General features: G+C 43.9%; 52 protein-coding genes and 8 tRNA genes (1 of these 60 running past the window's edge). 40 read left to right on the forward strand and 20 right to left on the reverse strand.

The genetic code is table 11. The features are described 5' to 3' along the window. Positions 1–122 precede the first annotated feature (122 nt). Entirely contained in the window at positions 123–1,550 is a 1,428-nt protein-coding gene (gene gltX / locus A6D97_RS11675; protein WP_065584431.1) for a glutamate--tRNA ligase, read from the reverse strand. A gap of 300 nt (positions 1,551–1,850) precedes the next feature. Here gltX and A6D97_RS11680 point away from each other — a divergent pair, with 300 nt between their 5' ends. Then, entirely contained in the window at positions 1,851–4,655 is a 2,805-nt protein-coding gene (locus A6D97_RS11680; protein WP_065584432.1) for a heavy metal translocating P-type ATPase, read from the forward strand. After that, positions 4,645–5,085, forward strand: a complete 441-nt coding sequence (locus A6D97_RS11685) for a DUF411 domain-containing protein (RefSeq protein ID WP_065584433.1) — start codon at positions 4,645–4,647, stop codon at positions 5,083–5,085. Before A6D97_RS11680 ends, A6D97_RS11685 begins: the two co-directional genes overlap by 11 nt. 261 nt (positions 5,086–5,346) lie before the next feature. Here A6D97_RS11685 and A6D97_RS11690 read toward each other — a convergent pair whose 3' ends face one another. Next, positions 5,347–6,039: an oligogalacturonate-specific porin KdgM family protein gene (locus A6D97_RS11690; RefSeq protein ID WP_065584434.1), complete on the reverse strand. Its 693-nt coding sequence runs from the start codon at positions 6,037–6,039 to the stop codon at positions 5,347–5,349. 533 nt (positions 6,040–6,572) lie between these two features. Then, positions 6,573–9,224, reverse strand: a complete 2,652-nt coding sequence (locus A6D97_RS11695; RefSeq protein WP_017071188.1) for a beta-N-acetylhexosaminidase — start codon at positions 9,222–9,224, stop codon at positions 6,573–6,575. Positions 9,225–9,628: 404 nt separating this feature from the next. Here A6D97_RS11695 and A6D97_RS11700 point away from each other — a divergent pair, with 404 nt between their 5' ends. Beyond that, a complete protein-coding gene (locus A6D97_RS11700; RefSeq protein ID WP_065584435.1) occupies positions 9,629–10,507 on the forward strand; it encodes a TraB/GumN family protein in 879 nt (292 codons plus the stop codon). A 131-nt stretch (positions 10,508–10,638) separates the two neighbouring features. Next, positions 10,639–11,061, forward strand: coding sequence for a hypothetical protein (locus A6D97_RS11705; protein WP_017064152.1), 423 nt, complete (start codon positions 10,639–10,641; stop codon positions 11,059–11,061). An 84-nt stretch (positions 11,062–11,145) separates the two neighbouring features. Here the strand turns inward: A6D97_RS11705 and A6D97_RS11710 are convergent, their stop codons facing one another. From A6D97_RS11710 to A6D97_RS11720, 3 genes are read right to left on the reverse strand one after another with little or no spacing between them, the layout of a single operon-like run. Then, a complete protein-coding gene (locus tag A6D97_RS11710) occupies positions 11,146–11,982 on the reverse strand; it encodes a CsgG/HfaB family protein (protein WP_017064153.1) in 837 nt (278 codons plus the stop codon). Positions 11,983–11,998: 16 nt separating this feature from the next. Continuing rightward, positions 11,999–12,409 (reverse strand): curli assembly protein CsgF, encoded by a 411-nt coding sequence (locus tag A6D97_RS11715; protein WP_017064154.1) that lies wholly within the window; start codon positions 12,407–12,409, stop codon positions 11,999–12,001. Between the two features lie 10 nt (positions 12,410–12,419). Beyond that, complete coding sequence (locus A6D97_RS11720; RefSeq protein WP_017064155.1) at positions 12,420–12,896, reverse strand: curli production assembly/transport protein CsgE; 477 nt, start codon at positions 12,894–12,896, stop codon at positions 12,420–12,422. A 313-nt stretch (positions 12,897–13,209) separates the two neighbouring features. Between A6D97_RS11720 and A6D97_RS11725 the strand changes: the two genes are divergently transcribed. The 3 genes from A6D97_RS11725 (at position 13,210) to A6D97_RS11740 (ending at position 15,940) form a co-directional block, all read left to right on the forward strand. Beyond that, entirely contained in the window at positions 13,210–13,821 is a 612-nt protein-coding gene (locus A6D97_RS11725; RefSeq protein WP_017064156.1) for a hypothetical protein, read from the forward strand. Between the two features lie 83 nt (positions 13,822–13,904). Next, positions 13,905–14,777 (forward strand): hypothetical protein, encoded by an 873-nt coding sequence (locus tag A6D97_RS11730; protein WP_017066861.1) that lies wholly within the window; start codon positions 13,905–13,907, stop codon positions 14,775–14,777. 494 nt (positions 14,778–15,271) lie between these two features. Then, positions 15,272–15,940 carry a LuxR C-terminal-related transcriptional regulator gene (locus A6D97_RS11740; RefSeq protein ID WP_017064159.1) on the forward strand — a complete coding sequence of 223 codons (669 nt, stop codon included), beginning with the start codon at positions 15,272–15,274 and terminating at the stop codon, positions 15,938–15,940. A gap of 102 nt (positions 15,941–16,042) precedes the next feature. On the opposite strand, the gene A6D97_RS11745 is transcribed toward A6D97_RS11740, so the two are convergent. Further along, positions 16,043–16,119, reverse strand: a tRNA-Pro gene (locus A6D97_RS11745). Positions 16,120–16,374: 255 nt separating this feature from the next. Here A6D97_RS11745 and A6D97_RS11750 point away from each other — a divergent pair. From A6D97_RS11750 to rluF, 3 genes are all read left to right on the forward strand, one after another. Next, positions 16,375–16,515 carry a DUF3149 domain-containing protein gene (locus A6D97_RS11750; RefSeq protein WP_004736246.1) on the forward strand — a complete coding sequence of 47 codons (141 nt, stop codon included), beginning with the start codon at positions 16,375–16,377 and terminating at the stop codon, positions 16,513–16,515. A gap of 170 nt (positions 16,516–16,685) precedes the next feature. Further along, entirely contained in the window at positions 16,686–17,267 is a 582-nt protein-coding gene (gene smrA, locus A6D97_RS11755; protein ID WP_017062320.1) for a DNA endonuclease SmrA, read from the forward strand. Positions 17,268–17,443: 176 nt separating this feature from the next. After that, a complete protein-coding gene (rluF, locus tag A6D97_RS11760) occupies positions 17,444–18,562 on the forward strand; it encodes a 23S rRNA pseudouridine(2604) synthase RluF (protein ID WP_065584436.1) in 1,119 nt (372 codons plus the stop codon). 103 nt (positions 18,563–18,665) lie between these two features. Here rluF and ybaK read toward each other — a convergent pair whose 3' ends face one another. The 8 genes from ybaK to hemA all read right to left on the reverse strand — a co-directional run bounded on the left by ybaK (position 18,666) and on the right by hemA (position 26,908). Next, entirely contained in the window at positions 18,666–19,139 is a 474-nt protein-coding gene (ybaK, locus tag A6D97_RS11765; protein WP_017069618.1) for a Cys-tRNA(Pro) deacylase, read from the reverse strand. Between the two features lie 118 nt (positions 19,140–19,257). After that, complete coding sequence (ushA, locus tag A6D97_RS11770; RefSeq protein WP_017064163.1) at positions 19,258–20,919, reverse strand: bifunctional UDP-sugar hydrolase/5'-nucleotidase UshA; 1,662 nt, start codon at positions 20,917–20,919, stop codon at positions 19,258–19,260. A gap of 454 nt (positions 20,920–21,373) precedes the next feature. Continuing rightward, entirely contained in the window at positions 21,374–22,228 is an 855-nt protein-coding gene (gene kdsA, locus A6D97_RS11775; protein WP_017069619.1) for a 3-deoxy-8-phosphooctulonate synthase, read from the reverse strand. Between the two features lie 22 nt (positions 22,229–22,250). Next, complete coding sequence (locus A6D97_RS11780; protein ID WP_017064164.1) at positions 22,251–23,060, reverse strand: SirB1 family protein; 810 nt, start codon at positions 23,058–23,060, stop codon at positions 22,251–22,253. A 27-nt stretch (positions 23,061–23,087) separates the two neighbouring features. Continuing rightward, on the reverse strand, positions 23,088–23,471 hold the full coding sequence (locus A6D97_RS11785; protein WP_065584437.1) for a SirB2 family protein: 384 nt from the start codon (positions 23,469–23,471) through the stop codon (positions 23,088–23,090). A 194-nt stretch (positions 23,472–23,665) separates the two neighbouring features. Beyond that, positions 23,666–24,526, reverse strand: a complete 861-nt coding sequence (prmC, locus tag A6D97_RS11790) for a peptide chain release factor N(5)-glutamine methyltransferase (protein WP_017062314.1) — start codon at positions 24,524–24,526, stop codon at positions 23,666–23,668. A 5-nt stretch (positions 24,527–24,531) separates the two neighbouring features. Beyond that, positions 24,532–25,620 carry a peptide chain release factor 1 gene (gene prfA, locus A6D97_RS11795; protein WP_017062313.1) on the reverse strand — a complete coding sequence of 363 codons (1,089 nt, stop codon included), beginning with the start codon at positions 25,618–25,620 and terminating at the stop codon, positions 24,532–24,534. Between the two features lie 28 nt (positions 25,621–25,648). Next, positions 25,649–26,908: a glutamyl-tRNA reductase gene (gene hemA / locus A6D97_RS11800; protein ID WP_017062312.1), complete on the reverse strand. Its 1,260-nt coding sequence runs from the start codon at positions 26,906–26,908 to the stop codon at positions 25,649–25,651. A 160-nt stretch (positions 26,909–27,068) separates the two neighbouring features. On the opposite strand from hemA, the gene lolB reads away from it, so the two are divergent. The 13 genes from lolB (at position 27,069) to A6D97_RS11865 (ending at position 33,867) form a co-directional block, all read left to right on the forward strand. Next, the gene (lolB, locus tag A6D97_RS11805; RefSeq protein ID WP_017064165.1) at positions 27,069–27,716 is read left to right on the forward strand and encodes a lipoprotein insertase outer membrane protein LolB; all 648 of its coding nucleotides are present in this window, start codon (positions 27,069–27,071) and stop codon (positions 27,714–27,716) included. Next, positions 27,713–28,588, forward strand: coding sequence for a 4-(cytidine 5'-diphospho)-2-C-methyl-D-erythritol kinase (gene ispE, locus A6D97_RS11810; RefSeq protein WP_017064166.1), 876 nt, complete (start codon positions 27,713–27,715; stop codon positions 28,586–28,588). Before lolB ends, ispE begins: the two co-directional genes overlap by 4 nt. Before the next feature lie 27 nt (positions 28,589–28,615). Continuing rightward, a complete protein-coding gene (locus A6D97_RS11815) occupies positions 28,616–29,560 on the forward strand; it encodes a ribose-phosphate pyrophosphokinase (protein ID WP_004739814.1) in 945 nt (314 codons plus the stop codon). Between the two features lie 223 nt (positions 29,561–29,783). Next, positions 29,784–30,374 (forward strand): aminoacyl-tRNA hydrolase, encoded by a 591-nt coding sequence (gene pth, locus A6D97_RS11820; RefSeq protein WP_004739815.1) that lies wholly within the window; start codon positions 29,784–29,786, stop codon positions 30,372–30,374. A gap of 10 nt (positions 30,375–30,384) precedes the next feature. Continuing rightward, on the forward strand, positions 30,385–31,476 hold the full coding sequence (gene ychF, locus A6D97_RS11825; RefSeq protein ID WP_010439159.1) for a redox-regulated ATPase YchF: 1,092 nt from the start codon (positions 30,385–30,387) through the stop codon (positions 31,474–31,476). A 280-nt stretch (positions 31,477–31,756) separates the two neighbouring features. Then, positions 31,757–31,833: transfer RNA gene (locus A6D97_RS11830), tRNA-Met, on the forward strand. A 65-nt stretch (positions 31,834–31,898) separates the two neighbouring features. Further along, positions 31,899–31,983 (forward strand) — tRNA-Leu (locus A6D97_RS11835). A 28-nt stretch (positions 31,984–32,011) separates the two neighbouring features. Then, positions 32,012–32,086, forward strand: a tRNA-Gln gene (locus A6D97_RS11840). Between the two features lie 77 nt (positions 32,087–32,163). After that, positions 32,164–32,240, forward strand: a tRNA-Met gene (locus A6D97_RS11845). A gap of 72 nt (positions 32,241–32,312) precedes the next feature. After that, positions 32,313–32,397 (forward strand) — tRNA-Leu (locus tag A6D97_RS11850). Between the two features lie 50 nt (positions 32,398–32,447). Then, positions 32,448–32,524 (forward strand) — tRNA-Met (locus tag A6D97_RS11855). 55 nt (positions 32,525–32,579) lie between these two features. Continuing rightward, a tRNA-Leu gene (locus A6D97_RS11860) sits at positions 32,580–32,664 on the forward strand. Positions 32,665–32,820: 156 nt separating this feature from the next. After that, a complete protein-coding gene (locus tag A6D97_RS11865) occupies positions 32,821–33,867 on the forward strand; it encodes a lactonase family protein (RefSeq protein WP_065584438.1) in 1,047 nt (348 codons plus the stop codon). Between the two features lie 68 nt (positions 33,868–33,935). On the opposite strand, the gene A6D97_RS11870 is transcribed toward A6D97_RS11865, so the two are convergent. Beyond that, on the reverse strand, positions 33,936–35,111 hold the full coding sequence (locus A6D97_RS11870) for a 2-octaprenyl-3-methyl-6-methoxy-1,4-benzoquinol hydroxylase (RefSeq protein WP_017064167.1): 1,176 nt from the start codon (positions 35,109–35,111) through the stop codon (positions 33,936–33,938). Positions 35,112–35,419: 308 nt separating this feature from the next. On the opposite strand from A6D97_RS11870, the gene miaB reads away from it, so the two are divergent. From miaB to lnt, 5 genes are all read left to right on the forward strand, one after another. Then, entirely contained in the window at positions 35,420–36,844 is a 1,425-nt protein-coding gene (gene miaB / locus A6D97_RS11875) for a tRNA (N6-isopentenyl adenosine(37)-C2)-methylthiotransferase MiaB (RefSeq protein ID WP_065584439.1), read from the forward strand. Positions 36,845–37,007: 163 nt separating this feature from the next. Then, positions 37,008–38,129, forward strand: a complete 1,122-nt coding sequence (locus tag A6D97_RS11880; protein WP_017064169.1) for a PhoH family protein — start codon at positions 37,008–37,010, stop codon at positions 38,127–38,129. After that, positions 38,130–38,591 (forward strand): rRNA maturation RNase YbeY, encoded by a 462-nt coding sequence (gene ybeY, locus A6D97_RS11885; protein ID WP_012603383.1) that lies wholly within the window; start codon positions 38,130–38,132, stop codon positions 38,589–38,591. A gap of 120 nt (positions 38,592–38,711) precedes the next feature. Further along, positions 38,712–39,602: a CNNM family magnesium/cobalt transport protein CorC gene (gene corC / locus A6D97_RS11890; protein WP_012603382.1), complete on the forward strand. Its 891-nt coding sequence runs from the start codon at positions 38,712–38,714 to the stop codon at positions 39,600–39,602. Between the two features lie 32 nt (positions 39,603–39,634). Next, complete coding sequence (gene lnt / locus A6D97_RS11895; protein WP_065584440.1) at positions 39,635–41,152, forward strand: apolipoprotein N-acyltransferase; 1,518 nt, start codon at positions 39,635–39,637, stop codon at positions 41,150–41,152. A gap of 90 nt (positions 41,153–41,242) precedes the next feature. Here the strand turns inward: lnt and A6D97_RS11900 are convergent, their stop codons facing one another. Then, positions 41,243–41,713: a zinc ribbon-containing protein gene (locus A6D97_RS11900; RefSeq protein WP_017062329.1), complete on the reverse strand. Its 471-nt coding sequence runs from the start codon at positions 41,711–41,713 to the stop codon at positions 41,243–41,245. A 263-nt stretch (positions 41,714–41,976) separates the two neighbouring features. On the opposite strand from A6D97_RS11900, the gene leuS reads away from it, so the two are divergent. From leuS to lipA, 12 genes are all read left to right on the forward strand, one after another. Continuing rightward, a complete protein-coding gene (leuS, locus tag A6D97_RS11905) occupies positions 41,977–44,553 on the forward strand; it encodes a leucine--tRNA ligase (RefSeq protein ID WP_017068503.1) in 2,577 nt (858 codons plus the stop codon). 179 nt (positions 44,554–44,732) lie between these two features. Then, a complete protein-coding gene (lptE, locus tag A6D97_RS11910; protein ID WP_017068504.1) occupies positions 44,733–45,371 on the forward strand; it encodes an LPS assembly lipoprotein LptE in 639 nt (212 codons plus the stop codon). Between the two features lie 12 nt (positions 45,372–45,383). Beyond that, positions 45,384–46,409, forward strand: a complete 1,026-nt coding sequence (holA, locus tag A6D97_RS11915) for a DNA polymerase III subunit delta (RefSeq protein WP_065584441.1) — start codon at positions 45,384–45,386, stop codon at positions 46,407–46,409. A 66-nt stretch (positions 46,410–46,475) separates the two neighbouring features. Continuing rightward, the gene (gene rsfS / locus A6D97_RS11920; RefSeq protein ID WP_065584442.1) at positions 46,476–46,793 is read left to right on the forward strand and encodes a ribosome silencing factor; all 318 of its coding nucleotides are present in this window, start codon (positions 46,476–46,478) and stop codon (positions 46,791–46,793) included. A gap of 3 nt (positions 46,794–46,796) precedes the next feature. Further along, positions 46,797–47,267: a 23S rRNA (pseudouridine(1915)-N(3))-methyltransferase RlmH gene (gene rlmH / locus A6D97_RS11925; RefSeq protein ID WP_065584443.1), complete on the forward strand. Its 471-nt coding sequence runs from the start codon at positions 46,797–46,799 to the stop codon at positions 47,265–47,267. Between the two features lie 6 nt (positions 47,268–47,273). Further along, a complete protein-coding gene (mrdA, locus tag A6D97_RS11930; RefSeq protein ID WP_065584444.1) occupies positions 47,274–49,166 on the forward strand; it encodes a penicillin-binding protein 2 in 1,893 nt (630 codons plus the stop codon). Then, positions 49,166–50,287, forward strand: coding sequence for a rod shape-determining protein RodA (gene rodA, locus A6D97_RS11935; RefSeq protein ID WP_017062334.1), 1,122 nt, complete (start codon positions 49,166–49,168; stop codon positions 50,285–50,287). Before mrdA ends, rodA begins: the two co-directional genes overlap by 1 nt. A 3-nt stretch (positions 50,288–50,290) precedes the next feature. Beyond that, complete coding sequence (locus tag A6D97_RS11940; RefSeq protein WP_065584445.1) at positions 50,291–51,130, forward strand: septal ring lytic transglycosylase RlpA family protein; 840 nt, start codon at positions 50,291–50,293, stop codon at positions 51,128–51,130. Between the two features lie 93 nt (positions 51,131–51,223). Then, positions 51,224–52,405, forward strand: coding sequence for a serine hydrolase (locus A6D97_RS11945; protein WP_017062336.1), 1,182 nt, complete (start codon positions 51,224–51,226; stop codon positions 52,403–52,405). Positions 52,406–52,637: 232 nt separating this feature from the next. After that, positions 52,638–52,916: a DUF493 family protein YbeD gene (gene ybeD, locus A6D97_RS11950; RefSeq protein WP_026084358.1), complete on the forward strand. Its 279-nt coding sequence runs from the start codon at positions 52,638–52,640 to the stop codon at positions 52,914–52,916. A gap of 195 nt (positions 52,917–53,111) precedes the next feature. After that, positions 53,112–53,771 (forward strand): lipoyl(octanoyl) transferase LipB, encoded by a 660-nt coding sequence (gene lipB, locus A6D97_RS11955; protein WP_004737632.1) that lies wholly within the window; start codon positions 53,112–53,114, stop codon positions 53,769–53,771. A 4-nt stretch (positions 53,772–53,775) separates the two neighbouring features. Next, positions 53,776–54,741 carry a lipoyl synthase gene (gene lipA, locus A6D97_RS11960; protein WP_017059920.1) on the forward strand — a complete coding sequence of 322 codons (966 nt, stop codon included), beginning with the start codon at positions 53,776–53,778 and terminating at the stop codon, positions 54,739–54,741. A 204-nt stretch (positions 54,742–54,945) separates the two neighbouring features. Here lipA and A6D97_RS11965 read toward each other — a convergent pair whose 3' ends face one another. From A6D97_RS11965 to A6D97_RS11975, 3 genes are all read right to left on the reverse strand, one after another. Continuing rightward, complete coding sequence (locus A6D97_RS11965; protein WP_017059919.1) at positions 54,946–56,307, reverse strand: sodium-dependent transporter; 1,362 nt, start codon at positions 56,305–56,307, stop codon at positions 54,946–54,948. 289 nt (positions 56,308–56,596) lie between these two features. Continuing rightward, positions 56,597–57,391 carry a YggN family protein gene (locus tag A6D97_RS11970; protein ID WP_083190232.1) on the reverse strand — a complete coding sequence of 265 codons (795 nt, stop codon included), beginning with the start codon at positions 57,389–57,391 and terminating at the stop codon, positions 56,597–56,599. 88 nt (positions 57,392–57,479) lie between these two features. Next, positions 57,480–57,671, reverse strand: the end of a protein-coding gene (locus tag A6D97_RS11975; RefSeq protein WP_017059917.1) for a GreA/GreB family elongation factor. The gene runs 282 nt beyond the window's last position; 192 of the gene's 474 nt are visible here — the last part of the coding sequence; the start codon falls outside the window, past its right edge; the stop codon is at positions 57,480–57,482.

The raw sequence follows: 57,671 nt of genomic DNA on the forward strand, positions 1-57,671 counted from the left end.
CTACTTCTTCTTGAAGATAAAAGCGGCTTTCCCCGGAAAGCCGCGATGAACCAATAAAAAGCCCGATCGCTAATTCAGCTATCGGGCTTGTCTTTTATATCTCAGTTAAAGCGAAGCTTCTATTAAGCGTTAGCTTCACGCTCTGCGATGAACTCAAGAGCCATCTTGATGCGAGCGATTACGCGCTCTTTACCAACAAGCTCCATCACGGCATCAACAGAAGGAGACTGACCGCCACCTGTTACTGCTACGCGAAGTGGCATGCCGATTTTACCCATGCCGATCTCTAGCTCTTCACATACCGCTGCAATCACACCATCTTTGATGTTTACAGTAGTGAAATCTTCAAGTGCTTCAACCTTAGCAAGAGCAAGCTCTAGTGGGCCTTTAGCAACACCACGTAGGTGCTTCTTAGCCGCGCCAGCTTCAAACTCAGAGAAGTCTTCGTAGAAGTAACGAGATTGCTCAGCAAGTTCGATAAGCGTGTTACAACGCTCGCCAACTAGCTTGATCACTTCAGTGATAGCTGGGCCATTTGTTGTATCGATCTTCTGTGCGTCTAGGTGCCATTGCAGGTATTTAGCAACGTACTCAGGCTCAGAAGTCTTGATGTAGTGGTTGTTCAACCAAAGTAGCTTATCAGTGTTGAATGCAGAAGCAGACTTGCTGATAGCCTTCAGGCTGAAGAATTCAATCATCTCTTCTTGAGAGAAGATCTCTTGGTCACCGTGAGACCAGCCTAAACGAACTAGGTAGTTGTTTAGTGCATTTGGTAGGTAACCTTCATCGCGGTATTGCATTACAGAAACAGCACCGTGACGCTTAGAAAGTTTCGCACCGTCATCACCAAGAATCATTGCACAGTGAGCGAAAGTTGGAACTGGCGCGCCTAGTGCTTCATAGATGTTGATTTGACGAGGTGTGTTGTTGATGTGGTCTTCACCACGAACAACGTGTGTGATACCCATGTCCCAGTCATCCACTACTACTACGAAGTTGTAAGTTGGTGCACCGTCTGTACGACGAATGATCAGGTCATCAAGTTGGCTGTTTGCGATTTCAATGCGACCACGGATTTGGTCATCAAATACTACGCTGCCTTCTTTAGGGTTACGGAAACGGATAACGCACGCATCGCCTTCTTTTGCTGCTTCGTTTGCTGCAACAATTTTAGGGTGGTTAGCATCGTAGCGAGCCATTTCTTTGTTTTCTTCTTGCTCTGCACGAATTTCATCAAGCAGCTCTTTAGACGCGTAGCATTTGAATGCTTTGTCTTCAGCAAGTAGCTTATCAACCATTTCGTTGTAACGGTCAAAACGCTTAGATTGGTAGTAAGGACCTTCATCCCATTCCATACCCATCCATTGCATGCCTTCTAGAATTGCATCAACCGCTTCTTGAGAGTTACGCTCAAGGTCTGTGTCTTCGATACGTAGAACGAATTCACCGCCTTGGTTTTTAGCGAATAGCCAAGAGTAAAGTGCAGTACGTGCACCACCAACGTGAAGATAGCCAGTTGGGCTAGGAGCAAAACGAGTTTTAACCGTCATTTAAATACCTTGATTATGTAGGTGATTCTTTTAGTGCTCGCCATTACAAAGCCTGTAACAGAAAAATATCACTAAATTTTGGGCGCTATTTTATCACCACCGCTTAAATCTACAATCAGTAGTGAATGATTAATGCGCTGTTGTTGTACGAAAGCCGTTATTGAAAGGCCAATTACGCCCTTAAAGTCGTAAATAGATAGTCTTAGCAAGTAGATTATAGCCGCACATTCTTAATTTCCCTCTTCCATTCCAAACTGAAACCACCAGCTAGCACTCCACCAAGATCAAATTCTTGAATTTATGTTTGACCTTACCCTTACGGGAAGGTTTATGTTAGGCGTAGATGAGAATTGGAGTATCGATATGAACTACTACACAACGGCGCTCAACGGCCTAAATTGCATGGGTTGCGCGAAGAAAGTTCGCACACTGTTTAGCGATCTCGACAGCACGATGATTAATGACATATCGCCGACCTACATCGATATTTCGACTCCATTTAGTTACATTCAGCTCAACGAACAGTTAGCAACGCTTGGCTATTCTATGGGTAATCAGCTGCACCTTTCGCTATCCGGTCTGAGTTGCGGCAAGTGTGTGAGCAAACTGACTAAAGCGCTTGAACAAACTGAGCAAGCCTTAAACCTAGAAGTCAGCAAACAGGAATTATCACTGGTTACTCTGCTTTCTGAGTCCGAGGTGATTAAGCTGGTCGAAAGCCTGGGTTACCACGCAGCTCCCTACTCAGAAACGAATGACCTTTCATCGAGTTCAGATTTAGAAGACGAACAAGCAGATAAAAAGAGTGAAGATAAAACCGCAGCTAGCCAATATACCTATCACCTTGTTCTTGAGGGGATGACTTGTGCGAGTTGTGTCTCTTCGGTAGATAAAGCACTGAAAAAGAATGAGTTTGTCGACCAAGCTCAGATCAACCTTGCCGAACAAACTGCCTTGGTTTTCACCTCTCAAACAAGAGACATCATTGAAAACGCTCTAATAGAATCGGTGAAAGCTGCTGGTTATGGCGCTGAGTTTGTCGACGATGCAGCGACTCAACAGCAAAAACAACAAGAACAGCAACTTAGTACCCAAAAAGCTTTCCTAAAGAATTCAGTAAGCGCGCTGTTTATCGGAGCTCCGCTGATGGCGTGGGGTCTGTTCGGTGGCAGCATGACCATTGCTACATTTAACGACCAATTGGCTTGGGGCTTAATAGGTGTCGTCTGTTTGATACTGCTTGCTACCTCAGGTCGTAGCTTCTTCACGAATGCTTGGCAGTCTCTCATGTATAAGCGCGCGACCATGGATACCTTAGTCGCTCTAGGTACAGGCGCAGCATGGTTCTATTCAATGTTGGTTGTGCTGATTCCATCATGGTTTCCAGAACCATCTCGCCATGTCTACTTTGAAGCAAGCGCAATGATCGTTGGCTTAATTTCTTTGGGTCATTACATCGAAGCCAAAGCCAAAGCGCGTACCACAAAATCTTTACAGGCATTGATTAACTTACAGCCTCAAAAAGCGGTGGTTATTGTCGATGGCAAAGAACAAACCATCGCAGTAGAAGCGATTCAGGTAGGCATGCAGGTACGAGTAAAACCCGGAGAAAAAGTACCGGTTGATGGTGTCGTAGTCTCAGGTGAATCTTATATCGATGAGTCGATGCTGACCGGTGAACCACTGCCCAACGTCAAAACAATAAATGATGGCGTTTCTGCGGGCACTATTAATGGAGATGGTAGTTTAATTATTGAAGCGACTGGGATTGGATCAAGCACCATGCTGGCTCGGATCATTCAAATGGTTCGCCAAGCGCAAAGCAGTAAACCAGCAATCGCCAAGCTTGCCGATTCTATCTCAGCCGTTTTTGTTCCGGTTGTGGTCGCAATCGCAGTTGCTGCCGCCTTAGTTTGGTTTTTTGTTGGCCCACAACCAAGCGCCAGTTACATGTTAGTGGTATCAACCACAGTGCTGATCATCGCTTGTCCATGTGCCTTAGGCCTTGCGACACCACTTTCAATTACTGTCGGCGTTGGCAAAGCCGCTGAGTTTGGCGTTCTGATCAAAGATGCCGATGTGTTGCAATCTGCAAGCAAAATTGATGCTGTCGTGTTTGATAAAACAGGCACCCTAACCCAAGGTAAGCCAACCGTTCAACAAGCCTTTTATGGCGATTTATCAGAACAAGAATTACTGGCTTGTGCTTATTCAGTAGAAGTAGGATCTGAGCACCCACTTGCCAAAGCCGTTTGCCAATATGCAGAGAGCTTGGAAGTTTCAGTACTCCCACACAGCGAATTTGAAAACCAACGAGGGCTTGGGGTTCAAGCAACAATTAACGGCAAGAAAGTGCAAGTTGGCTCGCTTAAGTACCTCACCCAATTAGGTATCAATACAGAGGTTGGCGCGGATTTCATCGAGCTTTGCCGCTCGCAAGCGTGGACGCCTATTTTCATTGCGATTGACCAAAAACTGGAAGGCATATTGGGCATTTCAGACGCGTTAAAAATAGATAGCAAACAGGCGATAGCTCAACTAAAATCCGCCGGAATTCACACTGTGCTATTAACGGGCGACAACGACTCTGTAGCTCAAGCGATAGGTAAAAACGTCGGTATCGACGAAGTGATTTCAGAAGTGCTTCCAGAGCAGAAAGCTCAACACATTGTTCAGCTGCAACAGCAATATAAGAGTGTTGCCATGGTCGGAGACGGTATTAACGACGCGCCTGCACTTGCTCAAGCAGATATAGGCATAGCAATGGGCAGTGGCAGTGATGTCGCGATTGAAAGTGCGCAAATGACGCTACTCAACTCATCGCCATTATCAGTAAGCAACGCGATCGAGCTATCTCAAGCGACCGTGAGAAATATGAAGCAAAACCTATTTGGTGCCTTCATCTACAACTCGCTTGGTATTCCTATCGCGGCCGGTGTGCTTTACCCATTTTTCGGATTTCTGCTTAGCCCTGTCGTTGCAGGCGCTGCGATGGCGATGTCGTCAATTACTGTAGTCAGCAATGCCAACAGGCTGAGATTGTTCAAACCAACTCATTCTAATATTAATAAAAACCATATTCATGAGGTTAACCATGATTCGTAAAATTATGACTCTTACTGCACTCGCTGCAATCTCAGGACAAGCTTTAGCTACTGATGTTCTAAACCACAAATCTCCATACTGCGGCTGCTGCACAGAATGGACTGAACATATGCGAGATGCTGGGTTCGATGTTACTGAGAAGCTCCACGATGATATAAACCCAATCAAGCAGAAACTAGGGATAACACAAGAGCTAGCCTCTTGCCACACTGCAGAGATCGACGGATACGTATTTGAAGGACACATTCCAGCAGATGACATTAAAGCCTTTCTAGAAAACCCACCACGTAATGCGATTGGTTTAGCGGTTCCGGGTATGCCAATGGGTTCGCCAGGCATGGAATATGGCGATAAGAAAGACGAGTATTCTGTGTATGCGTTTAATGAAAAAGGTCAGGTGTTTGAATACCGTCACTACAACGGGAAATAGAACCTAAACAGACCAACACACAGCAATAAAAAGAAGTCATAAAAATAGAGCCTAGCATTCAGTAATCCCAAGACTGTGGTTTACTTGCTAGGCTCTTTGCTTTTGGACAGTAAAGCAAATCTTGTCGCGGCACCAACCGGGCTGTTAGTACCGCTATGTTCCCCTCGCTAATTAGCTAGCAAGCTATTTAGCAAAAAGCTATTTAGCGAAGAAGCTCACTCGGCTAATAATCTAATAGACTAAGCAACCAAGCGAATCAGCTTAGAAGCCGTAAGAAGCACCGAATACGAATGCGTTGTTCTGCTTAGAATCGCCGTTCGCGAAGTCTACGCCGTTAGCTTGGCTACGGAATTCAAAGTAAGGTTGAACACCTTGACGAGTCCATGTTGCACGTAACTCGTGGTCCATCGCTTCAGCATCAATCATGTATACGTTGTTGTAGCTAAGCGCTAGGTCAGCATTCACTGTGTAAGCAATGCGGTTATCCATGCGGTAGTCTGTGTCAGCGTTAGCAGAAGTATCATCAATGTGTGCACGAGTACGGTTGCTAATAGAGATACCGTTGTCGAAGTTGTAACCGATCTTAACTAATGGACGGAACTGAATGCTTTCACCCGCAGAGAATAGATGTTGGTAACCAGCAGCAACCCATAGGTTGTCAGTGATATTGAAAGATTGCTCACCACCTACAGTGATACCAGGAGTAGTATTACCTGCACCGCCATTTTCAGATTCAAGTTTGCCCAGTTGGATACCATCAAACTCAGAATAAACCGTGAAGCCGCCTAGAGAGTTGTCAAACGTGTGACCAGCTTCTAGCGTAGAAGTAATGTCAGAACCGTGGATACGGCCATCGTCATGAATTTGGATGTTACCCGTTACGTAAGAAGAACCAGCAAAAGCACTAGAAGCGAAAGCAAGAGAAAGAGCACTTAGAGCGATAATTTTTTTCATAGTAAACTGCCTTAGTTTAATTTTTTCAGCGGCACATCTTCGGTACATCATTTACCTTCACCGCTTGAGTAGTTGGTAGCCTCCCTGGCATGAAATCTATGTTGCTCGAATTAATTCGCGTTTAAAAATAAAAGGGACAGCAGAGTGATCCCTCTCACTATCAAAAAAAGACAAGTTATTTAAAACCTTAAAATCAACAACTTAAAAACATAAAAATTGATAAAAAACTTAAGATGGAAAAATATACAGATCGGGATCACGTTATTTCACGAAGAAAAATTAGATCTAGATAGTTGAATCACATCTGATTTAGAGTTTTTTACAGGGGGCTTATTTTTTGAAGAGAATAATGAGAAGCGCGTCACTTTTGGGATTAAAGTCACCTTATGTGCATTGTTGATGATATTACCAAAGGCGATTTCTATATGTTTCAGTTTTGGATATGCACCTAATTCGCAGTAAACAAAAAGAGCTCCCGTTTTATCTTGAATAAGATAAAGGTCAGGAGCTCTTCTACTAATAGTGCTTGTCGATTATTTAACTGAGGTCACTCGACTTACTTTCTCACCACTTTCTGAAATAGAGCGGATGTAAGTCTCACCAGAAACTGATGGACGTTGTTGCTCATCGTATGTTAGCCAGTTTTCGCCATCAGCAGAGTATTGCAGCTCTACACCTGGGAATTGAACGTTCATCGCTAGCTTACCGTCAACAACCTTCGCACCTGGAACTGGTAGTCGGTAATCAATACCCGCTTTTTCTAGCTTAGCTAGCTCACGTTGACCAAGAATATTCGCGAAGCGATTAAAGTCGCTGTTCAACGCTTGCTTATTCACTAAGTTAGTTTCTTGAGAGTATTCAACACCAACCTTGTAGTCGTTTTCCCAATCTGCTCGGTGCCATGCGCGCTCTGCTGCTGCCAATACGCGAGGGAACACCATGTATTCATATTGCTCGTCAGTACGTACTGTTTCTGACCAAAGTTGAGCTGACAGACCGTAGAAAGGTTTCGCTTCAACCTCACCTTTACCAGTAAAACCATTGCCATCACGGTCTAATGATGTTTCTGCGTTTTGTGGCATGTTTTCTGGTGCGAAGCCAAACATCTTACGAGTATCGGTTGCACGTGTTGCCCAGTAGTAACCACGCTCAGCTGCATCAACTTCGTATGGCATATCCATGTATACGTAGTCTGGGTTAGAGACAATCACGTCATACCCTTTTGCTGACCAATCGTATACTGATGAAGTTCCGCCCCAGTAAAGAACGTCCCAGAAGTTCACGCGTGTACTTTCGGTCGCAAATGCTTCCTCGCCTTCGCTGTATTTCAGACCATCTTGCCATGCTTGGAAGTGGGGAATACCCTTCTCAGCAACAATCTTAGAAACCTGTTCTGCGAAGTGGCTTGGTAGATGACCGAAATCGCTTACAGTACCATCAGCGATCAATGACTGACATTGTGGTGATTGTTGGAACGGCTTATCTTGCTTAGACAAATCGATGTTGCCTTTCCAAGCCACTTTATCTTCTGCATTAATATCTTGTAAGCCTGCGCCTAACTTGATGTTTTTCGCTTCATCGCCGCCGAAGTGCCAAGTCGTTAGCGGTACGCCCGCTTCTTGGTGCATTGCCGCCACTTCAGAGATTACTTTATCGACGAAGTGAGTTGATGACTCCATACATGGGTTAATGAAGCTTTGCTTATCGTAGAACTGAACCGTGGTTACATTCGATGTATCTTGCGGATCCATCAAGCGGTATTCGTTCGCTTCTGCTTCTTTGCCTTCCGCCATGAGACGAGTGTAACGCGCTTCCATTGATACCACAGCTGAACGAGCGTGTGCTGGCATATCAATTTCAGGGATAACTTCGATGCTGCGCGCTTTAGCGTAGCTTAGGATCTCGACGTAATCCGCTTTACTAAAGAAACCAGAGCCAAAGTTGTCTGTTGTTGGACCAGAACCTAGCTGAGGCAGTAAGCAGCTTTGTTCATCCAAATCAAAACAACGATTAGACCCTACATCCGTTAGCTCTGGTAAACCTGGAATTTCTAAACGCCAACCTTCATCATCCGTTAGGTGAAGGTGCAGTTTATTCATCTTGTATGCCGCCATTTGATCTAGCGTTGCTAGGATGGCATCTTTTGAGTGGAAGTTTCGAGCAACGTCCACCATCACACCACGATAATCAAAGCGCGGCGCATCTTTAATTGACAGTTGTGGTAATGATTCAGCGTTCTGACTATCTATTAGGCCAAAAATAGACTGAACTGCGTAGAAAGCACCCGTTTTATCAAACGCTTTAATTGCAATCCCCTCTTCCGAGATGCTTAGTTCATAAGCGCCAGATTTCGCTAAATCACCCGTAAACTGAGTAGGAACAACAGCGACACTCACAGGTAGGTCGCCACTCACATCTACGTTTACCACATCTGCACGTTCTTCAATTGCTGCGAATTGCTCAGCGTCGAATGCGTCTTTAGGTAGGGCAATACCACCAGCAATGCTAACTGAACCTTCACCGGCTTCTACCGACATTGGCGTTGGTAGTAAAGTAGTTGATACATCTTGCGTTGCTAGATCAGCATTCTTTTCAAAACGCGTCACCGCTGTCGCCATTACGTTATTATCATCAGGCGTACGCTTAAGGTTATTACCCTCTAGACCAGTTACGAACGATGCAACATCTTCTGTATTCAATGATGCAATCATCTTAGGTTCTGCGTTTGGCGCCGTCACGAATGCACCTGGCATAAAGTCAGTTTCAAACAGTTGCCAGTATTCACTCGTTAACGGAAGAACCACTTCTTCACCAGCCGCAAAGCCGTCAAATTTTTCAGTAGGTTCTAGCTTGTGAAGGTCACCAGTAACGCGAGTGATCTTAAATTGCTCATTATCAACATCTAAAATAAGACGAATACTGTGGAAGTAGATGCTCCAATCTTTAGAGTCAATCGCTTCACCGTCATTGGTTAGCGTCATGTTCACTTTATTACATGACGCCCATTCAGCACCTAGGTCCTGACAAGCCAAGCCTTCATTCGCACCATGATTAGTTAGAATTTCGTACTGAACATCAAGATTATCAGCCAGTGCATTCACTACTTTTTGTTCTGGTGCTTGCGTTACTGCACAACCTGTTAGGCCAGCCAATACCGCTACAGATAGTAAGTTTCTCTTCAACATCGTATTCACCCATAAATTAAAAATTGAGTAAGAAGCAAAATGGAGCGCTTCGAAAGTTAGATAAACTATATGGGCTTATTTTTTACCGTGAATTAAATCGAGCTAATAAAGTGATCGGCTTCAAATCTCAAAAATATTGATAAATTTAATTTAAATAAAATCATCAAGTTACAAGCAACGGCACTTCCGTCATTTTAATTTTGACGTAAAATTTGAGAAATGAATCACAATCTTTCTTACCGATTTCATAAAATCGTGTCATTGGTAGTCAGAAAGGATTTAGAGTTTCAGCGTATTATTATACTTTTCGTACAAACAACGTGACATTGTTCTCAAAAAAAGCCGTTAAAAAACACCGTCAAAATCGATTTTAACGAGTTTAATACTTCCTTAAGGAGCTCCCTTTGCGTCCACTCTGGTACATGGTTTTATTCGTTCTCGCTTTTTCAGCTAGGCAAGCGGTCGCCGAGCCCCTTTATTGGCAAGCACAAAAGGATGATCTGACACTCACTATCTTAGGTTCAGTGCACGTTGGAGACGAGAGTATGTACCCCCTTCCTTCGGCGATCACCGACGCGCTAAAAAACAGTGATGGCTTAATTATCGAAACGGATATCAGAAAGTCTGATGGCGTTGTATATCCCCGCAACAAACTCACAACTGCCGATGTACTCAATGAACAACAGCTGCAATTATTAACCGACATCTCAAAATCATTGGGCATGCCGACGCAACAGCTGCTTAGTTCACCGCCTTGGGCAACTTCTCTCTCCATACAAATGCAGCAGTTAAAAAACCTTGGTTATGGCTCCGCCAGCGGCGTTGATGCGACGCTAGCGAACAAAGCGACTACCCAAGATATTCCGGTTATCAGTTTGGAGCCTCTGCAATTCCAAATAGACCTAATGACAAAACAAAAGGACGACGGTAAAGAGTGGTTAGTCAGTAGCCTTGAAGAATTTGACCAAACTGATCGCGTGGTTCATTGCCTGATTGAAAGCTGGAAAGCGGGTGATTTAGCGAAGCTGGAAGCCTTCTCAGAACTGTCAGAGATGTCGCCTGAACTTGAGAAAGCATTCTTAACCGATCGCAACATAGACTGGGCAAACAAACTATCCTCCAATGATTGGAAGCTTAAGACTAAAGGGAACTACATGATAGTAGTTGGTACCTTGCACCTAATTGGAGAAGGTAACCTTATACAGTTATTAGAAAAGAAAGGCTTCAGTGTCATTCAGCAATCACAAAGCCAATCAGCCCAATGTCAATTTGAGACTAGCTAAAAAAGCTAACGATGCTCAACCTCATTTTGTTTTCGTTATAAAAGCATTTCCTTAATAACAGAATCTTTACATTTAATAGCACCATTGCAGTGCTATTATCTTTCGCTCTTTTTACCTATGGCGTTGTTCTAATGAAACCAGTACTTTTTGCTTTCCCTTTAGCCCTCACGATGCTGATGCCCACGGCAGCGTCTGCCAAAGAAACTTGTACGGTAGAACAATTTCAAGCTATCGACATTCAGCCAGATACAAAGGGGGGCGTGATAGATAAAGAAAGTGGGCAATTTCTCATTACAGAGAAACCACCGATGCGCTGCGCCAATATTACGTTCACAACATCTACAACACGAAACCGTATCGCAAGCCAAATGAATGGTAATTTTGAAGCAAACTTTTACGACAACCAAACGGGAAGTTCTCACTCGGTGACGTTTGATGAAGATGAAATAAAGGCAGGTTACATTCGAATAGGCCCGAATAAGCCAGCGGAAGCGTATGTTTGTTTTGTTACCTCGGAAACACCGATAAAAGATATTACGTGCGATGTGAATTGATCATTGAGTTGCTTGAAGAAAAAAACAGGGCTAAGGGAAAGGTCCGTTTTCCGCATAGCCCTATTTTGCTGCTTACTCGGTAGCTTAAAGTATGTCTGTACTCGCTTCGGAATAACGTGCGATAATCGGATTTTCTAATGCATTCGGATCGCTCGGCGACCACATTCCACGCTTCATTCCTTTCACAATCAAATGAATCACCGCGGCATCAATAGCAGACATCACAGCAATATTGACCGGTTCATTTTGGCTATAGCCCATCTCTACTTCCAACAGTTCTTTGTAATCAACAAATCGAAATGCGCCGAACCCAATCTCGTGTGAAGAGATAGTTTTAGTGGTGGTGACACTCAATAGAACTTGCCCGGTTCTAACGTCAACCGCTCTTAAATTCACAGTGACTTGATCCGTTCTATATTGTCCAGAACCACCGATCCCAAGATACTTAGCACCCGCACCGCCTGTCACGATATTCGAGTCATAAGCCACAATCCCGCCTTCGATGACGATGTTAGCGGAACTCAAAGACGACAAGTCTGCCCCATGATTATTTACGACCTTATCTTTTTTCTGAGCCGCTCGAATGATCTTACGTTCAGTCAATAAGTTTTGGAGCCCTTCACGCTCCAGAGGTACAAACCACTGAGAGTCGATAAGTGCTGTCGTCAATAAAGACGTCCCACCCTGTGGCACTGCTGTGGAAAAGTTACTGTTTGGCTGAGGCTTGTATTGGCCTGTTTGATCTCTAAAGTCATACACTGAGACCAATATTTTGCCGCGAGGCTGAGGTAATGAGATGAGATCGGTATAAGTCGATCCTCTCGGCATCAGTTTTGGCGTTTCAGAAGTCTCTGGAATTTGCATAGAGTAAGTGCACCCTCCCAACACAAAGGTCAAGAAGACGATAATGATCGATTTCATAACACAATCCTTGTGATTAGAGGTCTGGGTTTAGTCCCGAAACACTGATTTCTGTTGATTCCCCTGTCGCTTTATCGACGATTTGAACGAGTAAGGTCCCGGAGTCGTCAACAATATTGAGGAAAAAGTCATCTGTTTCTAACTGCCCTGTATTTCCGTTACCCACGTCAGCAAGCAACTGGCTTATCAAACGAGACTCTAAACTAGACGCTAAACGATCTAAGGCTGATTCTTGCTCATCAAAGATATCCCTTGCACTTGGGTCTTCATAATCATTGATAGCATTAGCGTGATTAAAAAGGTGAGAACTGTTTAAAGCGTTTCCGCCAAAACTTGGATTTACGGGCGTATAAACTAATTCGCTTGAGTAAACCGAAGGCGAAACTATCAGCGCAATGAGCGCGGCCTTTCTGAAAAATATCGACATCCTTGGCTCCTTAAAATTCATCATGGTCTAGATCGTAAGTGTCCTGAAAGATCCGTTCCGCTTGCCATCGGATGATGTAATTCCCAACCACTCGTGTTGCATCGGCAGCGCGTTCTTTCGCTTGTCTACGACCAGGGGACAACGCCGTACGGAAGATCGGTTTTCTAGAGTGTTGAACCTCTATGATGCTTCCTGATAACGCCGTTGGCCTTTCTTTTACCGTCAAATTTTCCTTAAGGTCGGGATAACTATCATTGAGCGATTGCGAGAAGAAAAAATAGAAATCCTCTCCCAACCGCGTAATGGTTCTGTCCACAATGATTCCATCGACTTCACTGAAGTCATTGAATTTTTCCTTAAGATTATTTGTCGAGTCCTCAAGTTTTTGTCCATTTTCTAAAGGAGCAGCATTTTCAAGACCATGACTCTTTTCTTCTGCATGAAGAGCAAAGGAAAGCAGAGTTATTGTAAGCAGCTTGATTTTCATATGTGCTCCCATTCAAAGTCTATTTACAAAATGAGAATGTGATTCGTTGAAACTGAATAAAGCGTAATTCATGCTTACAGTGGCATATATAAACTTTCGAATTAATTACTGAAGGGAATTGATTAACTAAGGTTGGTAGGATTCGGTCAAATACTAATTAAATTTCATATGAACAACTAAATATTTTCAACTTTAAGTTTATAGCTGTTCGTAAATTCAAGGCCTAGGATTTCGATAACACAAAGGTTCACTCATTCCCTACGCAGTTTATTTTCGTAGGGATCATAATCACGAACACTTTAAGGTAAAGATGATGGTAATTGGGAAAGCATCACTTATCAGCTTAACTTGTTTATATTTTTTATCAGGAGGTTTTAATAATGCTATCGCGTCAGATATAGAAGGGGATTTTTTACATAATGTTAATCAAGATATAGTCAATGATTATAATTATTTAGAAAGCTTCTCTTCTGGAGATTTAGATAATTATTCAGAATTAAATATATCTAATGCTACTGATTCAATAGCAATAATAAAGCAACGCAGTCCTGGTATTACCGCGAACAACAGAGCGAAGATAACGCAAAGCGGAAGTTCTAACTCCGCATACATTGGTCAAACAGGGCGCAATAATACCGCCTTAATAGACCAGAATGGTTCAAATAACGATGCCGCAATTGGGCAACTCGGAGTAAATTCTGAAGCGCTTATTTCCCAAGACGGGAATAACAATTTAGCAGTTATCGGACAAGCTAACTTCTCAAGACAGAGTAGTCAGCTGAGCATTGACCAAAAAGGCAATGGCAATACTGCTTATTTGGTTGGTTCTGGAAGAAGTAATTTAGGAATTTCTCAAGACGGCAATGACTTTGCTTTAGTAAAAGCATCTAGCTCGATGAGAATTCACATCAATCAAGCAAATTAGCGCGCAGTATGGAAGCTTGATTCAAGTTGCTTCTCTGTGAAGCAACAACAACGTCGACATGGAAATGTATAAGGATACAACTTATGAAACTTACACAAATTGGAATGTTAGTCGGTGCCATCATTAGTTTGAATGTAGCTCACGCAGATCCGCTACCCGCTCCCTATCCAGCTTCAGCTCCTGGAACTGGAGTGATTGAAGGCACAACCGATCTTGGTATTGACGCAGCCCTTACCGCTGCAGCTGGCGGAGTAACGATCCCCTCAGCTAGTGACAACACAGCGCTTTGGCAAATGGGTAATGGTGCCAGAGCTAATGTAACTATTAATCAAAACACGTCAGGCACAACAGATGGTCACACAGCATTGGTCGATACGCACGCGAGTTACAAATCTGATGTAGTCGTTGAACAAAGCGGTAACCTAAATGGAGCACATGTTCAACTTAGAGGTTCGTATAACAATGCTCTAATTGACCAAAACGGACAATCTAACCAAGCACGCGTTCAAGTTGAGCAATACGGTAACTTTAACGATCTTCGTGTAACACAAATGGGTGATGACAACATTTCCGTTACCGTAGCTCTTGGAGGAGCAGACAGCAACAGAGCCGAAACGACTATATATGGCGATTCAAACCAAACATATACAGAATTCAGTAACGGTGACGTTGACTACAATAACGCTGCAATTGATATCAGCGGTGATGACAACTACGTACAGACTATTGTTAATAATAGCGTAGGTGGTGGTGATTGGAACGATGTCGACATTGATCTAATGAACAGTGACGATAATAGAGTATTCGTTCTACAAACAGGTTCTCATTCTGATGCGGTCGTTCAATTACAAAACAGTAATATGAACCAATTTACGGTTGAACAAACATCACATGATAGTGCTGTCGTATTAGGTAATGGTGCTTACGGTAATGTCGGTATTATTTACCAAAATTAATATGAGTGTCAGTGCATACATTAAAACGGCGCTAGTCGCCGTTTTATTTATTTCTTTCCATTTTAATGGATTTTCTTCTGATTTAAATTCAGTACAGTGCCTGATAAAAAATAAAAGTCTTATTCTGACCATAAATAACAGTATGGCATCTTCATTAACGTTGAGTACGAACACCAACTCTAATTTCAACCAGAATACGAATAGTGGTATTACAACGTTGATTATTAATATAAATCAGTTTCCTGCCACTATAAAACTTCACCCAAACAAGGGGATCTGGAAAATTCATAAAGACTGTACAATCAATAAAATAAAACCATAAATCTCGGTAATTCCCTCTTTCTACTTAAGTATTATTTTACCTTCGACAATACTATTAAATTAATTTCATAAACTTGATGAATAATTAGCTTTAAAAATTAGCAAAATAACAATACGTGCTTTAAACTAAAACACCTAAAGTTCAAGTAATGAGTTAAGAAAAGGAGTTCCACATGGCTAAACTGGAGGCTCATAACGCCATTTTACTTGCGGAGAACAATTTACAATCGATACTACTAAAAGAGTCTATAGAACAGAAAGTTAACCTGAACATAAAACTCATATCACCGGAAAGGCTCAGTGCTAAATCCCTAAAAAACGATGACTTAGTTCTGATTATTATTGATTTCCCGACAATGAGTAAGCAATACATTGAGAAATACCAGGAGCTCAGAGATGACGTAGCAAGTGATGTCCATGAAGTGCTACTCAATACACCAGGCGATTTCCCGCACTCTGAAATGCTTAAATGGCAGTATCTTGTCGGCATTTTTTATACGTCGGACACGCTTGAAAAGCTCGTGGCCGGCTTTAACTGCATTTTGCAAGGCGAGATGTGGATGAGTAGAAAGCTCATTTACCAGTACATTAGCTTCTACAGAGAGAGGCAGTGCGCGAAAACCAGTCCTTATTACCTCAAGCTGACCAAACGCGAGCAGCAGATCATTAAGTTACTCGGTGATGGAGCATCTAACACTCAGATAGCAGATACCCTCTATGTCAGTGAGAATACGGTCAAAGCACACCTTCACAACACGTTTAAAAAAATCAAGGTGAAGAATCGCTTACAAGCTTTGATCTGGGTTAAGAACAACGTTGCGACAAATGAGTTCGTCCAATAGACCTAACTCTCTGCCCTCAACCATAAACAGTCAATGCAGTTAGAATGTAGAAATCCCAAATACAAAAAAGCCGTAGCATTTCTGCTACGGCTTTTTCTAATGTGGTCGGTGAAGAGGGATTCGAACCCCCGACCCTCTGGTCCCAAACCAGATGCGCTACCAAGCTGCGCTATTCACCGAGATATCTAACTGGCTCATTGCCTGTCGATGGAGCGTATAATACGGGTTCTGAATTTATCCGCAAGGGCTTTTTCTCATATTTATTGCGATTTTGAATCGTTCGAACAAAAGACATACAACAACGAGCATGATGTGACGAAAAACACACAGTTACCAACAAGTATTTAACTTATGAAACAGGATTGATCCAGATCAGTGAATTGATAACACCAGTTAATACACTAACTCGTGTCATATAACTTTGAGGTATACACATGGACTTTTGGCTAGAACTCCTATTTGGTAATGCGGTGGGACTATCTTCAATGATAGTAATCTTCGGGGCTCTGGGTCTCATGATGTTTTATGGAGGCTTCTTCATATACAAAGTTATGACTGAAAAATCTCCTCACTAGAATCGCTCTGCCTAAATCATTTACTTTTAAGTATTCTTTTACTTTATAAGTAAATGTCAAAACGCTTTGCACCGGAGCAGACTTATTGTCTTCTCCGGTTTTTTCATTTTTAAACCTAACCTCAACTTAGGTATACTTACCCTATCCTTCTCCAACTTGAGATACACACTATGTCTCATGATGATGACTTAGATCTATTCCAAGAAATGATGGGCGATGTTAAACGTATCGACCATGACACCGCTGAACACCAGAAAGTACACCGAGTCACCGAATCTCACCTTGCTAAGCGTGAAGCCGCTATGTGGCTGTCTGACGACGAGAAAGACTACTTATCATTAGACTATTCGCCAATGATCAAGCCAGACGATGTTGTTGCTTATAAAAAAGACGGTGTACAAGAAGGCGTATACAAAAAGCTGCGCCTAGGAAAATACCCTATTCAAGCCAAGCTCGACCTTCATAGGAAAACACTGAAAGACGCACGTAACGAAGTGCTTTCATTTTTGCGTCAGTGTTTAAGAATGGATGTTCGTACCGTCATCATTGTTCATGGTAAGGGTGAGCGTTCGAATCCACCTGCAATGATGAAAAGCTACGTGGCAAATTGGCTAACACAAATCAACGACGTTCAATGTGTTCATTCTGCTCAGCAATTTCATGGTGGTACGGGCGCAGTCTACGTAATGCTCAGAAAGAGTAATGAGAAAAAGCTAGAGAACAGAGAGCGCCATCAAAAACGCACCAGTTAATAGGTTGAGATAGATAAATGGACTAGTAACGATTTTGCATCAAGATCGATATTTCGTGCCTAGACTCACACCAAGTGCTAAAATTACCTCAGTTAACGAATTTCAACTCAAAGCAACTATCCAAAGGTTGCTTTTTGTTTATCTACATTTCCGTTGTGAAACGCTAAGAGAATATCATGTCACAAGAATCCCAAGCTAAACGCCTTAATAAATACATCAGTGAAACTGGTTTTTGCTCACGCCGCGAAGCCGATAAACTGATTGATGCAGGCCGAGTTACTATTAACGGTAAGATCCCTGAAATGGGTACTAAAGTCTTGCCAGGTGATGATGTTGAGATCGACAATAAGCCTGTTCGCTCAAAAGAGAAGCCGATTTACATTGCTCTCAATAAACCAACAGGTATCACCTGTACGACTGAGCGTGATATTCCTGGCAACATCGTCGACTTTATCGGCCACCACAAACGTATTTTCCCGATTGGTCGTCTAGATAAGCCTTCTGATGGCCTTATCTTCCTAACCAATGACGGCGACATCGTAAACAAGATCCTACGTGCAGGTAACAACCACGAGAAAGAATACGTGGTGCGTGTAGATAAGCCGATTACGACGGAATTCTTGAAGCAAATGGGCGCTGGCGTTCACATTCTCGATACAGTCACTTTGCCATGTAAAGTAGAGAAAGAGACTAAGTTCTCATTCCGAATTACGCTAACACAAGGCCTTAACCGCCAAATTCGCCGTATGTGTGAAGCGCTCGGTTATGAAGTATTTAAACTGCGTCGTGTTCGTATTATGAATATCTCACTAGACGGTATTCCTAACGGCAAATGGCGCTACCTGAGCGACGAAGAGATCACTGAAATTTTAGCGATGTGTGAAGGCTCAGTAAGTACGGAAGATGCGTCAAAGATGAACGCGAAAGGTCAACGCATTCGCAAAGCGACTGACGCGAAACTTTTTGATAGCCGTGAAGAGAACCAAGCTTCAACAGCGCGCCGTAATCAAAACGAGAACCGTACTCGCACTTACCGCGGTAACAATGCGGATGAATTCCGTCATGCACCTAACTCAAAGCGTGGCCGCAATTCATCAAATGGTGAAAGCGGTGGTAATACCGAGAACTGGAAATCGAACTCTCGTTCAGAGCGTTCTAATTCAGATAGAAACCGTTCGGATCGCAATCGCACAGATCGTAGAAGCGGTAAGCCGGCAAACCGCAGCCAAGATTCAAACAGACCGAACAAACCTGCACCAAAGCGTGTTGGTGGTACTTTAGGTCTGAAGAAGTAGTCTGAATCAGTAAGACGAGACACTCGATATAAAAACGCCCGCTAGATTAGTCTAGCGGGCGTTTTTGTTTGTCATTCGATAGTTTTATCATCATGACAACAATCTATAAACATAGATCAGCAAACTGGCCGCGAGTCAGCAGTGTTAAGTCTTTTGGGTCTAATTCAATCTCTAGCCCACGCTTACCTGCACTCACACATATCGTTTCAAAATCTGTCGCACTGGAATGAACGAAGGTAGGCAGTGCTTTCTTCTGTCCAAGCGGACTAATGCCACCAACAACATAACCCGTGGTTTTCTGAGCAATCTCAGGATCGGCCATCTCTGCTTTTTTGCCTTTCGCTGCTTTAGCGGCAAGCTTTAGATTTAGCTTCTGGTCGACAGGAATAACGGCAACCGCCAAATCTTTCGCCACACCATTCAAGCAGAACAACAGCGTTTTGAATACACGTTTGGGATCTTGACCAAGCGCTTCAACGGCTTCTAAACCATAGTTCGTATTATTCGCATCATGATGATACTGGTGCACACTATGAGCGATTTTCTTTTTCTTGGCGAGATTGATTGCAGGGGTCATAACAAATCCAAACGATAGATAAACAAAAAGCGACGCCGAGGCGTCGCTTTAGTTAAATTTATCATGGTGCTAGAGTCAATCTAATTTAGCACCTATTGATACAATTGCTTAGATTCAATTACTTGTAAACCATTTGGCCTGAAGGCGCGTACTTGTTCACGTCAACCGGGCTGTTTGCTTCTAGGTACTCTTTCAGTACTTCAGCATCAACAAAACCAGTATTTACGTAACCTGGGTGATCAGACAGTTTAGGGTAACCGTCACCACCAGCAGCGTTAAAGCTTGGTACTGTGAAACGGTAAGTTTCGTCTAGACGAAGCTGTTTGCCACCGATGAATACATTCGATACTTCACCGTTCGCTACTGTCATAGAGATACCAGCAAACTGAGCGTAAGCACCAGAATCGATTGGTTTAGTCGCTACTACATTTAGGTAATCCAGAACTTCTTTACCCGTCATGTCTGTGTAAGTCAGGATGTTTGCAAAAGGCTGTACCTTCAGTACATCTTTGTAAGTAACATTACCGGCTTCAATTGAGTCACGAACGCCACCAGAGTTCATCACAGCGAAGTCTGCTTTTGCACGCTCCATGTGAGAAGTCGCAATCAAACGACCTAGGTTGGTCTGTTGGAAACGAACGACGTTACGATCGCCTTCAAGCTTGCCATTTGTCTCAGCGATTTGAACTTCTAGCTGTGCCTGACCTTGCTCTTGGAAAGGACGTAGGAATTCAAGTAGCTCTGGGTCTTGTGCGATTTCATCTTGAATAAGAACACGTTGCTTCTTACCGTCGATCTTAACTTTCTTCTTAAGGTTAACTGGAATCAGGTCGTAGCTCACCATCTCTAGCTCGCCATTACGGAATTCGTAATCAGCACGACCTACGTACTTGCCCCACTCGTGAGCTTGAACGATGTAAGTACCGTTCTGTACGTCAGGCTTACACTCATCACCCGGCTTGAAGTTTTTCTTCGCAACGTTAGGGCCTTCCATACATACAGGCTCTTGAGAGTGACCACCAACGATCATGTCTAGATCGCCTTCGTTTAGGTAACGAGCAAGTGCGACATCACCCGGAGCATTAACACCACGTTGGCCATTTTCGTAGTGACCCATATGAGTCACAGCAAAGATTAGATCCGGTTTTTCTGTTTCTTTAAGTTCAGCGATTAGCTTCTTCGCTTCTTCTTTAGGATCACGGAAGTCGATGCCTGCGATAAATTCAGGGTTACCAATCTTTTGGGTATCTTCAGTTGTTAAACCAATAACCGCAATCTTGATGCCTTGCTTTTCGAACATCTCGTAAGCTTGGAACTTACGTTCACCTGTCGCTTTATCGTAGATGTTTGCAGATAGCATTGGGAAGTTAGCCCAGTCGATCTGCTTTTGTAATACGTCTAAAGAGTTATCAAACTCGTGGTTACCCAATGCCATGGCATCGTAACCAATTTTGTTCATACCTTTAAAATCAGGTTCTGCGTCCTGAAGGTCTGACTCTGGAACACCCGTGTTGATGTCACCGCCAGATAGAAGCAACACGCTACCGCCTTCTGCTTCAACTTCTGAACGAAGTTGGTCAACTAGCGTTTTACGTGCAGACATGCCGTATTCGCCATATTTATTCTGCCAGAAACGACCATGGTTATCGTTTGTGTGAAGAATCGTTAGCTTGTAAGTTTCGTCTTGGTTCCAATCATGAGCTGATTGAGACGCACACCCAGCTAGAGTAGCTAGAATTGCAGCACTTAGTGCTGTCTTTAGAATAAGGCGTTGCTTCATTGTCATACCTTTGAACTTTTTAGGGAATCCACTGCTTTTTATAATCTATTGCGACCCCTTTCCTGGAGTTCGAACAATAAGACTTCAACATGACTAATCTTAAATTAACATTCTAGATGTAACACAACGATTTCATATTTATGTCGAATTGGTCACGCATAGGTCAACAGTTAAGTGTAACAAAATTATGAGATTACACTCAAACTTCCCCTGCATCACAAGCAATCGTTTACTTACAAAGTGTGATGAATATCAGTAATTTACTGCAAACAGGACTGACCTCACACTCATATAAGAGTTTCTTAGGCAATAACCCGCCACGTTAACAACTCTTTAAATGAACGGTTTATGTTCGGCTGCTTTTACGAGATTAAAAAAAGCCCAATTCAGAGAACTGGGCTTTCTTAGATCAACTTTGTTAAATAACGTTTCCGTTACTTCACATCCATCTCAATTATTTAATATCAATATGCTCAAAGCCTTTGATAAGGTCATCAAGTGCTTTCATCTGCTTCAAGAACGGCTCTAGTTTGTCTAGAGGTAGCGCAGATGGGCCATCACAACGAGCTTGGTCTGGGTTTGGGTGAGCTTCAATGAACAGACCCGCAATACCCGTAGCAAGACCCGCTTTAGCAAGTTCAACCGTTTGCTCACGACGACCGCCAGATGCAGCACCTGATGGGTCACGCATTTGTAGAGAGTGCGTCACGTCGAAGATGATTGGGCTACCGTTTGAAGACTTCTTCATTACGCCAAAGCCAAGCATATCCACAACAAGGTTATCGTAACCCATGCAAGCGCCACGCTCACAAAGGATGATGTTGTCATTACCGCACTCAGCGAACTTATCAACGATGTTGCCAACTTGATTCGGGCTCATGAACTGAGGCTTCTTCACGTTGATTACTGCGCCAGTCTTAGCCATTGCTTCAACAAGATCAGTTTGACGAGCTAGGAATGCAGGTAGTTGGATTACATCAACCACATCCGCAACAGGCTGAGCTTGAGCTTCTGTGTGGATATCAGTAATGATCTTCACGCCGAAAGTATCTTTCAGCTCTTGGAAGATTTTGAGACCTTCTTCCATTCCTGGACCACGGTATGAATGAACTGAGCTGCGGTTCGCTTTATCAAAAGACGCCTTAAATACGTAAGGGATGCCCAGCTTCTCGGTTACTTTTACATAGTGCTCACAGATCTGCATAGCAAGATCGCGAGATTCAAGAACGTTCATGCCTGCAAATAGCGTAAATGGCTTGTCGTTAGCAATTGGCATATCGCCAATATGAACTGTTTTCTGTTCCATCATATTCTCTCTAAATAATTATTAATTAGTGAACGACCACTGTCTTTTCGTTCATGACGTTCACTTGAGATTTCAGTAACTCAGATGCCGGGTCATCTGGGCATTGGTCGATAAAGTATTGATAATCGGTTGCGGCTACTTGGTGACAGTCTAGCTGCTGATAGATAAAACCGCGGTCACGGATTTCATATGGGTCATCAGGTACAAACGTCAAAGCAAGGTCAGTACACTTCAATGCAAGTGTATAACGCTCTTCTCGCAGCAGTGCACTCTTGAGCAGGGCTAACCACTTACCAATAATTGTTGGGTGGTCGGCGACTTCTAAGTGCTCAGGTTTCACCTTAGCTAATGGGCCATCATGGCCAATTAACCATGCTCGCAGCGTTTGTTCGCCAACATACTCACCGTTATAAGGGTTAATATAGGCTGCAGCTTGCCCGTACCAACTTACTTTAAGTAAGAATTGAGTCGGGAAAGAGACGCCCTCTACAGGAAAGCCTAGCTTGCGACCTAGAAAAAGAAAGATCGCCCCCAGACTCACTGGAATGCCTTTCTTTCTCTCAAGCACTTTATCGATGAACGCGTTTTCCGAAGAGAAATACGCATCTTTATCGCCAGCAAAACCCCATTCATAAAAGAATAGTCGAATAAAAGATTCAAACTTCTGCTGTTCATCGGTTTCATTAACCAAAGCAAACTCGGCGTCTTTTAACAATCTCGCCAGCTCTTGCTCTGCCCAACTGTCTTGAGTTTCTGGGTTAATCGCTTTATTTAAGATCAATGCACCTTCAGCTAACTCTAGCTGGTCAAAGTCTTCATCAAAAAATTCGTACATAGATAGTTAACCGAAATAAGGAGATAATTAACCGAAAAATGTTGGTGTCTTGGTCATTGCGATTTTGCCTGCCATCGCTAACCAGCCAAGCGCACCAAAGAAAGAGAATACTCTCAGTAGCTTGTTTTTACCTAGCTTAAGCGCAAAGAAACCTAATGCGATGTAAGCCATAACACAAGTTAGTTTTTCGGTTAACCATGGTGCTGCTGGTGTAAATGGAATAAAGCCAGTGATGAAAATCAAACCAAAACCCGATAGCAATAGCAACGAGTCATTGATATGAGGGAAACGCTGCAAGAAAGGATGCTTAAGCTTAGGTGAGTTAGCCATCATAAGAGCGAAACGAATCGAGAGAAGTAGCGCACTTATAGCAATCGTTAATAGGTGAAAATGTTTTAGACCTTCGTACATGGTATTCCTTTATATTTTTATATGTGCTTTCGTTAACACGAGCCTCACAATACCCGTTAATGCTCTGTAGTTCTGCATAAAATCTCTGTATTTCTGCGTTAAATGCATTATAGGGTTAAATGTATTGTCGAGTTAAAGGTATCAATTTAGCAAGTTCATCATCCATTGCTCACAAGACGATTAACAATCACTAACTATGAACAGTAACGACCCAATGTCACTCGGTCATTACCACCGTAATCTTTCTCTGTGACAACATCGAGATAACCGAGCGCCTGCATAATCTCACGAACTGCCAAACCTTGGTCATAGCCGTGTTCAAATGCTAACCAACCTTCATTTTCCAAAAAGCCACGTGCGTTTTCAGAAATGTATCGAATATCTGCAAGCCCTTTCTCTTCAGCAACCAGTGCTGTGATCGGCTCAAAACGCACATCGCCTTGAGACAAATGAGGATCATTCTTCTCAATGTATGGCGGGTTAGAAACAATCAGAGAGAATTTCACAACGCCTTCAGAGCTCAAAGGCTCAAACCAGCTACCATGCAAAAAAGTCGCATTGGTGATGTTGAGACGCTGTGCATTCTCTGTCGCAAGCTGCTGCGCTTCAGGGCGAAGATCAATACCCGTCACCTGTCGATTCGGCATCTCAGACGCCAATGCTAACGCGATAGCACCTGTACCTGTCCCTAAATCGAGAATCGCGCCTTGCTTGCCAAAGGTTTTATCCAACGCTACTTCAACCAAACGCTCGGTATCTGGGCGTGGGATTAATGTAGAAGGGGAAACTTTTAACGGCAGTGACCAAAACTCACGCTCACCGATAATGTAAGCCACAGGCTCACCGGTTAAGCGACGTTTTAGAAGGGCATTGAATTCAGACTCTTGCTCAGAGGTGAGATGCTTCTCAGGCCAAGTCAGTAGGTAAGATCTTGGTTTATCTAAGGCGTGACAAAGCAGTACCGCGGCATCAATAGAGGGTGATGTGTTATCACCCTCTTGAAGCTTTACGATTGCTGCTTTTAAAGCACTTTCAACCGTATATGCTGACTGCATACTGGTTAGTTGTTCTCTGCAAGTGCAGCAAGCTGATCGGCTTGGTGCTCTTGAAGTACAGGATCAAGCAAGCTTTGCATGTCACCTTCAAGTACTTCGTTAAGACGGTAAATTGTAAGGTTGATACGGTGATCCGAAACACGGCCTTGTGGGTAGTTGTACGTACGAATACGGTCACTACGGTCACCCGAACCTAGTAGGTTACGACGTGTATCAGAAACCGCTGCCGCGCGGCGCTCTTCTTCTGCTTGAACAATACGAGCAGCAAGAACAGCCATCGCTTTCGCTTTGTTTTTATGCTGAGAACGCTCGTCCTGACACTCTACTACTGTACCCGTTGGTAAGTGAGTAATACGGATTGCTGAATCCGTGGTGTTAACGTGCTGACCACCCGCGCCTGATGCACGGAAAGTATCAATTTTAAGGTCGCCCGCTTTGATTTCTGGAAGATCCGCTTCTGGGATCTCAGGCATAACCGCAACCGTACATGCTGACGTGTGAACACGGCCTTGAGATTCGGTTTCAGGTACACGTTGTACACGGTGACCGCCTGACTCAAACTTCATGGTGCCGTAAACAGCGTCGCCACTAACCTTAGCGATCATCTCTTTGTAGCCGCCTTGCTCAGAAGCATTGCTGCTCATGATTTCAACACGCCAACCTTTCTTCTCAGCAAACTTAGAGTACATACGGAACAGGTTGCCCGCGAAGATACCTGCTTCATCACCACCCGCACCTGCGCGGATTTCTAGGAAACAGTTACGCTCATCGTTTGGATCTTTTGGAATAAGAAGAATCTGTAGCTCATCAGTCAGACGCTCAATTGCTGCTTTCGCATCTTTGATTTCATCTTGAGCCATTTCACGCATTTCTGCGTCGTCTTCGTTTGCCATCTCTTCAGCAGCTTCTAGATCTTCTTTCGCTTGCTGGTATGACTGGAAGCAAGCTGTCACTTCTTCAAGTTGAGAGTATTCTTTCGAAAGTGCACGGAATTTGTCTTGATTCCCGATTACATCTGGATCACCAAGTAGATGTTGAACTTCTTCATAGCGTTCAACAAGTGTTTCAAGCTTTACTAGAATCGAGGCTTTCATAATGTCTTATCTTGTTGGAGGTCTAATATTATTGAGGGTTTTCTAAGCCCAAACTCTGTCTAATGACCATTAATTTTGCAGGTTCTCCTTGCTCAGCTGCACTTTGAAGTGCGCGCGTTGGAGCATGGATCAATTTGTTTGTGAGCTTATTGCTGAGCTCGAGTAAAACTTTTTCAGGGTCACCGCCAGCGGCAAGCGATTGTAAACTTTTACTTAATAATTCTTCGCGGATTTCGTTAGCCGATTTACGGTAATCTCGAATACTGTCTACCGCTTGTAAAGAGCGCATCCAACTCATGAACGCGGCACTTTCTTCACTGACGATCGCTTCAGCTTGAATCGCTTCAACTTTACGTTGTTCGATATTGCCATCAACAATCGACTGCAAATCATCAACCGAATAAAGGTAGGCATCATTTAGATCACCAACCTGCGATTCCACATCACGTGGAACGGCAATATCAACCAATAACATCGGCTGATGCTTTCTTGTTTTTAGAGCAGTCTCAACCATACCCTTACCGATAATAGGCAATGGACTTGCGGTTGAGCTAATTACGATGTCCGCTCGATGAAGATGATCAGGGATCTCATTCAAGCTGATCACTTCAGCACCAAATTCTTCTGCTAGCCCTAGAGCACGTTCTCGAGTTCGGTTCGCCACAATCATTTTTGTACAGCCATTCGCCGAAAGGTGCTTAGCCACCAGCTCAATGGTTTCACCCGCACCAACCAGTAACACGGTTGAATCTGCGATGGATTCAAAAATATGCTTGGCTAAGGTACAGGCTGCGTAAGCTACAGAAACCGCGCTTCCGCCGATTTCAGTTTCAGTTCGAACACGCTTCGCAACAGAAAATGATTTCTGGAATAGTTTTTCCATTGAAGCATCAACGGATTTGTTCTCTCGCGAGTCCGTATACGCTTGCTTCACCTGACCTAAGATCTGCGGTTCACCCAAGACTAAAGAGTCCAAACCACAAGCAACGCGCATTAAGTGTTTAATCGCCGCCTGCTCTTCATGGATATAAAGGCTTGGCTTTAGCTCTTCTGGGCTAACTTGATGGAAAACCGACAACCAATCGATGAGTTTGTTTTTAGCCACGCCTTTAACGTCGCAATACACTTCAGTTCGATTACAGGTAGAAAGTATGACACTTCCATTCACGTGTGCATTTGCGTTAAGTTGCTTGAGTGCCTCAGATAATTTATCTGGACCAAAAGCGACTTTTTCTCGCAATTCAACCGACGCTGTATTGTGATTGATACCTACGGCAAGCAAAGACATGTATCAGAAGTTCTCGATCAGGGAATGGAAACAAGGGGCGAATTTTACTTGATGCATGGCTCTATTTAAAGAGCAAGCGGGATTTGTTTTCCTGAGTTCGTGAATTCAATGCTATAGTTGAAGCGTTTTTTAGATAAATTTGAACAAGTTGTGAGCAAATATGAGCAAACTTCGTAGAATCACGTCTCTTATTTTTATGACCATAATTATGGTGGGTTGCTCGTCTATACCTGAACAACCGACCAGTGTTGAGTGGCAAAGTCACCAAAACCGACTTCTACAGATAGAAAACTACCAAGCCTCGGGCAAGCTCGCCTACATTTCTCCAGAGCAGCGCCAAAGCCTAAACTTCATTTGGAAGCATTCACCAAATCACAGTCAATTAAGGCTCACGACATTCCTCGGTCAAACCGCATTGAACCTGACTATAGATCCGTCGGGGGCCAAAGTGGTGACCTATGACGACCAAGTATTTACTCACGCAAGTGCCTCTGTATTGGTTGAGCAACTGACAGGTTTGCAGATACCTATTGATCACCTGTCTCAATGGTTCCTTGGCATTCCAGACCAAGCTGACAGCTACCAGTTAAATACAACTAACACGCTTGAGTCTCTAACCAAACAAGTCAGCAGCCAGCTATGGACACTGAACTTCGCTAATTATCGAAATACTGAGATGCAGAGTAAACACCTCTCAGATGAAGACAACACTAATGTAGAAAGCATCCCCCTCCCTACTCGATTGTCATTCAAGCAAGACGATAACAAAATCAACATTGTAGTTTCGAAGTGGACACTGAAAAAATGATAACAACGCCAACCCATTGGCCTTCTCCGGCTAAACTGAATCTATTTCTTTACATCACAGGTCGACGTGACAACGGCTATCACGAGCTTCAAACTTTGTTTCAGTTTGTTGATTTTGGCGATGAACTAACGGTTGCCGTTAATGAAGAAACGAACTCAATCACAATCACACCGGAAATACCAGGCGTTGCAACAGAAGACAACCTGATTTGGAAAGCCGCGACCGCTCTTCAACAATATACATCGACTTCTTTCGGTGCCGATATTGAGCTTAAGAAAGTACTTCCGATGGGAGGTGGCATTGGTGGAGGCTCTTCAAATGCCGCAACCGTGTTGGTCGCACTTAACTATCTATGGCAACTCAACCTGTCTGATGATCAGCTCGCAGAGATCGGATTGAAACTTGGCGCTGACGTTCCTGTGTTCGTTCGAGGCCATGCAGCCTTTGCGGAAGGGGTTGGAGAACAGCTTCAGCCCGCTAATCCGGATGAAAAATGGTATCTTGTTGTTAAGCCTCAAGTGAGCATAGCAACTGTAGACATATTCACACATTCAGAATTAACTCGAAATACGCCGAAGCGAGCGCTATCAACGCTTCTAGAGCAAGAATACGTAAACGATTGCGAAAAAATTGTGCGAATGCTGTACCCAGAGGTTGATAAGCAACTTTCATGGCTGCTACAATACGCGCCGTCGAGATTGACTGGCACTGGTTCGTGCGTTTTTGCTGAATTTAGCAGCAAAAAAGAAGCCGAATTGGTGTTGGAACAACTGCCTGACACAGTTTCCGCTTTTGTAGCGAAAGGACGAAACATTTCTCCTTTAAAAGAAACTCTGGCTGAATACCAATCAGCCCACCCACAATCTATTTAAAACTGGACGCAACCCGAGGTTTCCACCGTGCCTGATATGAAGCTATTTGCTGGTAACGCAACACCTGAACTAGCCCAACGTATTGCTGATCGTCTATACATCTCTCTTGGCGATGCTACTGTAGACCGTTTTTCTGATGGCGAAGTCGCTGTTCAAATCAATGAAAACGTTCGTGGTAGCGATGTATTCCTGATTCAATCAACTTGTGCACCAACCAATGACAACCTTATGGAATTGGTGGTAATGATTGACGCAATGCGCCGTGCTTCTGCTGGCCGTATTACTGCTGTAATCCCTTACTTCGGTTATGCCCGTCAAGATCGTCGTGTACGTTCTGCTCGTGTGCCAATTACTGCAAAAGTTGTTGCAGACTTCCTTTCTAACGTTGGCGTTGACCGCGTTCTTACTATCGACCTACACGCAGAGCAAATCCAAGGCTTCTTCGATGTACCTGTTGATAACATCTTCGGCACTCCAGTTCTTCTAGAAGACATGGCTAACCGTGGCCTAGAAAACCCAGTAGTGGTTTCTCCAGACCTTGGTGGTGTTGTACGTGCTCGTGCTACTGCTAAAGCGCTAGGTGATGTTGACATCGCTATCGTTGATAAGCGTCGTCCACGTGCTAACGTTTCTGAAGTAATGAACCTAATCGGTGATGTTGAAGGTCGTGACTGTGTTATCGTTGATGACATGATCGATACGGGTGGCACACTATGTAAAGCAGCTGAAGCGCTTAAAGAGCGCGGTGCTAAGCGTGTATTCGCTTACGCAACTCACGCTGTTTTCTCTGGTACTGCTGCGAACAACATCAAGAACTCTGTTCTAGACCAAGTTATCGTAACGGATTCTATCTCTCTATCTCCAGAGATGGCTGCGACGGGTAAAGTGACAACACTTAGCCTTTCTCGCATGCTTGCTGAAGCGATTCGTCGTATCAGCAACGAAGAATCAATCTCAGCGATGTTCAACTAATCAAAGCCCAATAGCTTTTTTTACAAAAGCTTGGTTTTAGAAACACGCGAGAGAAAGATATTAAGCACTTCAGTCAATGAAGTGCTTTTTTTATGTCTGAGTAATATTGCACTGCTAGTTATCACAAACAGGAATAATCGCGCAGCTATCAGCTAGCTCGCACCTTTTTCATAAACTGTGATATCATACGGCGCTTTTTGAAATCCCAAGAGAGATCCATACCTTGAGCCAACAAATAAAACTTCTCGTTGGACTGGCTAATCCAGGTCCAGAATACGCCAAAACTCGCCACAACGCGGGCGCTTGGGTAGTTGAAGAATTAGCGCGTGTACATAACGTGACACTAAAGAACGAACCAAAGTTCTTTGGCCTAACGGGTCGTATCATGGTTCACGGTGAAGATCTTCGTTTGCTGATCCCAACGACTTTTATGAACTTGTCAGGCAAAGCAGTTGCAGCCTTAGCAAAGTTCTACCAAATTAAACCAGAAGAGATCATGGTCGCTCACGATGAGTTAGATCTGCCTCCTGGTATTGGAAAGTTTAAAAAAGGTGGTGGTCATGGCGGACATAATGGTCTGAAAGACATCATCAGCAAGCAGGGTAACAATAAAGAATTCTATCGTCTTAGATTAGGCATCGGCCATCCAGGACACAAAGATAAAGTTGCAGGTTATGTATTAGGCAAAGCTCCTCAAAAAGAGCAAGAGTGTATCGAGGCCGTCGTTGACGAATCGGTTCGCAGCCTAGACATCTTATTAAAAGATGGCCTACCAAAAGCACAAAATCGCTTACATACGTTCAAAGCAGAATAAGGTTTATATCATGGGTTTTAAATGTGGCATCGTTGGTCTACCAAACGTTGGTAAGTCAACTCTGTTTAACGCACTGACTAAAGCAGGCATCGAAGCAGCAAACTTTCCATTTTGTACGATCGAACCAAACACAGGTATCGTTCCGGTTCCAGATCTACGCTTAGATGCATTAGCAAAAATTGTTAATCCACAGAAGATCCTTCCAACGACAATGGAATTCGTAGATATCGCGGGCCTAGTTGCTGGCGCATCTAAAGGTGAAGGTCTTGGTAACAAATTCCTAGCTAACATCCGTGAAACTGACGCTATCGGTCACGTTGTACGCTGCTTTGAAAATGAAAACATTGTTCACGTTGCTGGCAAAGTATCTCCAATTGAAGATATCGAAGTGATCAACCTAGAACTTGCACTGGCTGACTTAGACAGCTGTGAGCGTGCAATTCAACGTAACGCGAAGAAAGCGAAAGGCGGCGACAAAGACGCTAAATTCGAAATCACTGTACTAGAAAAGCTACTTCCAGTTCTAACTGAAGGTGGTATGGCACGTACTGTTGAACTTGGCAAAGAAGAAGCGGCAGCAATCGGCTACCTAAACTTCCTAACGCTTAAGCCAACAATGTACATCGCAAACGTTGCAGAAGATGGTTTTGAAAATAACCCATACCTAGACGCTGTTCGTGAATACGCAGAAAACGAAAACAACGTTGTTGTTGCTGTTTGTGCAGCAATCGAATCAGAGCTTTCTGAGCTTGATGACGAAGATCGCGAAGAGTTCCTTGCGGATATGGGTATCGAAGAACCAGGTCTTAACCGAGTGATCCGCTCTGGTTACGAACTACTGACTCTTCAGACTTACTTCACAGCTGGTGTTAAAGAAGTTCGTGCTTGGACAATCCCTGTAGGTGCAACTGCGCCACAAGCAGCGGGTAAGATCCACACAGACTTCGAGAAAGGTTTCATCCGTGCTGAAGTTGTTGGATTCGATCACTTCATCGAATTTAACGGTGAGAGCGGTGCGAAAGACGCAGGTAAATGGCGCCTTGAAGGTAAAGAATACATCGTTAAAGATGGTGACGTTGTTCACTTCCGCTTCAATGTATAATTCTGATTAAACATCTAGAAAAAAGGCCAGTGAATTCACTGGCCTTTTTGTTTTTCCCCTTTCTAAATTGTCCCTCACCAGAAACTTAACTTCCTATATATATCGCCTTTTAGACCTGTTTTTTGTCGACAAATACGCCTCTTTGCCTAAAAAGAAACCGAACAGATGTTTATTCGCGATTTATTCAAAAAAAAAGTTGACGGGTTTCACTCAACTCCGCATAATGCGCCCCGTTCACAGCGAAGCGGCAACGTTTCGAAATGAGCAACAATATGGAAATGGCTACTTAGCTCAGTTGGTTAGAGCACATCACTCATAATGATGGGGTCGCAGGTTCAAATCCCGCAGTAGCCACCATTTCCTAAGCACTCTATTTGATATTAAAGTTTGTCTTTAGTAACAAAGAGTTTTTAGGAAATAACGCGGTCGTGGCGGAATTGGTAGACGCACCAGATTTAGGTTCTGGCGCCGAGAGGTGTGAGAGTTCAAGTCTCTCCGACCGCACCATATTGAGATGTCTTTAAGATATCATTGTTGGGCTATCGCCAAGCGGTAAGGCACCGGCTTTTGATGCCGGCATTCCCTGGTTCGAATCCAGGTAGCCCAGCCACAATTTAAAGTGTAATTATCTTTAAAAAGATAATGGCATTGAAAGCAAGATTATATTATATTGTCTCGCTCTCAGATGGCTACTTAGCTCAGTTGGTTAGAGCACATCACTCATAATGATGGGGTCGCAGGTTCAAATCCCGCAGTAGCCACCATTCTTTCTTCGAGAAAGAAAAGACAACGTTGTATTGAATCACCAATATTCAGTATGACTATAAAGATTTGCTGCGGTCGTGGCGGAATTGGTAGACGCACCAGATTTAGGTTCTGGCGCCGAGAGGTGTGAGAGTTCAAGTCTCTCCGACCGCACCATTATTTCTCTTTCATTAGAGAACAAATAATGAATCTATTAGATTTATTATGGCTACTTAGCTCAGTTGGTTAGAGCACATCACTCATAATGATGGGGTCGCAGGTTCAAATCCCGCAGTAGCCACCATTTATACAACGTCTTATTGAATCACCAATATTCAGTATGACTATAAAGATTTGCTGCGGTCGTGGCGGAATTGGTAGACGCACCAGATTTAGGTTCTGGCGCCGAGAGGTGTGAGAGTTCAAGTCTCTCCGACCGCACCATTATTGAACAAAACCCAGCTTTTTAGCTGGGTTTTGTTTTATTTGGAATATGTAAATCTGATAACCCCGTCACCAAGTATTTCTCCCTATTTAATCACTTCATGACTTTTTTATAAGACAATGTCTGCTCCACTTTCTAATTGAGTATGACGCCTTATGAAAAATCTCACTTTAACGATCGGTTGCTACACAGACACTCCCAGTAAAAGCCAAGGCGTGTATCAGGCTCAGTTAGACTTGGAAAACGGTCAACTATTACCTTTAGAACTCATTACAGAGTGTACTAACCCCTCTTTTATTACTGTAACAAAGACTGGGATCTATACTGCATCGGAAGTGGACCAGCAAAAACAGCCCCAGCTCATTCATATACCTAATGTTGATTCACAGCTAACACACAATACAAGCCTCATCTCGGGAGATCACCCTTGTCACGTCGCGATAGATCCACACAATAAGTTTGCTATCACGTCGCAATACTCATCAGGCACATTCGATATTTTTAGCTTAAGTATCAACGGCAGCATCGATAAACGACTCAAAACAATCCAGATGGTTGGTTCCGGGCCAAACAAAGAGAGACAAACTAGCCCACACGCCCATCAATGCCTGTTCTTACAAAACTCACCACAATTTGTCACTATCGATCTCGGCACCGATCGCATCAACTTCTATTGCTTTGATGAAGAGCAAGAAGAGTTCCTTGATGAACCAATGCAGTCTATTAAGGTGCCCGCCGGCAATGGACCTCGCCATTTAATCTTTAACAAAGCTGAAGACAGAGCCTATGTGGTCTGTGAACTCTCTGAAACGTTGCTGACTTTGGAAAAGGTTTTAGGCATTTGGAATGTAGTGGAAGAGATTGATGCATTGCCTAATATGGAGAAGGGAGAAGCCGCAGCTGCGATTAAGCTATCGCCTGATGAGCAATTCCTTTATGTGTCATGTCGACACCAATCAAGAATCAGTAGCTTCAAAATCGACTCTGAGACTCAAAGGCTGACTTTCATTGATAGCTACGACACTGAAGGCAAATTCCCAAGAGACTTCCATATAACGAACGATGGGAAATGGCTTATCGCCGCCAACCAGCACTCCAACAACATCACCTCATTCAAGCGAGATAATGAAGATGGGTCTTTGGTTTATACAGGGTACTCTTTAGAGATCGATGCACCGGTTTGTGTGACGCAACAGCGATAGTAGTCATCTGATACAAAAAAGGAGAGCATTCGCTCTCCTTCTTTTCATAAGCAGTCTTAAACGCTCAATTAGAGACCCAAAGCGTATTTCAATACTTGAGCTTTAATCGGGCCTGAATTTTCAGCTAGTTTTAGAGCAGCATTACGTACAAATTTCAGTGGGCCAATGTCGTTGCTGAATGTCTTGTAGAAGAAATCCATGCCACTTTGCATCATTAGATTGTCGCCTCTTCTTATCACTTCATAGCGTCTTGCTACAGACTGGTTCAATTCACCCTTTTCTTTGGTGACATCCAGCAGTACTGATACATCTTTGAAGCCTAAGTTAACACCCTGCCCAGCCAAAGGGTTGATGGTATGCGCAGAGTCTCCGACCAAAATACAGTTATTCTTCGAGTATGATTGAGCATGACGTCGTGTCAGAGGAAAAGAACCCGAATTCAAGACTTTGATATCACCTAACTCTTTAGGAAAGTGAGTAAGTACTTCGTTACGTAGTTTTTCAGGGGCCATTGCTGACAGTTGCTTAATACGCAGTGGAGAATCATACCAAACTAACGAGCCCAGCCCGACTTCTTGACCGTCAGAGGTTAGAGAACACAAAGGCAAAAATGAACGAGGGCCACTTGGTAGAAATTGCTGCCAAGTAATATCTTGCTGAGGTTGTTCTGTTTCTACATTGATAAGCATACAGTGTTGTCGATAATCCCAAGCCGTGATGCCAATTCCAGCTTGTTGGCGAACGGCTGAATTCGCACCATCAGCACCAACCACCCACTTCGCAGACAACTCAGCCCCTGATTGAAGCTTTACGATATTGATTTCACCAAACTCAATCACATCGAGCTTTTCTGGGCATAACAGTTCGAGATTGTCGTAGGCATCAAATTGAGACCATAAACCTAATTGAATGAGTCTGTTCTCAACGATATAGCCCAAACGAGGAAGGTCTAGTGAGGCAGCATCAAATCGAGTACGACACTCTGGGTGCTCCCACGTCTCTAAACGTTTATAAGAACACACTCGCATTGCTGCAATACTTTGCCATGCACCAAGATCTTCAAGCAAATCGACCGATGCTTGAGAAATCGCTGACACACGAATGTCCATCGCTTGCGATTCATCAAAAGCTTGTGGGGCAAAACCTTCGATCACCGCAACACTCAGACCTTGCTTTGCAAAACCGATTGCTGTTGCTGCGCCAACCATGCCGCCACCGACTACTACAATATCGTAACTGTTCATATTTCGTACTTATCAGTTTGATTCTTTGACTGTTTTTGATTGTACTTTTTCATAACTAACTTGTAACCAAAAACCTTATTCGAAAAAAGGGTTATCCCTTATGGCATATGGCGTTAACGATAATAAAAACCACTACATAAGAGATTTGTTCAGACTACTAGTCAGTCGGTTTTGAAACCAGTACAATACGCCGCTTGCCGCTAGAGCCTGTCATAAAATTGAATACCGAATTATGACAAACGGGGCTAGCGGATGAATAATGGGCGATTTGCTCCCTTAAATTAAACTAACGATCGAGCGAACATATAATGAGTAAGAAACTGCTAATTAAAACTTGGGGCTGTCAGATGAATGAATATGATTCATCAAAAATGGCCGACCTGCTTAACGCTGCAAATGGCTATGAGCTAACTGAAGTACCTGAGGAAGCAGACGTACTACTATTGAATACTTGTTCTATCCGCGAAAAAGCGCAAGAAAAAGTATTCCACCAGCTTGGTCGTTGGAAAACGCTTAAAGATAAAAAAGAAGGTGTGGTGATCGGTGTGGGTGGCTGTGTAGCGACTCAAGAAGGTGATCACATTCGTCAACGTGCACCTTACGTAGACGTTATCTTTGGCCCACAAACATTACACCGTTTGCCAGAGATGATTAAATCATCACTGTCTAACGAAAAGCCAGTAATGGATATCTCTTTCCCAGAGATCGAAAAGTTCGATAACCTGCCAGAGCCAAAAGCTGAAGGCGCGACGGCGTTCGTTTCTATCATGGAAGGTTGTTCTAAATACTGTACTTACTGCGTTGTACCATACACACGTGGCGAAGAAGTTAGCCGTCCAATGGATGATGTACTTTTCGAAGTTGCTCAACTTGCAGAGCAAGGCGTACGTGAAGTTAACCTGCTAGGTCAAAACGTAAACGCATACCGCGGTCCAACACACGAAGGCGATATCTGTTCATTCGCAGAACTGCTTCGTCTTGTTGCTTCTATCGACGGTATCGACCGTATTCGTTTCACAACAAGCCACCCGCTTGAGTTTGGTGACGACATCATTGAAGTTTACAAAGACACACCAGAGCTAGTGAGCTTCCTTCACCTACCAGTACAAAGTGGTAGTGACCGTATTCTTACGATGATGAAGCGCCCACATACGGCTATCGAGTACAAATCTATTATCCGTAAACTGCGTAAAGCTCGCCCTGACATTCAAATCAGCTCTGACTTTATTGTTGGTTTCCCTGGTGAGTCTAAGCAAGACTTCCAAGATACAATGAAGCTAATTAAAGACGTTGATTTCGATATGAGCTTCAGCTTTGTTTTCTCTCCACGTCCAGGTACGCCAGCGGCAGATTACCCATGTGATGTACCAGCACAAGAGAAGAAAGATCGTCTGTACGAACTGCAGCAAACGGTAAACACACAAGCTATGCGTTTCTCTCGTCTAATGTTAGGCACAGAGCAACGTATCCTTGTTGAAGGCCCATCAAGAAAGAACCTAATGGAACTTCGCGGCCGTACAGAAAACAGCCGTGTTGTGAACTTCGAAGGTTCTGCAGACCTAATCGGTCAATTCGTAGATGTGAAGATCACTGAGGTTTACACCAACTCACTACGTGGTGAGCTAGTTCGCACAGAAAAAGACATGGGTCTACGCGTTGTTATGACTCCAGCAGAAATGATGGAAAAAACAAAACGTGAAGACGAGCTAGGTGTAGCGACATTTACGCCATAGGCAATACAACTGTTTGAGCACAAAGCGCAAACACAAAGCTTGAAATTACCTAACTAAGTGACCATCTTAGAAATAGGGATATCACCATCAGAAGCCCGGTCTAAATCGGGCTTTTTGCTCTTTGTTTTATTTAAGAGTGAGTGGCACAAAATGAGAGGCTAATTTGAGCAATAAAATCGTTACCTTAGAGATAAATCTAGAACCAGCAGACAACAAGCGCTTGGCAAGTTTATGCGGACCATTTGACGACAACATCAAGCATCTTGAGCGTCGTCTGGGCGTTGAGATTAATTACCGTAGCAACTTTTTCACCATTGTCGGTAAGCCTCACACTACAGCCGCAGCTTTAGACATCATCAAACACCTCTATGTTGAAACGGCTCCAGTTAAAGGCAACATAATCGATATCGAACCAGAGCAAATACATCTGGCGATCACCGAGTCAGGCATTTTGGAGCAACACGTCGAGTCTGAAATTGACTACGGCAAAGAAGTGACCATTAAGACTAAAAAAGGCGTCATCAAACCTCGAACGCCAAACCAAGCACAGTACCTAATGAACATGGTGACTCATGACATCACCTTTGGTATTGGGCCAGCAGGTACAGGTAAAACCTACTTAGCCGTTGCTGCAGCAGTTGATGCACTTGAACGCCAAGAGGTTCGCCGAATCCTACTGACTCGTCCTGCTGTTGAAGCCGGTGAGAAGCTTGGTTTCCTACCGGGTGATTTAAGCCAAAAAGTAGACCCATATTTACGTCCACTTTACGATGCGCTGTTTGAGATGCTTGGCTTTGAGCGAGTTGAGAAGCTGATTGAACGTAACGTAATTGAAGTTGCGCCACTGGCTTACATGCGTGGTCGTACATTGAATGATGCGTTTATCATTCTTGATGAGAGCCAAAACACCACGGTAGAACAGATGAAGATGTTCTTAACCCGTATCGGTTTTAACTCACGCGCTGTGATCACAGGTGATATTACGCAAATCGATTTACCTCGTGGTGCAAAATCAGGCTTACGCCATGCGACTGAAGTGCTCAATGAAGTCGACGACATTAGCTTTAACTTCTTCATGTCTGAAGACGTCGTTCGTCACCCTGTAGTTGCTCGTATCGTCAACGCATACGAGAAGTGGGAAGCAAAAGACCAGAAAGAGCGCAAAGAGTTTGAAAAGCGTAAACGTGAAGAGCGTGAAGCCAAACTTCTTGAGGCTCAGCAGGTAGTTACGACACAATTAGCAACACAAAATAGCTCTGTAATTGCAGAACAAGGTGATAAATAGATGTCTATTGAACTAGACCTGCAATTAGCGGTCGAAAATGAGCAAGGTCTTCCAACTGAGCAAGATATTCAGCTTTGGTTGGACAAGACAATTCCTCAGTTTCAAGAGAACGCTGAGTTGACGGTTCGTATCGTTGATACACAAGAAAGCCACCAGCTCAATCATGAATATCGTGGCAAAGATAAGCCAACTAACGTGTTGTCTTTTCCATTCGAGGCTCCTCCAGGGATCGAGTTAGATCTACTGGGCGACCTCATTATCTGCCGCCAAGTTGTCGAAAAAGAAGCAGAAGAGCAAAGTAAGCCTCTGCTAGCACACTGGGCTCATATGGTTGTACATGGCAGTCTGCATCTGCTAGGTTATGATCATATCGAAGATGATGAAGCTGAAGAGATGGAGTCACTCGAGACAGAAATCATGCAATCTATGGGGTTTGAAGACCCTTACATTCTAGAAAAGTAAATTGATTCTAGTAAAGTAGGTTGCAGAGAAACAATAACTCATCGAACCTGTGATTTTCACAGGAATCTGAGTTGTAACGTGTGCTATCACACTTCTGATAGCGTTATTTTTTGAGAAATCATGAACGAAGGTAACCCCCCCACTTCTGAGGGAAGTAAAAAATCTGAAGGTCCGAGTAGAAAGTCCTTCTTTGAACGCCTAGGCCAACTATTTCAAGGTGAAGTAAAAGATCGCCAAGAGCTCGTAGATGTAATCCGCGACTCAGAAATTAATGACCTAATTGACCACGACACACGCGACATGCTCGAGGGTGTTATGGAAATTTCAGAGATGCGAGTACGCGATATCATGCTGCCTCGCTCTCAAATGGTTACAGTTGAACGCACAGATGATCTAGATACATTGATTGCGCTCATTACTGATGCTCAACACTCTCGCTACCCAGTGATCAGTGAAGATAAAGACCATGTTGAAGGCATTCTATTAGCGAAGGACCTACTTAAGTATTTGGGTTCAGAAAGTGCTCCATTTGATATCGAACAAGTGATTCGCCCTGTCGTGGTTGTTCCTGAAAGTAAGCGAGTTGATCGCCTGCTTAAGGAGTTCCAAGAAGAGCGTTACCACATGTCTATCGTTGTCGATGAGTTTGGTGGAGTTTCTGGCCTGGTAACCATTGAAGATATCCTCGAAGAAATCGTTGGTGAAATTGAAGACGAGTTCGACGATGAAGAAGAGCTAGATATTCGTAAGCTGAGTAAGCATACCTTCTCTGTAAAAGCTTTAACCACTATTGAAGAGTTCAACGATACGTTTAACACTGCCTTTAGTGACGACGAAGTGGATACGGTAGGCGGCATGGTTATGACAGCACTCGGCCACCTGCCGGTTCGTGGCGAAATTGTAGAAATCGAAAACTACCATTTCAAAATAACATCAGCAGATAACCGTCGTGTGATTCAGCTACAGGTAACCATTCCTGACGAACAGCCTCTTCCGACTATCGAAGAATAACAACTTCTCTCTAAAGAGATGACAGAAATTAGATGACTAATACCTTTATTCATCGCCTATTACGGCCGCTTGCGGCCGTTTTTGTTGGCGCTATAACCACCCTTTCATTCGCTCCATACTCTATATGGCCTCTTGCTATTCTCAGCCCAGCTTTGCTGCTGTTACTGATCCACAACCGCTCTCCTAAAAGTGCGCTTTGGATTGGCTACGCATGGGGTTTAGGTCAATTCACCACAGGTATCAGCTGGGTATACGTCAGCATTGATGGTTTTGGCGGCATGCCACTGGCAGCCAACCTATTTTTGATGGCATTGCTTGTTGGCTACCTAGCCGTTTATTCAGGGCTATTTACCTGGGGTTTGAATAAATTCTTCCCTGCCAATAACCTAAGCCGCTTTTTCCTTGCAGCTCCTGCATTCTGGCTAGTCTGTGATTGGCTGCGTGGCTGGGTAATGACGGGCTTCCCTTGGCTTTGGTTAGGCTACAGCCAAATCGATTCGCCATTGGGTTCATTTGCACCGATTGGCGGCGTAGAGCTAGTAACTTTAGCGATCATTGTTTCAGCCTCTGCATTCACTTATGCGATTGTTAACCGGGCTTGGAGCATCGCTATCATTCCCGCTGTCGTATTTAGCGCAGGCTTTGGTATTCGCAACATCGACTGGGTCACGCCGAACCCTGAAAAAACCACGTCAGTCGTCTTGATACAAGGCAACGTCGATCAAGACAGTAAATGGCTACCGAGTCATCGCTGGCCAACCATGATGAAGTACACCGACCTAAGCAGAGAAAACTGGGGAGCGGATATCATCATCTGGCCTGAAGCGGCTATTCCAGCATTCGAAGTTGAGATCCCATCTTTCCTACGTAACTTGGATAGCGCAGCGAAGATGAACAACAGTTCGATCATTACCGGTGTGCTGAATCAGTCTGAAGATAAGAAATACTACAACAGTGTTCTTTCTCTCGGTGTGAATCCATACGGTGAGTACAGCTACGATCCAGACGAACGCTACCATAAACACCACCTGTTACCATTTGGTGAGTTTGTGCCGTTTGAAGATATCTTGCGTCCATTAGCACCTTTCTTTAACTTGCCAATGTCATCATTTAGCCGTGGCGACTTTGTTCAACCAAACATAGTGGCAAATGGTCGTCACTTAGCGCCGGCACTGTGTTATGAGATCATCTTTAATGATCAAGTTAGACAGAACGTAACCGACGAGACTGACTTTATTTTAACGCTCTCTAACGATGCGTGGTTTGGTCGTTCGATTGGCCCTCTGCAACATATGGAAATTGCACAGATGCGTGCTCTGGAGCTTGGTAAGCCGGTTATTCGCTCGACCAACAACGGTGTGACGGCAGTTACTGATTACAAAGGCAATATAATCAAGCAAGTGCCTCAGTTTGAAACGGCAGTGTTAAAAGCTGAACTCATTTCAACGGATGGTCAAACGCCTTATCACACAGTAGGTACTTGGCCACTGTATATCTGGGCGATGCTCAGCTTGGTGATTGGTTGGGTAATTAGAAAGCCAAAAAGCTAGATTCGACGAAAAGTGATTTGAGGGTTGACTGATCGGGTCAACCCTTTTTCATTGCTGTAGTTTTGCGTTGATACGCTATGGTTCAGAAGCTTACGGTTTAAGGGCTTTACGACTAAACCCTTTAGAACCACATTTAATGCATGGAATGATATTGGTTGGGTGGTTATATTCGGTTTGGTGACCACACTCGTCACATACTAAGGTTCCCAAGCCAATGACTTCACCCGCTTGATACAAGCCTTGGTGTTCTAAGTCTTGGAACAGTTCAACCCATTCCACCTTAGTACGATCAGTAATATCCAACAGCCCTTGCCAAATAGAGTCCGCAATCATCAAATAGAATGGACCGCTTTTACTCTCTTCATAGCTTTCGGAAAACTCTTTTAAGTCCGACTTCACGTAGGCAGAGATCAATGAAAGCTCATCTTTAGTCATATCATTAGCTGCTTTCGCAAACTTGCCCGACGTTTCGATTTTGTTGTTGAGCTCTTCAGGGCTATGCTTCAGCGTTTCAATCACCTCTTCGACGACTTCTTCATAGAGCGCTTTTTTCTTCGGCATAACAACCTCCTTAAGATAACCAACCTTTTAGTGAGCAAACGGATGCGCTGCAATGCACTCCCGCTTACAAACAAATGCAATTCATACTCTTAAGTATAGTTGCCCTGCGAAATTCAGTGAAAATTACACAATCTACTAAGCGGCAACTGCAAGTATGAAGGGTATAACTATTGTTGTACTCAGCTCCTTTAGGTATTCTATGACGATCTGTAAGATTCTGTTCTAACCGAACTCACAAATTCCAAGATAACCGGATACCATCGATGCAAGAACAATATAACCCGCAAGAGATTGAACAAAAGGTTCAACAACACTGGGATAACAGCGAGACTTTCGTTGTAAGTGAAGACCCAAACAAAGAAAAATTCTACTGTCTTTCTATGTTCCCTTACCCAAGTGGCCGACTGCACATGGGTCACGTGCGTAACTACACCATCGGTGATGTGGTATCTCGTTTCCAACGTCTACAAGGCAAAAACGTAATGCAGCCAATTGGTTGGGATGCATTCGGCCTACCTGCAGAAAACGCCGCTGTTAAAAACAATACAGCACCTGCACCATGGACTTACGAAAACATTGAGTACATGAAGAACCAGCTTAAGCTTCTAGGCTTTGGTTACGACTGGAACCGTGAATTCGCAACGTGTACTCCAGAGTACTACCGTTGGGAACAAGAGTTCTTCACTAAGCTTTACGAAAAAGGCCTGGTTTACAAGAAGACATCTTCAGTGAACTGGTGTCCAAACGACCAAACAGTACTGGCAAATGAGCAAGTAGAAGACGGTTGTTGCTGGCGTTGTGACACTCCAGTAGAGCAAAAGAAAATTCCACAGTGGTTTATTAAAATCACTGAGTACGCTCAAGAGCTACTAGACGATCTAGACAACCTTGAAGGTTGGCCTGAAATGGTTAAGACCATGCAGCGCAACTGGATCGGCCGCTCTGAAGGTGTTGAGCTATCTTTCGCTGTTAACGGCGAAGAAGCACCATTAGAAGTGTACACAACACGTCCAGATACACTAATGGGTGTTTCTTACGTTGGTATCGCTGCAGGTCACCCTCTTGCAGAGAAAGCATCGAAGAACAACCCAGAGCTTGCTGCATTCGTTGAAGAGTGTCGTAACACTAAAGTTGCTGAAGCTGAACTCGCAACGATGGAAAAGAAAGGTATGGATACTGGCCTAACGGCTATCCACCCTCTTAACGGTCGTGTTGTTCCTGTATACGTAGCAAACTTCGTACTTATGGATTACGGCACAGGTGCTGTAATGGCGGTTCCTGCTCACGATCAACGTGACTACGAGTTCGCAACTAAGTACGGCATCGATATCATCCCAGTAATCAAACCTGAAGATGGTTCTGAACTAGACGTGTCTGAAGCGGCTTACACTGAAAAAGGTGTACTGTTTGATTCTGGTGAATTCGATGGTCTTGCGTTCCAAGAAGCATTCGATGCAATTGCTGCGAAGCTTGAAGCTGAAGGCAAAGGTAAGAAGACAGTAAACTTCCGTCTACGTGACTGGGGTGTATCTCGTCAACGTTACTGGGGCGCTCCAATCCCAATGGTAACCACTGAAGACGGTGAAGTTCACCCAGTACCAGCAGACCAACTGCCAGTCATTCTTCCTGAAGATGTAGTAATGGATGGCGTAACGAGCCCAATCAAGGCTGACAAGTCTTGGGCTGAAACAACATTCAACGGCGAACCCGCTCTACGTGAGACTGACACGTTCGATACGTTTATGGAGTCTTCTTGGTACTACGCACGTTACTGTTCACCGCAAGCAGACGACATTCTAGATCCAGAGAAAGCAAACTACTGGCTACCAGTTGACCAATACGTTGGTGGTATCGAGCACGCTTGTATGCACCTGCTTTACTCTCGTTTCTTCCATAAGCTTCTACGTGATGCTGGCTACGTGACGTCTGATGAACCGTTCAAGCAACTACTATGTCAAGGCATGGTTCTGGCTGACGCGTTCTATCACGAAAACGAAAAAGGCACCAAAGAGTGGATTGCACCGACTGACGTAACGGTTGAACGTGACGGTAAAGGTCGCATCGAAAAAGCAGTCGACGATCAAGGTCGTGAAGTTGAACACTCAGGCATGATCAAAATGTCTAAGTCTAAGAACAACGGTATCGACCCACAAGAGATGGTAGACAAGTACGGCGCTGATACAGTACGTCTATTCATGATGTTTGCATCACCTGCAGACATGACGCTTGAGTGGCAAGAGTCTGGCGTTGAAGGGGCTAACCGCTTCCTTAAACGTGTTTGGAAATTGGTTCACGCTCACTCTTCTAAGGGTGCTGCTGAATCTGTTGATGCTTCTGCGCTATCTGGCGACCAAAAAGCACTTCGTCGTGATATCCATAAAACTATCGCGAAAGTAACGGACGATATCGGCCGTCGCCAAACGTTCAACACAGCAATCGCTGCGATCATGGAATTGATGAACAAGCTAGCGAAAGCACCTCAAGAGTCTGTACAAGATCGTGCAATCCTTGATGAAGCGCTAAAAGCTGTTGTTCGCATGCTTTACCCAATGACGCCACACATCTCTTACGAAATGTGGATTGCACTGGGTGAATCAAACGTAGACTCAGCAACATGGCCAACTTTCGATGAGAAAGCGCTAGTTGAAGACGAGAAAACTATCGTTGTTATGATCAACGGTAAGCTACGTGCGAAACTAACCGTTGCTGCTGATGCAACAGAAGAGCAAGTTCGTGAGCTTGGTCTAAACGATGAGAACGCTAAGAAGTTCCTAGATGGCTTAACTATCCGTAAAGTTATCTTCGTACCAGGTAAGCTTCTAAACATCGTTGCTAACTAATTTCGTTAGCACAATGCAATTGCTAAAGAATTAACGAACTTAATTCATCAAAAGCAGTCTGTAGACAGGGTAGCTAATTGCCCTGTCTACTTATTTAAGCGCTTTAGACTTGAGCCTAACCACTCAAACGAACTAAAGCCTTTAAATAAGTATTCTACCTTCATGAGAGCCATCAAATAATGCGCCTGATTTCACTATCTTCATTGAAAGTTACTGTTGTTGTTTTAACCGTCAGCCTATTAAGTGCGTGTGGTTTCCACCTACGTGGTGATTACTCCGTACCAGAAGAACTCAACAAGATCTCCGTAACCAGTTACGACCAATACAGTACGTTTACACGTATGATGAAAGGTCAACTGCGTATGAATGATGTAGAAATTGTGCCACCGGCTGAGAATACACCTAACCTGCATATTATTAGTGAGAGCGTAGGTGAGCGAACTCTGTCTCTATACCAAAACACTCGTGCAGCAGAGAAAGAACTGACATTCCGCGCTTCATACCGCGTAACTGTCCCGGATCTAGGCTCAAAGACGTTCTCAACCAGCGTAACCCGTAGTTACCTAGATAACCCGCTAACTGCACTTGCGAAGTCGGTTGAACGAGACATGATCGAAGATGAGATGCGTAAGTTGGCAACAAGCCAAATCCTTCGTCAGATGGCTCGACTAAAAGCGAACATTGCAGCTGATAGCATGGACCTAGATGCACTAGAGCACGTTCAAGTGAAAGAACTCGAAAAGCAATACAACATCAAGAATGTTGAGATCGTACCAGCTTCAGAAGAACAACCAACACTTAGCGATTCGGCTGAGTAATAGGTTTATTTGATGCGTATTTTTGCTGACCGCTTATCAGAGCAACTTATTAAACAGTTGAGTAATGTTTACCTAATTTTTGGTAACGAACCGCTACTGTTGCAAGAGAGCCGAGAAGCGATTAAAAAGGCTGCAAAACAGCAAGGCTTTGAAGAACGTCACCGCTTTGCGATTGATAGCAGTCTCGACTGGAATCAAGTCTACGACTGCACTCAAGCACTGAGCCTATTCTCTAGCCGTCAGGTCATCGAGCTTGAACTGCCAGAGTCAGGCGTCAATGCCGCAATAGCGAAAGAGCTACTCGCAATCTCCGAGCATATCCACAGTGATATCTTGTTAATCTTGGTGGGCACTAAGCTCACCAAAGCTCAAGAAAGCGCTAAGTGGTTTAAGGCTCTTTCGAATCAGGGTCACTGGGTCAGTTGCCTAACGCCAGATGTCAGTCGGTTACCTCAGTTTGTCCAAGCGCGTTGCCGTCAAATCGGTTTAACGCCAGACCCTGAAGCGATTCAAATGCTGGCGCAATGGCATGAGGGTAATCTATTTGCTCTCACCCAAAGCCTAGAAAAACTGGCTCTCCAATACCCAGATGGAAAACTCACGTTAGTACGCTTAGAAGAATCGCTGAGTCGACACAACCATTTTACTCCATTCCATTGGAGTGATGCGTTATTGGCAGGCAAAGGTAACCGAGCACAACGAATCCTGCGTCAGCTAGAAGCTGAAGGTGTCGAACCCGTCATTTTATTACGTAGCATACAACGAGAGCTTGCTCTGCTATTACAAATGCAGCAACAAATGAAACAGATGCCGATTGGTCAGGTCTTCGAAAAACACCGTATCTGGCAATCTAAAAAGCCTCTTTATAACGCCGCGCTAACAAGAGTTTCGATTTCTCAATTACACTCTTTGTTCGCGTTGCTCACTCAAGCTGAATTGATGACAAAAACTCAATATGAGCAGTCGCCTTGGCCACTAATTCATCAGTTAAGCGTAGAGTTTTGTATCCCTTCAGCTTCAATACCATTCCACGCATAAAAGCGTGTTATATTCTAGGGTCAACAAGCCCTAAACAAAGCTAAATTCAGATTAAAGGAACACCCAGTGTTACGTGAAGAACTAAAAGATTTTCTTGCAGACAAAGCCGACAACATGAAAGCAGAATCGATTGTGACTATCGATGTAGAAGGCAAATCAAGCGTTACTGATTACATGATTGTTTGTACAGGTACCTCTAAGCGCCATGTTGCTTCTATTGCACAGCATGTTGCTGATGAAGTACGTAAAGCAGGTATGCAGCCACTAGGCATGGACGGCCAGCAAGAAGGTGAATGGGTTGTTCTAGATATGGGGACAAGCATGCTTCACGTTATGCAAGAAGAACACCGTGAACTGTACCAACTAGAAAAACTTTGGGGCTAAGCTTTGAAGATCCAGTTAATCGCAGTTGGCACAAAAATGCCAAAGTGGGTTGAAGAAGGCTTTAAAGAATATAAACGCCGCTTCCCTCATGATATGCCATTAGAGCTCATTGAAATTACTGCGGGAAAGCGCGGTAAAAATGCGGATATTGCACGCATTCTTCAAAAAGAAGGCGAAGCGATGTTGGCAGCGGTTCCAAAAGGCAACCGCATTGTCACGCTTGATATCCCAGGTAAAAAGTGGGACACATCACAACTGGCAGAGCAATTGGAAAGTTGGAAGTTGGATGGACGCGACGTTTCTATCCTTATCGGCGGGCCTGAAGGCTTAGCACCTGCATGTAAAGCGGCTGCAGACCAAAGTTGGTCTCTGTCTGCGCTTACTCTCCCTCACCCATTAGTACGCGTTATCATGGCTGAAAGCTTGTATCGAGCTTGGAGCATCACTGCTAACCACCCTTATCATCGAGAATAAGCGTTAATGTTACGTAAACGTAGCCAAATCCGTGATTACAAAGCAGAAGCACGACTATTTACTAATCGTGCTTTTGTTGCGTTTGCGGGGATCATAGTCATGATATCGATGTTGGTTGTTAATCTGTACAACATTCAGGTCAATCAATATCAAGACTATAAAACCCGCTCTAACGATAACCGTATCAAGGTCGTTCCAATCGCCCCCAACCGTGGTTTGATTTATGATCGTAATGGTGTGCTTCTTGCCGAAAATCGCCCGGTTTTCAACCTAGAAATCACACCAGAAAAAATCAAAGATATGGATGACACGCTCGTCCGTCTACAAGAATTAATCGAGATCCCGCCAGAGCGCATTGAACTATTTGATCGTGATCGTCGCAATTCACGACGCTTCAAGTCAGTACCTATTCTGAATCAGCTTACCGAAGAACAAGTTGCGATCTTCTCTGTAAATCAACATAAGTTCCCAGGCGTTGAAGTTACAGGTACGCTAAAACGTTTCTACCCTTATGGTGATGTGTTAACTCACGTGATTGGCTACGTATCGCGCATCAATGACCGTGATATGCAGCGCCTGGTTCGCGAAGAGAAAGACGCCAATTACCAAGCCACTCGCGACATCGGTAAACTTGGTATTGAGCGCTACTACGAAGACATGCTTCACGGTACCGCTGGCTATCAAGAAGTCGAAGTTAACAGCCGTGGACGAGTGATCCGTACTCTAAAATTTGTACCGTCGGTTCCGGGTAAAGATATCGTGCTCAACTTGGATATCAAGCTACAACTATACGTACATAAGTTACTGGATGGCCGCCGTGGCTCAGCTATCGTTCTCGACCCGAAAGACAATGGCGTGTTAGCCATGGTATCTAGCCCAAGCTACGACCCAAATGCATTCGTACATGGTATTTCGTCTAAAGGTTATAACGCCCTGCTTCAAGACAAAGACCGCCCTTTGGTTAACCGTGCAACGCTAGGTATTTACCCACCAGCATCGACGATCAAGCCATTCATTGCTGTTGCGGCTCTGCAAGAAGGTGTGATTACACCTAATACAACGCGTAATGACCCAGGTTATTGGAAGATCCCTAATTCAAAAACAAGACCATTCCGTGACTGGTTGCGTTGGGGACACGGGGTCGTTGATATAGAGAAAGCGATTGAAGAGTCAGTGGATACTTTCTTTTACCAAATTGCTTATGATCTCGGCATTGATCGCATATCCAAATGGATGATGATGTTCGGCTTTGGTGATTATACTGGCATCGATATTTATGAAGAAAGCAAAGCCAATATGCCAACTCGTGATTGGAAGATGGCAAGACACCGTGTGCCTTGGTACCAAGGTGACACCATCCCAGTTGGTATTGGCCAAGGCTACTGGACTGCAACACCCATGCAGATTGCAAAAGCCACATCAGTTTTGGTCAATGAAGGTGAAGTAACCGCACCTCACCTACTTCGTTCAACCATTGATAACGGTCGTCCATTCGATGAACAAATCATGTCGGACATTGAAACTTACCCACCGCTAACCGGGGTTAAGAAGAAGTATTGGGATATCGCTCAGGAAGGTATGAGGCTGGCTAACCACGGTATGAAAGGTACGGCAAGACGTTCATTCCAGAAGATGTCTTACCAAACCGCTGGTAAATCGGGTACCGCACAGGTATTCGGCTTAAAAGAAGATGAAGAGTACAACGCGGATGAAATCGCAGAGCACTTACGCGATCACGCCCTCTTTACGGGTTACGCGCCTTTTGAAGATCCTGAAGCCGTCGTGACTATCGTTCTAGAGAACGCAGGTGGCGGTTCTTCTAACGGCGGCCCAGTAGTAAGAAGGATTTTAGACCATATTATCCTTGCAGAAGATTATCAAAGTGAGCCAATTAAATAATGAAACTTGATCCTTCAACTGGACGAAATAGAGCCCTATTCGAAAGGCTGCATATCGACCTGCCGCTTTTGCTTGGCATTCTGGTTTTAATGGGCTTTGCCCTGCTGATCATGTACAGCGCAAGCGGACAAAGCCTTGCGATGATGGACCGCCAGGCGATGCGCATGGCTCTGTCTTTAGGTGTGATGATCTTCCTAGCGCAAATCTCACCTCGTACTTATGAAACCTTGGCACCACTGCTATTTGTAGGTGGTGTCATCTTGCTATTGGGCGTGTTGTTCTTTGGTGAAGCCTCTAAAGGCGCCCAGCGTTGGTTAAACTTCGGCTTTGTTCGATTCCAACCGTCAGAGCTATTAAAGCTCGCGGTGCCTTTGATGCTGGCACGATTTATCGGTAAGCGCTCACTTCCACCAACATTCCAAACATTAGCGATCTCGCTAGTGATGGTGTTTGTACCGACGATTCTAATCGCAAAGCAGCCTGACCTAGGTACATCTATCCTTATCGCCGCATCTGGTATCTTCGTGATATTCCTGGCTGGTATCAGTTGGAAAATCATTGCTAGCGCGGCAATCGCATTAGGGGCATTTATCCCAATCCTATGGTTCTTCTTGATGCGTGAATATCAAAAAGTGCGTGTTAGAACCCTTTTTGATCCTGAATCAGATCCATTAGGTGCGGGTTACCACATCATTCAAAGTAAGATTGCGATAGGTTCGGGTGGTATATCAGGAAAAGGTTGGTTGCAAGGCACTCAATCTCAACTAGAGTTCATCCCAGAGCGTCATACTGACTTCATTTTTGCGGTCATCGCCGAAGAATGGGGCATGATCGGTATCTTGTTCTTGCTTGCGATCTACCTGTTTATTATTGGACGTGGCTTAGTGCTTGCGAGCCAAGCTCAAACCGCATTCGGTCGAATGATGGGCGGAAGTATTGTACTGAGCTTCTTCGTTTATATTTTTGTAAACATTGGCATGGTAAGTGGCATTCTACCTGTAGTTGGTGTTCCTCTTCCTCTAGTCAGTTATGGCGGTACTTCAATGGTTACCCTTATGGCTGGTTTTGGTATTTTAATGTCGATACATACACACAGAAAAGCATTCTCAAAGGCGACCTAATCGATGTCTATTACAACGTTTCAAAAAAAAGCATCCTTGGTTGAAGAGCTGCCAATCAAAAAAATAGTCTCTATCTTGGGGCTAGCGATTTTAATCAATGGTTGTTCTTCAAAGCAGCCAACAGGCCGCTACGATATTGATTCAGATATTGCACCAGACGCACCGATTTCGGTAGAGCATTTAGAAGATGCTCACCCTCAGTATGAACCTTATAGTTTAGGTGGTAACACGGATTACACTCTGCGTGGCGAAGACTATAAGATCGTCAAGGAGACGGAAGGATTTACCGAGAAAGGAAAAGCCTCTTGGTACGGTAAGAAATTTCATGGTCATTTAACGTCTAATGGCGAAATCTACGACATGTATTCGATGTCTGCAGCACACAAAACATTGCCTATTCCAAGCTACGTAAAAGTGACCAATACCGACAATAACAAAACCACGATTGTTCGTATCAATGATCGTGGTCCATTCCATGAAGGCCGAATCATTGACCTTAGTTATGCGGCAGCTTACAAGCTCGATGTGTTGAGAACCGGCACGGCAAATGTTGAGATTGAAGTCATTACTGTGGCTATGCCAACCGACGCAAATAAAAAGGCTGCTTTACCGCAATTTATTATTCAAGTCGCAACATCTCCACATGAAGATAGGACCGAAAAGTTAGCGAAAGATCTAGCCGAAAAGCTAGAAGTAGCAACGTTCTTGCAGCCAAATGATGACAAATACCGTCTGATGATTGGGCCATTTCATGACTATGCTCTGACTCAAGAGAAATTAGAACAAGTTAAGCTAATGGGTTACCCGTCAGCTTATATAAAAAAACACACCCTAACTCGCTAATTAATCTAACAGTTACTTCTGGTAATCAGCGCTCTGGTGTGACAGAGTGATTCTGTTAATATATGAATAGTTCACCAAATAATTGCATTCAAAATGATTAAATCTAATAAACTTGTTAAATCGATTTTTGCTACTTCTGTTGCTCTTTCTGCAACGATAGCTACATCGTCATTCGCCGCTCCTATTGTTGTTCCTGATGCACCTCAAATCGCCGCTAAAGGTTTTGTTCTGATGGATTACCATTCAGGCAAAGTACTAGCAGAGAAAGAGATGAATACTCAGCTTTCTCCAGCAAGTTTAACCAAGATGATGACGAGCTACGTGATCGGCCAAGAGCTCGACCGTGGCAACATCAACCTAAACGACGATGTTGTAATCAGTGAAAATGCTTGGGCTAAAAACTTCCCAGATTCATCTAAGATGTTCGTTGAAGTGGGCACTACGGTTAAAGTTGAAGAATTAAACCGCGGTATCATCATTCAATCAGGTAACGACGCATGTGTTGCTATGGCTGAACACATCGCTGGCTCTGAAGATGCATTCGTTGACCTAATGAACGCTTGGGCAAGCTCTATCGGCATGAAAGACACGCACTTTGCTAACGTGCACGGTCTAGACAACCCGAACCTATACTCAACGCCTTACGATATGGCGCTACTTGGTCAGGCGCTGATTCGCGACGTACCAGACGAGTACCGTATCTACTCACAGAAGAAATTCACATACAACGGCATCACCCAATACAACCGTAACGGTCTGTTATGGGATAAGAGCATGAACGTTGATGGCATCAAAACAGGCCACACAAGCAACGCAGGTTACAGCCTAGTAAGCTCAGCGACAGAAGGCAAAATGCGCCTAGTGGCTGTAGTTATGGGCACCAAGAATGCGAATGCTCGTAAAACAGAAAGCAAAAAACTGCTTAGCTACGGCTTCCGCTTCTTTGAAACAGTGGCACCACACACAGCCGGTGAAACTTTCGTAGAAGAGAAGATCTGGATGGGTAGCAAGGACACAGTTGCGCTAGGTGTCGACGAAGATACTTTCGTGACGCTACCTCGTGGTCAAGCTAAGAACCTGAAGGCAAGCTTCGTTCTTGAGAAAGAGCTAGAAGCGCCAATCAGCAAAGGCGATGTAGTTGGTAAACTATTCTACCAAGTAGACGGTGAAGACGTTGCTGAATACCCCCTACTAGCACTTGAAGATGTAGACCAAGGCAGCCTATTCAGCCGTCTATGGGACTACCTAGTTCTTCTATTCAAGGGTTTATTCTAAACAAGCCAAAGGTTTGTTCTAGGTAAAACCTAAGCTTGTTATATAGCTAACCTAATGAGTAAGTTCATGATTTGCTCATTAGTGAACCAAAAGCCGCCATGTGCGGCTTTTGTTGATCTTGAGTTCGGTGATATTTACACGTAATATTCCGCCTTATTACTCGTGTCTGTTGACCGAACACGCTTTTTATCGACATTTCGCCAATTTGCGAGCGTCTAGCCTTTTGGAGCTAATCATGAACATCAATTCTGATGCAAAACTAAAAGACCTCTTAGAGTTCCCTTGTTCATTCACTTACAAAGTAATGGGCCACGCTAAGCCAGAACTGACTGAGCTAGTACTAGAAGTGATCCAGCGTCATGCTCCTGGTGACTACAGCCCAACGCTAAAACCGAGTGCGAAAGGTAACTACCACTCTGTTTCTATCAATATTACTGCGACTTCAATTGAACAAGTAGAAACTCTTTATAAAGAACTGGGCGAGATCGAAATCGTTCGTATGGTTCTGTAATCTCCGATTGCACATGAAAAACAGCGGCTTATTGCCGCTGTTTTTGTTTAAAGCACCCTATCTAGCTCAAATTCATTCAACTTAATTTTCAATAAATACAAAGAAAGTTGAAAAACCTTGCAGTCCGTCTGTAGTTAGAATCATGTTTCGCGTTTATAATGCGTTCACTTTATTAATCCTTGAGGGAGTGCAGCTTTGCAAAATAAGCTAATCGTAAAAAAATTAGGCCGTCAGGATTACGAACCTGTATGGAAAGCCATGCATAAGTTCACAGACGAACGCACGGAAGAAGACGTAGACCAAGTTTGGTTGGTTGAACACAACCCTGTCTTCACTCAAGGACAAGCAGGCAAAGCTGAGCATGTATTAAATGCCGGTGATATCCCTGTAATACAAAGCGATCGCGGTGGCCAAGTGACTTATCACGGCCCAGGCCAATTAGTGGCTTACTTTCTGATTAACATCCGCCGCAAGAAATTCGGAGTGCGTGATTTGGTGACTCATATCGAGAACCTCGTAATCAATACTCTGAAAGCTTACAATATAGATTCAGCTGCCCGACCTGACGCTCCTGGTGTTTATGTCGATGGCAAGAAAATCTGTTCACTCGGATTACGTATTCGACGTGGCTGCTCGTTCCACGGGCTAGCACTCAACGTCGATATGGACCTGTCTCCATTCCTACGTATTAACCCATGTGGTTACCAAGGTATGGAAATGGCGCAGGTAAGCCAACTCGGCGGACCAAGTGAACTAGAAAACGTTGAGCAACAGTTAATACAAGAGCTCGTAGAGCTACTCGGCTATGACCAAGTAGACATTCAAGCCACCAGTAACATTACAGCAGAAGCATAAAATCATGAGCAAACCAATCCAAATGGAAAAAGGCGTTAAATATCGTGACGCTGACAAAATGGCATTAATTCCCGTAAAGAATATGCCTGCTGAACAGAAAGAAGTTCTACGTAAGCCTGAATGGATGAAGATTAAACTTCCTTCAGACAGCCATCGTATTCAAGAAATCAAATCAGCAATGCGCAAAAACAACCTGCACTCAGTTTGTGAAGAAGCGTCTTGTCCTAACCTAGCCGAGTGTTTCAACCACGGTACGGCAACGTTTATGATTCTTGGCGCTATCTGTACTCGTCGCTGCCCGTTCTGTGATGTTGCCCATGGTCGCCCTGTTGCTCCTGAAGCTGAAGAGCCGAAGAAACTAGCTAAGACAATTAAAGACATGAAACTGAAGTACGTTGTAATCACTTCAGTTGACCGTGATGACTTGCGGGACGGCGGTGCTCAGCACTTTGCTGACTGTAACCGTGAGATTCGCGAACTAAATCCAAATATTCGTATCGAAACACTGGTTCCAGACTTCCGCGGTCGTATGGACGTTGCACTTGATCTAATGAAAGACAACCCGCCAGATGTTTTCAACCACAACCTAGAGACAGCGCCACGTCTATACCGTAAAGCGCGTCCAGGTGCGAACTACAAGTGGTCTCTTGATCTACTGAAGAAATTCAAAGAGCAGCACCCTGATATCCCAACAAAATCAGGTGTGATGATGGGTCTTGGTGAGACAAAAGAAGAGATCGTTCAAGTACTGAAAGACCTTCGTGAACATGGTGTGACTATGCTGACACTAGGCCAATACCTAGCACCAAGCCGTCACCACTTACCAGTAGAACGCTACGTGCCGCCTTCTGAGTTCGATGAGCTGAAAGAGATTGCTCTAGAGCTAGGCTTCACTCATGCAGCGTGTGGCCCGTTTGTACGTTCTTCTTACCACGCGGACTTGCAAGCTCAAGGTATGGAAATTAAGTAATCACGATTGCTTAACGAACAATGTAAAGGCGCTGAATATTATATTCAGCGCCTTTTTTCTATCTTGTTCGTGCCGCTATAGCTTTATATTTCGTGCCACTAAGCTTTATATAAAAACAACAAAGCCACTCTTTATGAGTGGCTTTGTGCTTAATATTTCAAGTTCAGAGGAGGTAATTTCAAAAAGCCCAGATAGGGTTCTGCATTAACCGAAAGATGCCCAGATAACCGTTGCTACCAAAATTGGGCACACAAACTTCACATACATTGGCCAAACCTTACCAAACCAACCAAGTTGAAAATCAGGACTGCCTTGTTCAAGCTCTTTCACTTTTGAAGCTCGGCTCCATACCCAACCACCAAACACACAGAACATCAATGCAGCGACCGGTTGAAGGTACTGAGTTGCAATCATCGCTACCATGCCAAACATCGCAGCAAAGTTGTAAACAATCACCACACTAAACAGCGCGATAGCACCACCAATTACCCAGCTTGTTGGCGTTCGTCTGGTATTGAAACGCTCACTCACTAGCGCAACCGGGCCTTCAAGCATCGAAATCGAAGAAGTCAGTGCTGCAATCGTTAGTAGTAAGAAGAACACAATCGCAAAGATCTGACCAAGCACACCTAAACTATCAAACATCAACGGCAAAACCGTGAATACTAGAGTGTCAGAGCTTAATAGTGAGCCGTCTTCAGCGTAGATTTGAACGCCTTTTTGCATCGCAACAAACATTGCTGGCATCACCACTAGGCCAGCAATAAAAGCGACAGCAGTATCCACCAGAGTTACGTTCATCGCCATTTTTGGTAGGTTCTCTTTCTTGCTTAAGTAAGAGCCATAAACCAACATCGAGCAACCGCCAATAGTGAGTGAGAAGAACCCCTGTCCCATTGCCGCCAGAATCAGTTTTCTATCCCACACTTTCTCAAAGTCTGGAATAAGGTAATGTTTTAGGCCTTCCATCGCGCCAGATTGCGTCATGATGTAAACAAACAATAAGCCAAATAAAACAAACAGCGCAGGCATCAAACGAGTCGACCATTTCTCGATGCCTTGCTTAACACCGCCCTGCACAATCAAGATAGTCAGTACATAGAACGCGACGGTACCAAATACGTTGCGCTCAACACTGAAGCCCTTAAACCAATCAGCAATCGCTTCTAGGCCGATAAGATCCGCGACCGCACCAATTAGGAAACAGATCAACCAGCCACCAACAATACTGTAAAACGCCAACACTGCGCTTGGTACACTCAGTCCAACCCAACCGACAAACTCACCGACTTTCTTACCCAAAGGGTTTGTCGTCAAAGATCGCATGCTATCAACTGGGTTTGCTTGGCCGTGACGGCCGATAGCCATCTCTACCACCAGCATAGGGAAAGCAACCACGAAGATCATGATCAAATAGACCAAAAGGAAAGCACCGCCACCGTTGCTGGCAACTTGAGTCGGGAAACCCCAAATATTACCCAAGCCAACCGCTGCACCAGCCGCTGCTAAAATAAAGCCTAAACGAGAGCTAAAGTGCTCTCTTGAAGAGGAAGATTGTTGGTCCATATCGCCCGCATTAAAAATCAATGAACTAGTTGAGAAGTACAGTAATAAAAAGCAATGATAGGCACAACTAATAAATGAACAATTCTCTGATTTTTACAATCAATGCGCTATTTGGAACCACAAAATTAACAAACAACCAGTCTTATCGTTCAATTATAATCAACAAAGCGAAGTAGTAGGCTTAAGAAGAAAATGGATTGAATTGAGATAAATACTCGCCGTGTGGTTCCATTTATACAAACAAAAAGAGCACCAACCGGTGCTCTTGCTATTCATCACTAGACTCGAATTAAATTGTGAATACTTGGTAATCTTTTAAGTTCGGAATGATTTCATGCAGTTCTTGCTCTTGTTCTGCCATCTCATCAAGTGAATCACAGAACTCATTCGCTTCTTGTTGTACTTGTTGAGAGTGTTCTTTCATTCGCTCTTCAACTTTCAGCTTGAGTTCAGCCATGCTGTCCGTCAATTCCGTAAGGTTGAGCCCACCTTCTTGCTTCATCTTTTCTGACATGGCATTAAAAGCACTAGAGATAAACTCTTGGTTAAAGATCTCTTTAGCTTTTTCGAAGTCTTCAGACCAACCATTGGCCATCGACTCAAAGCTGTCTGCAGGCAAAACCAGCTCGCCATCTTTGTAGTAACGGGCTTCTAGGTCTGCGAAAAACGTTTTCATCGACTCTTTTACGTTATCAAACGATTCTGGAGAGTCTAAACTAACAGCAATATCATCAATCACATCATTGGCTAATGCGAGACTTTCGCTTGCCATCTGCTTAGCTCGTGGTATGTACTCACTCATACTCTCACGATATTTTTCAATCGCCGCTTGTTGGTCAGCATCAAGCTCAACTTTCTCGCCATGAATATAGAGATCGTTATTATCATCGAACACGGCGGTATCACCATTTACCTGATGAATTTCGACTTTTTGGTCATCGATTCGCAATTCATTTTTCAAATCAACTCGACACTGAGCAGCAAAAGTTGGCAGGCTCACAAAAGAGATTACCGCTGTTAACGATGCGATTAATACATTGTTTTTAATAAATATTTTGTTTTTCATAAATACATTGTTTTTCATAACATCCTCTCATCAATCTGACAGATTACTATACCCTTGGTATATGCTCCTTTGTCAGAGAAACGTTTTATATCTATTAGTCAGTTAGTTAGTCGATAGAGATAACTTCGTAGCAAAACTGTTTATCTGCGACCTTAAACTCAATCTCATCACCAACTTCTTTACCCATTAGAGCCTGGCCAAAAGGTGCATTTGCCGTCACGATGGCAATCTCATTCTCATTCCACGTGACAGAAAGTCCGCCGACTCTCGGCCCCATAAAAAAGTGTTTATATTGATC

It is taken from the genome of Vibrio sp. ZF57, from assembly GCF_001691235.1.
Lineage (GTDB): Bacteria > Pseudomonadota > Gammaproteobacteria > Enterobacterales > Vibrionaceae > Vibrio > Vibrio crassostreae_C.

Bases quoted from the DNA above. Each gene is read 5' to 3' on its own strand.
- gltX (WP_065584431.1), bottom strand. From the start codon at position 1,550: ATGACGGTTAAAACTCGTTTTGCTCCTAGCCCAACTGGCTATCTTCAC.
- A6D97_RS11680 (WP_065584432.1), top strand. From the start codon at position 1,851: ATGTTTGACCTTACCCTTACGGGAAGGTTTATGTTAGGCGTAGATGAG.
- A6D97_RS11685 (WP_065584433.1), top strand. From the start codon at position 4,645: ATGATTCGTAAAATTATGACTCTTACTGCACTCGCTGCAATCTCAGGA.
- A6D97_RS11690 (WP_065584434.1), bottom strand. From the start codon at position 6,039: ATGAAAAAAATTATCGCTCTAAGTGCTCTTTCTCTTGCTTTCGCTTCT.
- A6D97_RS11695 (WP_017071188.1), bottom strand. From the start codon at position 9,224: ATGTTGAAGAGAAACTTACTATCTGTAGCGGTATTGGCTGGCCTAACA.
- A6D97_RS11705 (WP_017064152.1), top strand. From the start codon at position 10,639: ATGAAACCAGTACTTTTTGCTTTCCCTTTAGCCCTCACGATGCTGATG.
- A6D97_RS11710 (WP_017064153.1), bottom strand. From the start codon at position 11,982: ATGAAATCGATCATTATCGTCTTCTTGACCTTTGTGTTGGGAGGGTGC.
- A6D97_RS11715 (WP_017064154.1), bottom strand. From the start codon at position 12,409: ATGTCGATATTTTTCAGAAAGGCCGCGCTCATTGCGCTGATAGTTTCG.
- A6D97_RS11720 (WP_017064155.1), bottom strand. From the start codon at position 12,896: ATGAAAATCAAGCTGCTTACAATAACTCTGCTTTCCTTTGCTCTTCAT.
- A6D97_RS11725 (WP_017064156.1), top strand. From the start codon at position 13,210: ATGGTAATTGGGAAAGCATCACTTATCAGCTTAACTTGTTTATATTTT.
- A6D97_RS11730 (WP_017066861.1), top strand. From the start codon at position 13,905: ATGAAACTTACACAAATTGGAATGTTAGTCGGTGCCATCATTAGTTTG.
- A6D97_RS11740 (WP_017064159.1), top strand. From the start codon at position 15,272: ATGGCTAAACTGGAGGCTCATAACGCCATTTTACTTGCGGAGAACAAT.
- A6D97_RS11750 (WP_004736246.1), top strand. From the start codon at position 16,375: ATGGACTTTTGGCTAGAACTCCTATTTGGTAATGCGGTGGGACTATCT.
- smrA (WP_017062320.1), top strand. From the start codon at position 16,686: ATGTCTCATGATGATGACTTAGATCTATTCCAAGAAATGATGGGCGAT.
- rluF (WP_065584436.1), top strand. From the start codon at position 17,444: ATGTCACAAGAATCCCAAGCTAAACGCCTTAATAAATACATCAGTGAA.
- ybaK (WP_017069618.1), bottom strand. From the start codon at position 19,139: ATGACCCCTGCAATCAATCTCGCCAAGAAAAAGAAAATCGCTCATAGT.
- ushA (WP_017064163.1), bottom strand. From the start codon at position 20,919: ATGAAGCAACGCCTTATTCTAAAGACAGCACTAAGTGCTGCAATTCTA.
- kdsA (WP_017069619.1), bottom strand. From the start codon at position 22,228: ATGATGGAACAGAAAACAGTTCATATTGGCGATATGCCAATTGCTAAC.
- A6D97_RS11780 (WP_017064164.1), bottom strand. From the start codon at position 23,060: ATGTACGAATTTTTTGATGAAGACTTTGACCAGCTAGAGTTAGCTGAA.
- A6D97_RS11785 (WP_065584437.1), bottom strand. From the start codon at position 23,471: ATGTACGAAGGTCTAAAACATTTTCACCTATTAACGATTGCTATAAGT.
- prmC (WP_017062314.1), bottom strand. From the start codon at position 24,526: ATGCAGTCAGCATATACGGTTGAAAGTGCTTTAAAAGCAGCAATCGTA.
- prfA (WP_017062313.1), bottom strand. From the start codon at position 25,620: ATGAAAGCCTCGATTCTAGTAAAGCTTGAAACACTTGTTGAACGCTAT.
- hemA (WP_017062312.1), bottom strand. From the start codon at position 26,908: ATGTCTTTGCTTGCCGTAGGTATCAATCACAATACAGCGTCGGTTGAA.
- lolB (WP_017064165.1), top strand. From the start codon at position 27,069: ATGAGCAAACTTCGTAGAATCACGTCTCTTATTTTTATGACCATAATT.
- ispE (WP_017064166.1), top strand. From the start codon at position 27,713: ATGATAACAACGCCAACCCATTGGCCTTCTCCGGCTAAACTGAATCTA.
- ychF (WP_010439159.1), top strand. From the start codon at position 30,385: ATGGGTTTTAAATGTGGCATCGTTGGTCTACCAAACGTTGGTAAGTCA.
- A6D97_RS11865 (WP_065584438.1), top strand. From the start codon at position 32,821: ATGAAAAATCTCACTTTAACGATCGGTTGCTACACAGACACTCCCAGT.
- A6D97_RS11870 (WP_017064167.1), bottom strand. From the start codon at position 35,111: ATGAACAGTTACGATATTGTAGTAGTCGGTGGCGGCATGGTTGGCGCA.
- miaB (WP_065584439.1), top strand. From the start codon at position 35,420: ATGAGTAAGAAACTGCTAATTAAAACTTGGGGCTGTCAGATGAATGAA.
- ybeY (WP_012603383.1), top strand. From the start codon at position 38,130: ATGTCTATTGAACTAGACCTGCAATTAGCGGTCGAAAATGAGCAAGGT.
- corC (WP_012603382.1), top strand. From the start codon at position 38,712: ATGAACGAAGGTAACCCCCCCACTTCTGAGGGAAGTAAAAAATCTGAA.
- lnt (WP_065584440.1), top strand. From the start codon at position 39,635: ATGACTAATACCTTTATTCATCGCCTATTACGGCCGCTTGCGGCCGTT.
- A6D97_RS11900 (WP_017062329.1), bottom strand. From the start codon at position 41,713: ATGCCGAAGAAAAAAGCGCTCTATGAAGAAGTCGTCGAAGAGGTGATT.
- leuS (WP_017068503.1), top strand. From the start codon at position 41,977: ATGCAAGAACAATATAACCCGCAAGAGATTGAACAAAAGGTTCAACAA.
- lptE (WP_017068504.1), top strand. From the start codon at position 44,733: ATGCGCCTGATTTCACTATCTTCATTGAAAGTTACTGTTGTTGTTTTA.
- holA (WP_065584441.1), top strand. From the start codon at position 45,384: ATGCGTATTTTTGCTGACCGCTTATCAGAGCAACTTATTAAACAGTTG.
- mrdA (WP_065584444.1), top strand. From the start codon at position 47,274: ATGTTACGTAAACGTAGCCAAATCCGTGATTACAAAGCAGAAGCACGA.
- rodA (WP_017062334.1), top strand. From the start codon at position 49,166: ATGAAACTTGATCCTTCAACTGGACGAAATAGAGCCCTATTCGAAAGG.
- A6D97_RS11940 (WP_065584445.1), top strand. From the start codon at position 50,291: ATGTCTATTACAACGTTTCAAAAAAAAGCATCCTTGGTTGAAGAGCTG.
- A6D97_RS11945 (WP_017062336.1), top strand. From the start codon at position 51,224: ATGATTAAATCTAATAAACTTGTTAAATCGATTTTTGCTACTTCTGTT.
- lipA (WP_017059920.1), top strand. From the start codon at position 53,776: ATGAGCAAACCAATCCAAATGGAAAAAGGCGTTAAATATCGTGACGCT.
- A6D97_RS11965 (WP_017059919.1), bottom strand. From the start codon at position 56,307: ATGGACCAACAATCTTCCTCTTCAAGAGAGCACTTTAGCTCTCGTTTA.
- A6D97_RS11970 (WP_083190232.1), bottom strand. From the start codon at position 57,391: ATGAAAAACAATGTATTTATGAAAAACAAAATATTTATTAAAAACAAT.